Consider the following 56,067-nt stretch of genomic DNA (forward strand, 5'->3'; position numbering starts at 1 on the left):
GTTCGCACAATGGTGCCGCGACGCGGGGCTGACGGTGAGCGTTGATGCCGTCGGCAACCTGTTCGCGCGGCGCGACGGCGCCGATGCGCACGCCGCGCCGGTGCTGATCGGCAGCCATCTCGACACGCAGCCCGAAGGCGGTCGCTTCGACGGCGTGTACGGCGTGCTCGCCGCGCTCGAACTCGTGCGCACGCTGAACGACGCGGGCATCGCGACCGACAAGCCGCTCGAGATCGTGTCCTGGACCAACGAGGAAGGCGCGCGCTTCGCGCCGGCGATGCTCGGCTCGGCCGTGTTCACGGGCGCGTTGCCGCTCGACGATGCGCTCGCGAAGCAGGACGCCGACGGCGTCACGCTCGGCGCGGCGCTCGACGCGTGCGGCTACCGCGGCACGCGCGCCACGGGCGGGGCGGTCGATGCATATTTCGAGGCGCACATCGAACAGGGCCCCGTGCTCGAAGCGAACGGCACGACGATCGGCATCGTCACGGGCGGGCAGGCGATCCGCTGGCTCGACGTGACGGTGACGGGCGTGGCCGCGCACGCGGGCACGACGCCGATGCCGTATCGCAAGGATGCGTATTTCGCGAGCGCGCAAATCGCGCTCGAACTCGAGCGGATCGTCGCCGGTTACGCGCCGCGCGGGCTCGCGACGATCGGGCAGGTCGGCATCCGCCACGCGTCGCGCAACACGATTGCCGGCGACCTGACGTTCACGGTCGACCTGCGTCATCACGACGATGCGGAAGTCGATGCGATGGAGCGCGACCTGGGCGACGCCTGCGCTCGCGTGGCCGCCGCGCGTGGCGTGCAGGTGTCGGTCGAGACCTGCTGGCGCAGCCCGGCGACGCCGTTCGACCGCGAGTGTGTCGGGCTGGTCGCGCAGGCTGCTGCCGCGTTCGGCTACACGCACGAGCGGATCGTGAGCGGCGCCGGCCATGACGCAATCCTGCTCGCGCGCCGCTTCCCGACCGCGATGGTGTTCATCCCGTGCGTCGACGGGCTGTCGCACAACGAAGCCGAGGATGCATTGCCCGACGACGTGACGCGCGGCACGAACGTGCTGCTCCATGCGGTGCTGGCGCGCGCGGGAATCGCGGCGCGCGTCGACGCGGCGGCGGCCACGCACGATGCCTGAAACGGCAAATCGATGAGGATCCCGATGAAAACCTATTTCCATCCCGAACAATTGCTGCACCACCCGCGCAGCTACCTGTCGCGCGGCCGGATGCGCGAGCCGCAGGAAGTGCCCGAACGCGCGGCGCGGCTCGTCGCGGCCGTCCGGTCGCTCGACTTCGACGTGCGCGAGCCGGCCGACCGCGGCACCGCACCGATCGCGGCCGTGCACGACATGAACTACCTGCGCTTTCTCGAGGACGCGCACCGCGACTGGAAGCAGATGCCCGACGACTGGGGCGACGAAGTGATGTCGAACGTGTTCGTGCGCGATCCGAATCCATTGCGCGGCGTGCTCGCGAAAGCCGCGCGCTATCTGGCCGACGGTAGTTGCCCGGTGGGCGCGAACACATGGCGCGCGGCGTACTGGTCCGCGCAGGGCGCACTGGCGGCCGCGGCCGACGTCAACGACGGCGCGCGCGAAGCGTACGCGCTGTGCCGGCCGCCCGGCCATCATGCGCGCCGCGACGCGGCCGGCGGCTTCTGCTACCTGAACAATGCGGCGATCGCCGCGCAGGCGCTGCTGGGCCGCCATCGGCGCGTCGCGATCCTCGATACCGACATGCATCACGGGCAGGGCGTGCAGGAGATCTTCTACGGCCGCGACGATGTGCTGTACGTGTCGATCCACGGCGACCCGACCAACTTCTACCCGGTCGTCGCCGGTTACGAGGACGAGACGGGAACGGGGGCCGGCGACGGCTTCAACCTCAACCTGCCGATGCCGCACGGCGCGCCGGAGTCGGCGTTCTTCGAGCGGCTCGACGACGCGCTGCGCGCGCTCGCGCGGTTCCAGCCCGATGCGCTCGTGCTCGCGCTCGGCTTCGACATCTACAAGGACGATCCGCAATCGCAGGTCGCGGTCACGACCGACGGGTTCGGGCGGCTCGGCGGCGCGATCGGCGCGCTCGGGTTGCCGACGGTGATCGTGCAGGAGGGCGGCTATCACGTCGAGAGTCTCGACGCGAACGCACGCGCGTTTTTCGGCGGGTTTGGCGCTCGGCGCTGACCGGGCCGTCGAACCGAGCGCACGCCGAAAATGAAAACGGCCGCATGGCGCGGCCGTGAGCATGCATGCGGAAGATTCCAGATGGCCCGGGCGTGCCCGCGCTTACGAATTCGCGGCGGCCGACGAGCGGCGGCGCTGCGTGATCTGCAGCATGACGAGCACGAGGCCAGCGGCCGCGATCAGCGCGCCGACGAGCGGCACCGCCGCGTAGCCGAATCCGGCCGAGATCGCCGCGCCGCCCGCGGCGGCGCCCAGCGCATTGCCGAGATTGAACGCGCCGATGTTCACCGCCGATGCGAGGCCCGGCGCTTCATGGGCCGCGCGCATCACGCGCATCTGCAGCGGCGGCACGACCGCGAACGTCGCGATCCCCCAGACCAGCAGCGTGACGGCGGCGCCCGCATGCGTGGCCGCAAGCAGCGGGAACGCGGCCATCGTCGCGATCAGCAGGAACAGGAAGCCGATCAGCGTGCCGTCGAGCGAGCGGTCGGCGAGGCGTCCGCCCGCGATGTTGCCGATCGAGAAACCGACGCCGATCAGCACGAGCATCGCGGTCACGAAGCCGGGCGTCGCGCCCGTCAGGTGTTCGAGTGTCGGCGCGACGTACGTATAGAGCGTGAACATCGCGCCGGCGCCGAGCACGGTCGTCCCGAGCGCGCCGAGCACGACCGGGCGCGTGAGCACGGAGAGTTCGGCACGCAGGTCGGGCATCTTGCCGGCTTCACCTTTCGGCAGCGCGGCGAACAGGCCGGCGATCGCGATCAGGCCGAGGCCCGCGGTCGCGGCGAACGACATGCGCCAGCCGATGATCTGGCCGAGCCAGGTCGCGGCCGGCACGCCGCCGACGTTCGCGATCGTCAGGCCCATGAACATTGTCGCGACCGCGCTGGCCTGCTTTTCGCGCGGCACGAGGCTTGCCGCGACCACCGAGCCGAGCCCGAAGAACGCACCGTGGTTGAGGCTCGTCACGAGACGTGCGAGCAGCAGCGTCGTGTAGTCCGGCGCGACGGCCGACAGCAGGTTGCCGATCGTGAAGATCGACATCAGCGCGATCAGTGCGGAACGGCGCGACCAGCGCGCGAGCAGCAGCGTCATCAGCGGCGCGCCGACCATCACGCCGATCGCATACGCGCTGATCAGCATGCCGGCTTGCGGAATCGACACGTGCACGCCTTCGGCGATCACGGGCAGCAGGCCCATCGGCGAGAATTCGGTCGTGCCGATGCCGAACGCGCCGGCGGCAAGCGCCAGCAGCGGCAGCGCGGCGCCGCCGCCGGCGCGGGAAGGAGAGGAAGTCGTGGGGTTCACGCGGTGGGCTCCTGTGATCGTGGGACAACGGCACGAAGCCATTGAGGACAGCCGAAGTGTGCCTGTATTACTTTTGCGGAAAAAGCCGCATTCGGACGAAATTATCTTGATTTGATGTCAACAATGCAGGGCGCGGGGAGGTGTGCGCGCCGTGGCCCTCGGATGGTGCTTCGACGGGACCGGCATCGCACAAGGGGCTGGAAAGCGTCGAACTGCCAGCGTCGGCAGCAAAAAAGCCCCGACCACAGGGGGTCCATGGCCGGGGCGGAAACGCATCCTCTCTTTGGCACGAGGGTTGGATGCGCGCGCAGTATATTTCGGGCCATGACGATTCGAATCGGCGTTAAACGACCGTTTTTGGTGTCAATTTGAGAATTGCGGTGTCGTCGCGTCGTCCGTCGGCGTTCTGAAAGATTTTTCGATGATGCGGCTGTGTCGTTCGCCGTGCTACAGCATCAAAAACGACGCGATGACGGAAGTCGGATTCCGTCCGTCGGCCCGTCGGCCGGCGCCGCAAGTCGTGTCGCCCGAGCGCGCGCCGATGCATCCGGCATGCGCTCAGCCCGATTCGCCGGCCGCGTCGCGGACCGCCGCGAGAAACCGCGCGACGACGGGCGACGGGGCCGCCGCCGCGCCGTCGAACACGAACTCGATGTCGAAGCGGCTCGCGAGTTCGTCGAGCGCGACGAGCCGGACCGTGCGCGGGCAGGTCGGCGACGCGCTTTCCGGCACGAACGCGCAGCCCATGCCGGCCGCGACGAGGCCGATCAGCGTCGGGATGTCGCTGCCGACCTGCGCGATGCGCGGCGTGAAGCCGGCCTGCTGGCACTGCGTCATCAGGAACCGGTGGTGCGCGGCGGAACGCTGCGCATCGAACCAGACGAACGGTTCGTTCGCGACGTCGGCCAGCGCGCGCGGTGCGACGAAGCGGCCGCCCGGCGGCGCGGGCATCGCGAGCACGAAGCGGTCGCTCAGTAGCCGCACGCCCGTCAGGTGAGGCGCTTCCTCGCGGCGCCACGCCATGATCCCCGCGTCGAGCTGGCCGCGCGTCAGCGCGCTCGCCTGTTCGGCCGACAGCATCGGCGCGATCGACAGTTTCACATCCGGGCACGCATCGCGAAACGCCTTGAGGACGTTCGCGACGATCGGCAGCGGCAGGCAGTTCGGCAGCGCGCCGAGCCGCAGTTCGCCGAGCTGGCCGGCCGCGCTGCGCAACGCGCGCTCGCGGCTGTCCTGCAGCATCGCGAGCAGGCCGGTCGCATCGTGCAGGAAGCTCGTGCCGGCCGCCGTGAGCGTGACGCCGGTCGCGCGACGGACCAGCAGCGGCGTGCCGATCGCATCTTCGAGCTCGCGGATCTGCCGTGACAGCGCGGGCTGCACGATGCCCACCGCGCGGGCGCCGGCCATCACGCTGCCGGCCTGGGCGACGGCGACGAAGTAGCGCAGGTGACGCAGTTCGATCTGGCGCATGCGGTGTCCGGTCGGGTTCGTTGATATGTCTGGTAAGCATAGCAAATGCCATTCGATGGTATTGGAAAGCATGGCGCGCCTGCCGTACGATGACCGTCATTGCCGCATCCGCTTCCTGGCTCGCGAGTCGTGCGAGTTTCCTCCGTTTCTCCTTGCGTTCCGTCCCATGCCGCTTCATATCCCGACGCCTTACATCCGCTCGCAAATCGCGTCCCGCCGGCTCGGCAGGACCATCCGGCTGAAGCTCGACGCGTTGCAGCCGTCGGGCTCGTTCAAGCTGCGCGGCATCGGCGCCGTGTGCGAGGCGCGCCATGTGGCCGGGGCGCGGCGGTTCGTGTCGTCGTCGGGCGGCAACGCGGGCATCGCTGTCGCGTATTGCGGCCGCGAACTCGGCGTGCCGGTGCGCGTCGTCGTGCCGGAAAGCGCATCGGCCCGGGCGCGCGAACTGATCCGCGTCGAAGGCGCGGAACTCGTCGTGCACGGCGCGAGCTGGGCCGAGGCGAACGCGTTCGCGCAGTCGACGCTCGACACGCACGATGCATTCGTGCATCCGTTCGACGACCCCGTGCTGTGGCAGGGCCACGCGACGATGATCGACGAGATGGCGGCGGTCGGCCCGAAGCCCGACGCGGTCGTGCTCGCGGTCGGCGGCGGCGGCCTGCTGTGCGGCGTGCTCGAAGGGCTGGCGCGCAACGGCTGGCACGACGTGCCGGTCGTCGCGGCCGAAACGGCAGGCGCCGACTGCTATGCACGCTCGGTCGCGCACGGGCGCCCGGTCGAATTGCCGGCGATCGCGAGCATCGCGACGACGCTCGGCGCGAAGCGGCCGTGCGACGCGGCGGTCGAATGGGCGACGCGTCACGCGATCCATCCGGTCGTCGTGTCCGATGCCGACGCGGTGGCCGCGTCGCTGCGGTTTCTCGATGAGCACAGGATCGTCGTCGAGCCGGCGTGCGGCGCTGCACTGGCCGTGCTCGAGCAGCCGGTGCCGGTGCTCGCGTCGGCGTCCGACATCGCGGTGATCGTCTGCGGCGGCGTGACCGCAACCGTCCAGGATCTGCAGACGCTGCGCGCGACGTTGCGGTAGGTGGGGCGCCGGCGAGCCGCGCAGTCGCGGGACGGCGGATCGGTTTGCGATTTTCGCGGGGTGACTGCGAGCCTGGGGCATACGTGGCTCGCCGTGACGCGTCGACGTTGCCTTTCCGTCAACCCCGCACGGCCAAGTGCGGCCGGCGTACGGCCGGATAGGCAGAAACGACTTCCGGAACGGTGCGGAAGGCGGGCGTGCCGTCGCGCTGCGCCGCATGCGGCCGGGCGCGACGATACGGGAGTGCGATCAGTTCGCGGTGGGGGCGCTCGCGCCGGACGGCGCGGACGATGCGACGGGGTTGTCGGTCGCCGGCGCAGGCGATGCGCTCGACGGCGCCGATGCCGATGCGGGCGCGGATGCTGCCGATGAAGACGCGGGCGCGGCCGATGACGGCGTCGCGGTGGCCGGCGCTGCCACCGGAGCCGAGGCAGATGCGGGCGCGGAGACCGGCGCGGCCGTCGAACCGGAGGTCGGCGAAGGTGCCGGCGCGGTTGCCGGGCCGGAACCCGGCTTCGGCGCCGAAGCTGGCGCGGCAGCCGAAGCGGGAGCGGGCGCCGATGCAGGCGCCGGGCCGGCAGCCGAAGCCGGCACCGGCCCGGACGCCGCCGCCGGCACGGCAGCGCGCGTCGCGGCGGGCGCCGCGACGGCCGAAGCCGCGGCCGGCACGGCATTCGCGCCCGACCCCGGCGCGACACCCGGCACCGAAAGCGGCACGGGCGCGGCGGGCGGCGTCGGCACGACCGGCGTCGTCATCTTCATCGGTTCACCCTGCGGAGTCGGCGCGGGCTCGGGCAGCGGCGCGACGGGCTCCTTCTCGGCGGCCTTCACGGTCGCGCGGTCGCGGCGCGCCGGGTCGATCTTCAGGAAATGGTCGACGAGCGTGAAGAAGCGCTCATAGAACACGCCGGCGGGAATCGTCTCGCTCGCGGTCTTCACGAGCGCATCGTCGCTCGACCCGATCGGCAGCGACAGCGAGCCGAACACGCTCAAGCCGACGCTGGCCGACGTATTCGACTTCTTCAGCGTATAGCGGTCCTGCACCGCGTTCACGTATGCGATGCTCGACGAGCCGTCCGCGGTCGCGTCCGCGCACACGACGTGAAACTCGATCACGACGTGCATGTCGTTGCTCGGCTGGAAATTCTTGCTGCCGTCGACCGCGTCGTTGCGCGACGACGACACCACGTAGCCCTGACTCAGCAGCGCGCGCCGCGCGGCCTCGCAGGCCGCGTCGGATTTCGAGTGGAACGTATGCGCATACGGGCTGGTGGTCGCGTCGAACTGTTCCTGCTGGTAGATCGGCTTGGGCGGCGACGAGCATGCCGCCAGCACGGTCGCGGCCGCGAGCGCGCACGAAACGGAAAACAGGCGAAATCGGTTGTGCATGGCGTCTTTCAGAAGGCTCGGCGAGAGGTGGCGCAAGGGCGGTGCCCGGATGGGCGCACGCGCACATCTCGTATGGCCGGGGCGACATTATAGTTTCGTTTGATGTCGCGGCTCGCTTCAGTCGGCCGGCGCGCCGCGCGCCGCGGCCAGCAATCGCGACGTCAGCGGATGATGTTCGCCGCGCCGCGAGCGGATCGCGTGGATCTCCTCGGTCACGTCGCCCGCGCGCCCGAGCCGCCTGAGCCCGCGCAGCAGCGACGCATCGTTCGCGCCGAGTTCGCTCAGCGGGAACACGCCGAGGCCGCGCGCCGCGAACACGGCCATCAGCGCGCTGTCCTCGAACTCCCCGGCCACGCGCGGCACGATCCGTTCGCTTTCCAGCCACTGGTCGAGGCGGGCGCGCAATGCCGAATGCGCGGTCGGCAGCAGCACGGGCAGCTCGGTCAGGCACTGCGGAAAGCGCTGACGGGCGGCCGGCGTGACGAGCGCCGCGGGCCCGTACCAGTCGACCGGCGAGGCCACGAGCGGCTCGCTCGTCACGCGCAGGTTCGACCCCGACGGCGCGCCCTGGCCCGCCAGCACGAGATCCAGATGATGCAGCGCGAGTTCCGCGAGCAGCGCGTCGTGCTCGCCTTCGTGGCACAGCAGCCGCAGCGTGGGCGTGTCGAGCACCGGGGCCAGGATCGCGTGCGCGGCGAGCTTGGAGATGCCGTCCGCGAGGCCGACCGCGAGCCGCACGGTCGGCCGGCTGGCCGCCGCGCGCACGTCGTCGGGAATCAGCCGGCCCATCTCGAAGATGACTTCCGCGCGCGCGAAGGCGGCCTGCCCGGCGTCGGTCATCGCGACGCCGCGCCCGGCAGGGCGCAGCAACTGGTGCCCGAGCGATTTCTCCAGCTCGCGCACCTGCGCGCTGATCGTCTGCACGGCCATGTCCAGCCGGCCGGCCGCACGCGCGAAACCGCCTTCCTTCACGACGACCCAGAAATAGTACAGATGGCGAAAATTCAGCATCGGAGCGCGATATATCGAAAAAAACGAACCTGAAGTCAGATTCTCTCTGATTTTTCCGAAGTACGGAGCCGCATATCATCGGGTTTTCCACTTTCGTATCCGCCCACCCCATGGACTACCTGCTGACGCTTGCCACCGACCCCGCCGTCTGGGCCGCGCTCCTGACGCTCGTCGTGATGGAAGTCGTGCTCGGCATCGACAACCTGATCTTCATCTCGATCCTCAGCAACAAGCTGCCCGAAGCGCAGCGCGCACGCACGCAGCGCCTCGGCATCGCGCTCGCGCTGGTGATGCGCCTCGCGCTGCTCGGCAGCGTCGCGTGGATCGCGAGCCTGACCGAACCCGTGTTCACGCTGTTCGACCATGCGTTCTCGTGGCGCGACATGATCCTGCTGTCGGGCGGCCTGTTCCTCGTGTGGAAGGCGACCACCGAGATCCATCACCACGTGTCGCACGATGGCGACGGCGCGGGCGGGGCCGCCGGCGCGGCCGGCCTGACGATGTGGGCCGCGATCGGCCAGATCGTGATGCTCGACATCGTGTTCTCGATCGACAGCATCGTGACCGCGATCGGCATGACCGAGCACGTCCCGATCATGTTCGTCGCCGTGATCGTCGCGGTGACCGTGATGCTGTTCGCCGCGCAGCCGCTCGCACGCTTCATCGACCGCAACCCGACGATCGTGATGCTCGCGCTGTCGTTCCTGGTCGTGATCGGCATGACGCTGATCGCCGAAGGGTTCGGTTCGCACGTGCCGAAGGGTTACATCTATGCGGCGATGGCCTTCTCGGCGTTCGTCGAGGGCATGAACATGCTCGCGCGGCGCGCGAAGGCGAAGCGGGCCGCGCACGCGGCGCGCGACTGACGCGGCACGCGGGATGCCGGCCGCCGCGGCGGCCGGCTCGCGCGCCTCATACGGAATCCGGATGAAATTCGCACGGAAAGGAGAAACGCGATGAAATGTCCTGTCTGCAAGACGCCCGACCTGCTGATGGCCGAGCGCCAGTCGATCGAGATCGACTACTGTCCGACCTGCCGCGGCGTGTGGCTCGATCGCGGCGAACTCGACAAGCTGATCGCCCGTGAAACCGGTGACGCGCCGGTTCGCCGCGACGCCGTGCCGGCGCAACACGATGCGCACGCGCCGCGCGGTCGCGACGACGGCTGGGGGCGCGACGGCCGCTCGCACGACGAGCGTGATCGGCACGACGGCCGGCGTCGCAAGAAGTCGGTGTTCGACCTGTTCGATTTCGATTGAAGCGGCCGTTCGCGTGCCCGAACGCGCGCGGCCCGATGTAAAAAATCCCCGCCCGGCATCGCGCCGGGGCGGGGATTTTTCATGCGCGTCGCGTCAGCACACGCGCCGATGCTTACGCATGGCCGGCCGTCACGTCGATGCGACGCGGACGCGTTTCCTCGCGGCGCGGAATCGTCAGCGTCAGCACGCCGTCGCGCAGGTTCGCGTCGATTCGCGACGTGTCGAGGTCGGCGCTCAGCACGAACGACCGTGCATAGCGCGTCGCGCGTACTTCCGCGTGCCGCATGCGCAGGTCGGCCGGCGCGTCGAATTGCGTCGCGGCTTCGATCGTCAGCGTATTGTCGTGCACCTTCACGTCGAGGTTGTCGCGCGGCACGCCGGGCAGGTCGGCCCGCAGCGTGACGCCGCGCGCGTCCTCGACGATGTCGACGGACGGCGTGATCGCGGGCCGGCGCGCGGCTTCGGCGGCGGCAGCGTGAACGGTGCTCGGGTGGCGTTCGGCCAGGGTCGGGTTCGTGTTCATGTCGGTATCCTGAAGATTACTGAATCGTGATCGCACGCGGCTTCGATGCTTCGCGCCGGCCGACGCGAATCAGCAGGCAGCCGTTTTCGTAGCGGGCGCTGACCTGGTCGGGGTCCGCGTCGCGCGGCAATTCGACCACGCGGCGGAACGCGCCGTGAAAGCGCTCCTGCGCATACGTGCGCACGTCGTCGCCTTCGCGCGGCGCCGGCTTGCGCTCTCCGCTGATCGTCAGCAGATCCTTGTCGATCGACACGTCGAAGTCGCTCGCGGCCATGCCGGGTGCGAACGCGACGATCTCGATCGCATCGTCGGTGGCGCCGACGTTGAGTGCGGGAAACGCGCCGGCGCGCCCCGCACGGATGCCGGACGGGCGCTCGCCGAGCAGGCTCGCCATCTGCCGCTGCACGCGGGCGAATTCGTCGAACAGATCGTAGCCGTGATGGATACCGCTCATGTTGGTCCTCCTGAACAGGGAACGCGGGAGACGTGACCGCGCGACGCCTGCGGCGGGCGCGACGGGGGCTCCACGGGGTCGATAACGGGGGCGGTGCGTTGGATGCGGCACTGCCCGACGACGCTTAATTAGTGGCCGCCGCCGCGCATTTCAAGAGGGCGTGGGCAATCCCCGCGTCGACGCATGCGCACGGGATTCGATGCGACAATCGCCGCGGCATATCCGCACACCAACCACACGGGACAACCATGGACATTCGACGTATCGCGATCGTCGGCGCCGGCGTGATCGGCGCGAGCTGGGCCGCCTTCTACCTGACGCAGGGCTTCGACGTCGTCGCGACCGACCCGGCGCCGCAGGCCGACGCGCGGCTGCGCGACGCGCTCGCCGCCTTCCTCGGCGAGCGGGCCGTCGAACTTGCCGCGCGGCTGTCGTTCGACACCGATCTCGTGCGTGCGCTCGACGGCGTCGACTTCGTGCAGGAGAACGGCCCCGAGCGACTCGACCTGAAGCGCGCGCTCTATCGCCAGATGGACGACGTGCTGCCCGCGCACGTGCCGATCGCGTCGAGTTCGTCGGGCCTGAAGATGTCCGAGATCCAGACCGCGTGCGCGAAGCATCCGGAGCGCTGCCTGATCGCGCATCCGTTCAATCCGCCGCACCTGATCCCGCTCGTCGAGCTGGTCGGCGGCGATGCGACGGACCCCGACGTGATCGCGCGCGTGAAGCAGTTCTACGATGCGCTCGGCAAGCAGACGATCGTGCTGAACAAGGAGATGACCGGCCACGTCGCGAACCGGCTCGCGGCCGCGCTGTTCCGCGAGGTGTATCACCTCGTCGGCGAAGGCGTCGTGAGCGTCGCCGACGCGGACAAGGCCGTCGCGTGGGGCCCCGGCCTGCGCTGGGGGCTGATGGGGCAGTGCCTGACCTATCACCTCGGCGGCGGCGCGGGCGGGATCGCACACTTCCTCGAACACCTGTCGGGGCCGATCGCGAGCTGGTGGGACGACCTCGGCACGCCGTCGTTCGATCCGGAGGTCGATCGCAAGCTGACCGACGAACTGCGCGCGATCCAGGGCGAGCGCTCGATGCAGGCGCTGGCGGCGGAGCGCGACCGGCTGCTCGTCGAGCTGATCGACGCGCGGCGCCGCAGCTTCCTGCCTTGATCCTGGTCCGGTCGTGCAGGCGCGGCGGCGTCGGTTATTGCTGCGACATCGTCTGGCTGGCCGGCGGCACGTGGGCCAGCCACGCGGGGCTCACGGCCTGCACGAGTTCGCGGTTGCGTGCGCGCGTCGCGGCGTTCGGCGGATAGTTGCCGTCGTTGGTCGGCAGTTCGCCGTCGAGATAGGCCTGCTTGAGCTGCTCGATGACTTCCGCGCGCGTCAGGCCCTGTTGCGCGGGGGGCGACGCGTCGGTCTGGGCAAAGGCGGGGGACAGCAAGGCGGCTGCGGCGGTCGCGACGGCGAATCGCAGGGCGTTGTTCATGGCGGGCTCCGATCAAGGGGACGGGGTAGCGGATGCGCGCGGCGATGTGCGGTGCATTCCGTTGGGTCCCATTGTCGCGAGCGCGTGCTGCGCGGACGATGACGCGTTCCGGGCAACGCCGTCAGGTGCGGGCGCGACCGCGCCCGTGCGGTGCCGTTACAACTCGGCCGCCGCCGCGATCAGCGTGGCTTCCAGCGCGAGCGTCGAGCGCGACGCGGCCGCCGGGCGGTCGATCACGTATTCGAGTTCGCCGAGCTCCGGCAGCCCCGCGTCGAGCCGCGCGAGCCCGGCCGGGATCACGTAGCCGGCAAACGCGCTGACGCCGAGCCCCGCGCTCGCGGCCGCCCGCAACACCGCGATGCTGCTGCTCACGACGGCGATCCGGTACGGCCGCCCGACGGCTTCGAGCGATTCGAGCACGCGGCGGCGCGACACGCTCGGCTCCGGATGCATCGCGAGCGGCAGCACGGCCTCGTGGCCGGTGATCCGCGAATCGGGGCCGGTGCACCAGTACAGCGGTTCGCTGCGGATCACGCGGCCGCGCCGGCTGCCGGCGATGCGCTTCGCGAACACGAGATCGTGCCGGCCTTCGTCGAGCGCGTCGAACAGGTCGCCCGACAGCCCGGTCGAGATCGCGAGCTCGACGTCCGGGTTGCGCTGCACGAAGCTCGCGAGCGCGGCCGTCAGGTGCGCCGACGCGAAATCCTCCGACATCGCGAGCCGCACCTTGCCCGACAGCGGCGGCCCGCATACCGACGTGACGGCCTCGTCCATCAGTTCGAGAATCCGCACCGCGTAGCGGAACAGCGCGTCGCCGTGCTGCGACAGGTGCACGTTGCGCGTGTCGCGCTCGAACAGCGGCCGGTCGAGCAGCTCCTCGAGGCGGCGGATATGCTGGCTGACGGTCGATTGCGACAGGTTCACGCGCTCGGACGCGGCGGTGAAGCTGCCGGACTGGGCGACGGCGACGAAGCTGCGCAGCAATTCGGGCGGTAACGGACGCATTGCTAAATCCACTGAATCGGTTTCGACAACTTCATAAATGGCCGGATTTTGCGGCGCTAGTATCGGATCACGCGCCCGTGCGGCCTCCGCGAAACGGGGGACACCGGACGCGTAGCCCGTGTCGCGCCGCCGGCTGCATCGATCAGTCTAAGCCATCCGGCGTCCGGCCCGAAACCGCATCATCCCATCGACCCCGAGAACGCGCTCGCACGACGAGCCGCCGGGCCGCGGCGCCCCGCCGCAGGAGACACACAGTCCGCCCGGGATCGGCGTGCGGGCCTGGCTCCCGCACGCGTCAGGCGCCCGTCACGAAGAGACTGGAGACGACTCATGATCATCTATGGAACCGCGCTGCTGGCGTTCTGTCACCTGGCCGGACTGTTCCTCGGCGACCTGCTCGGCAGCGCGATCGGCGTGAAGACCAACGTCGGCGGCGTCGGTATCGCGATGCTGCTGCTGATCTGCCTGCGCCTGTGGCTCCACCGGCGCGGCTGGCTGCCGAAGGAGACCGAGGCGGGCGTCGGCTTCTGGGGCGCGATGTACATCCCGGTCGTCGTCGCGATGGCCGCGAACCAGAACGTCGTCGCCGCGCTCAAGGGCGGGCCGGTCGCGCTGCTGGCGGCCGTCGGCGCGGTCGCGATCTGCGCATGCTGCATCGCGGTGCTCGCGCGCACGGGCCGCGACGACACGGCCTTCGCGGGCGTGCCGCAATTCGAAGAACGGTAACGGAGGCCGCCATGCTGCAGATGCTCGAAAAAACCGTCGCCCACAACGGGCTCGTCGCGTCGTTCGCGCTGGTCGGCCTGATCATGTGGCTGTCGTCGATCGCGTCGCGCAAGCTCACGTTCGGCCGCGTGCACGGCTCGGCGATCGCGATCGTCATCGGTCTCGTGCTCGCCTACGTCGGCGGCGCATTCACCGGAGGCGAGAAGGGGCTGGCCGACGTCAAGCTGTTCGCCGGCATCGGCCTGATGGGCGGCGCGATGCTGCGCGATTTCGCGATCGTCGCGACCGCGTTCGAAGTGCAGCCGACCGAGGCGCGCAAGGCCGGGCTCGTCGGCGTCGTGTCGCTGCTGCTCGGCACCGTGCTGCCGTTCATCGTCGGCGCATGCGTCGCGCGTGCGTTCGGCTATACCGATGCGGTCAGCATGACGACGATCGGCGCGGGCGCCGTCACCTATATCGTCGGGCCCGTCACGGGCGCGGCGATCGGCGCGAGCTCCGACGTGATCGCGCTCAGCATCGCGACGGGGCTCGTGAAGGCGATCATCGTGATGGTCGGCACGCCGGTCGCGGCCAATTTCATGGGGCTGAAGACGCCGCGCTCCGCGATGATCTTCGGCGGGCTGGCCGGCACCGTCAGCGGCGTGAGCGCCGGCCTTGCCGCGACCGATCGCCGGCTCGTGCCGTACGGTGCGCTGGTCGCGACCTTCCATACCGGCGTCGGCTGCCTGCTCGGGCCGTCGGTGCTGTTCTTCACGACGCGCGCGCTGGTCGGCGCGTGAGGCCATGCGAGGGGCCATGCGAGTGGCCCGTGCGCGCGCCGCATCCATCGCGGCGTCCTCTGAGTCGCATTCGGCAACATCATCAATCGACAGCGGCGCCAGGCTTAGAATGCCGCTGAACCCTCGAAGCGGAGAACTGTTCATGACCGGATGGAATCACGCGCGGCAAGCGCGCGATGCCCGGCTCGCGGCCGGCGCGGCTTACGCGCGGGGCAAGCGGGTCGATGCGCGCGACACCGTCGCGTTGCTCGAAGCGGTGCTGCGGCCCGGCGATCGCGTGTGCCTCGAAGGCGACAACCAGAAGCAGGCCGACTTGCTCGCCGTCGCGCTCGCCGACGTCGACAGCGCGAAGATCCACGACCTGCACATGGTGCAGTCGGGCGTCGTGCTGCCCGAGCATCTCGACGTGTTCGAGCGCGGCATCGCGAAGCGGCTCGACTTCGCGTATTCGGGCCCGCAATCGCAGCGCATCGCGAAGCTGCTGTTCGGCGGCAAGATCGCGCTCGGCGCGGTGCATACCTATCTCGAACTGTTCGCCCGCTACTTCATCGATCTCACGCCGCAGGTCGCGCTGATCGCGGCCGTGAGCGCCGACGCCGACGGCAACCTGTACACGGGCCCGAACACCGAGGACACGCCGACCGTCGTCGAGGCGACCGCGTTCAAGGACGGCATCGTGATCGCCCAGGTCGACCGCATCGTCGACAAGGTGCCGCGCGTCGACATCCCGGGCGACCGCGTGCATTTCGTCGTCGAGGCCGGCCGGCCGTTCTACGTCGAGCCGCTGTTCACGCGCGATCCGGCCGCGATCACCGAGACGCAGATCCTGACCGCGATGCTCGCGATCAAGGGCCTCTACGAGCCGTACGGGATCAAGCGCCTGAACCACGGGATCGGCTTCAACACGGCCGCGATCGAGCTGCTGCTGCCCACCTACGGCGCGAAGCTCGGGCTGAAGGGCAAGGTCTGCACGCACTGGGCGCTCAATCCGCATCCGACGCTGATCCCCGCGATCGAATCGGGCTGGGTCGAGCAGATCCACTGCTTCGGCTCGGAAGTCGGGATGGACGACTACATCCGTGCGCGCTCCGACGTGTGGTTCACGGGGCCCGACGGGTCGCTGCGCTCGAACCGCGCGTTCTGCCAGACGGCCGGCCTCTATGCGTGCGACATGTTCATCGGCTCGACGCTGCAGATCGACCTGTCCGGCCATTCGTCGACGGTCACGGCCGAGCGGATCGCCGGCTTCGGCGGCGCGCCGAACATGGGCAGCGACGCGCGCGGCCGGCGCCATCCGAGCGAGCCGTGGCTGAAGGCCGGCGCGGAAGCCGACCCGGACACGCCGGCGGCGCTGCGGCGCGGCCGCAAGCTGGTCGTGCAGATCGGCGAGACGTTCGGCGACAAGAACGTGCCGATGTTCGTCGAGAAGCTCGACGCGCTGAAGCTCGCCGACAAGCTGCAGCTCGACCTCGCGCCGATCATGGTCTACGGCGACGACGTCACGCACATCGTCACCGAGGAAGGGATCGCGAACCTGCTGATGTGCCGCGACAAGGACGAACGCGAGCATGCGATTCGCGGCGTGGCCGGCTACACGGACGTCGGCCGTGGCCGCGACAAGAGGATGGTCGAGCGGCTGCGTGAACGCGGTGTGATCCGCCGCCCGGAGGATCTCGGCATCGATCCGCTCGACGCCGACCGTCGCTGGCTCGCCGCGCGTTCGATCAAGGATCTCGTGCACTGGTCGGGCGGGCTCTATGCGCCGCCGGCCCGGTTCCGCAACTGGTGAGGAAGAGGGCATGGAACAGTTGAACTATCGCTTCACCGCGCGCGAACGCGCGAAGGGCGAGCAGGCCGCGGCGCTCGTCGGCGTGGTCGCGTCCGGCAATCTCGAGGTGCTCGTCGAGCGCGTGCTGCCGGGCAACGAATGCGAGATCGACATCCGCACCGCGGCCGTCGGCTTCGGCGCGGTGTGGCAGGCGGTCGTGTCGGATTTCGTCGAACGGCGCACGCCGGGCGGCCTGAAGCTGTCGATCAACGACGGCGGCGCGCGGCCCGACATGGTGTCGCTGCGGCTCGCGCAGGCCGTGCGCGCGATCGAGGGGGACGCATGATGAGCGACGCGATCCACGACGCGCCGGCGTTCGTCCCGAACGCGGCGAGCTGGTACGAAGCATCGGCGCGACAGCGCATCGACGGGCTGCTCGACGCGGGCAGTTTCAGCGAATTCCTCGGGCCGGCCGAGCGCGTGACGAGCCCGCACCTGCCGCTGTTCGACCTGCCGCGGCAGTTCGACGACGGGATGGTGGTCGGCCATGGCCGGCTCGACGGCCGGCCGGTGTTCGTCGCCGCGCAGGAAGGCCGCTTCATGGGCGGCGCTTTCGGCGAAGTGCACGGCGCGAAGCTCACCGGGCTGCTGCGCGCCGCACGCGACGTCGGCAAGCCGGTGCTGATCCTGTTCGATACGGGCGGCGTGCGGCTGCAGGAAGCGAACGCGGGCGAGCTCGCGATCGCCGAGATCATGCGCGCGCTCGTCGACGCGCGTGCGGCCGGCGTGCCGGTGATCGGGCTGATCGGCGGGCGCGCGGGCTGCTACGGCGGCGGCGGGCTGCTCGCCGCGTGCTGTTCGGCGCTCGCGGTGTCGGAACAGGGGCGCATCAGCGTGTCGGGCCCCGAAGTGATCGAGACCAACCGCGGCGTCGAGGAATTCGACTCGAAGGATCGCGCGCTGATCTGGCGCACGATGGGCGGCAAGCACCGGCGGTTGATCGGCGGCGCCGATCGCTACGTGGCCGATACGCCGGACGCGTTCCGCGCGGCCGCGCTCGATCTGATCGGCCGCGCGCCGGCGTTCGATGCGGCGATGCTGCGCGCGGAACAGGCGCGTCTCGAAGCGCGGATCGAACGGTTCGGCGGCTGCGAGGATGCGCTCGAAGTGTGGCGTGCGCTCGGCGCCGACAAGCCGGAAGCGATCTCCGGCATGCCCGACGATGAATTCGCGAAGCTCGCCGACCAGTTACAGGAGGCCCGGCATGACGCTCGATGAAGTACTGAACGCGCTGTTTCCCGCCGGCCATTCGATTGCGCGTCATGGCGGCCTGCTGACGGGCCACGCGGAACTGGCCGGTACGCGCGTCGACGTGATCGGTGTGGCCGATCGCTTGCCGTTCGGCATCGACGAGGCGCTGACGCTGGCGTCGCGTGTGCTCGACACGGTCGCGCGCGGCGGCGACACGCCGATCCTCGTGCTGGTCGACAGCGACAGCCAGCGGATGAGCAAGCGCGACGAACTGCTCGGCCTGAACGAAGGGCTGTCGCATCTCGCGAAGTGCCTGATGCACGCGGATCTCGCCGGACACCGGACGGTCGGCGTGCTGTACGGCCACACGGCGGCTGGCGCATTCATCGCGACCGCGCTCGCGACGCGCACGCTGCTCGCGGTGCCGGGCGCCGAGCCGGAGGTGATGGACCTGCCGTCGATGTCGCGCGTGACCAAGCTGCCGATCGACGTGCTGAAGGAGATGGCGCGTTCGACGCCGGTGTTCGCGCCGGGGCTCGACAACCTCGTGAAGATGGGCGCCGTCGACGCCGTGCTCGATCCGACCCGCGCGCTCGACGCGCAGGTCGGCGAATGGCTCGGCAAGCCGGCCGAGCGCGTCGATCGGCGCGCGGCGCGCGGCCGGCCGGTCGCGACCGACGTCGCCGCCCGCGTCGAGGCACTCGCGCGTGCCGCACGCTGAGCTGCCGCTGCGCCGCCACACGCTCGTCACGCTGACGGCGGCCGGGTGGCGCGCGGCCTTTGCCCGCGACCCCGCGCTCGCGGGCGATCCGCTCGTGCGCGCCTGGGCCGAACACGGCCGACCGCTGATCGTGCGTCGCGCGTCGCCGGATGAAGCCGACGCCGGCCGCGTGCCGCTCGGCCTGCCGCTGCCGCCGTCAGCGGGCAAGCGGCGCATCGCGCTGAACGTGACCGCCGACGCGCTCGCGACGGTCGGCCCGCTTCCCACATTGACCGACGTGCTCGCCGCCGCGCCCGCGGCCTGGCATGCGCCGCTGCGCGAGCTCGATGCGCTCGGCGCGCGCTGCGGCGTGCAGGGCCGCGTGTTCGGCAGCCTTGCATGGCAGGCGCTGACGGGTGACTCTTACCTGAGCGCATCGTCCGATCTCGACATCGTGTTTCCGCTGCCGGACGCCGCGTCGCTCGCGCCGCTGCTCGACGGTCTCGCGGCGATCGACGCGCGCGCGCCGATGCGCATCGACGGCGAACTGCTGCGCGCCGACGGCGCAGGCGTCAATTGGCGCGAACTGCACGCGCGGATGCCCGACGTCGCGGTGAAGACGGCGATCGCCGTCGAACTGATGCGCGCCGACGCCTTCACCGGAGGCACGCGGTGAACGCACGAGCCGCCTGCCGCGTCGCCGCGCCGTCCGATGCCGAGCGCATCGCCGCGCTGGCCGAGCGCAGCCTCGTGCTCGAGATCGATACCTATCCGAAGCCGGGCCTCGTCAGTCACGTCGACACCGGCAGTCATACGGACATGGATGCCGCAATGTTCGCGCGCAGCGCCGCCGTGCTGCGGCCGTACTTCGCGGAACTCGTCGACGCCGGCGCACGCGACGCCGACATGGCCGTGCTGCGCAAGATCGGCCTGCGCGCCGAGCACGCGATGCTCGCCGCGACCGGCGGCGTCAATACGCATCGCGGCGCGATCTTCGGGCTCGGGCTGCTGTGCGCGGCCGCCGGCCGGCGCACGATACCGGGCGCGGCGCCGGACGGGACGACGCTCGGCGCGTTCGTGTCCCGCCGCTGGGGCGCCGAGATCCTTGGCGGCCCGCGTCTGCCGGACAGCCACGGCGAGCGCGCGAGCCGCCGCTACGGTGTCGGCGGTGCGCGTCGCGAGGCGGCCGACGGCTTCCCGACCGTGTACGCGGTCGGCTTGCCCGCGCTGCGCCGCGCCCGGCGCGACCTGCCGGACGATCCGGAAGCCGCGCGGGTCGCCGCATGCTTCGCGCTGATCGCCGCGCTCGACGACACGAATCTGCTGCACCGGGGCGGGCAGGACGGCCTCGATTTCGCCCGCGCGACCGCCCGTGCGTTCGTCGCGCGTGGCGGCGTGCGGGCGCGCGACTGGCGGCTGCGCGCGGCGGCCGCGCATCGGGCGTTCGTCGCGCGCCGGCTGAGCCCCGGCGGGGCAGCCGACCTGCTCGCGATGAGCGTGTTCGTCGATGTGCTCGAAGCCGAAGGGCACGTGCGATGACGCTGGCGATCCTGTGTTCGGGGCAAGGCGCACAGCGCGCCGACATGTTCGACCTGACCGGGGCGGCGCCGCAGGCCGACGCTTTGTTCGCGCATGCGGGCCGGCTGCTCGGCGACGATCCGCGCACGTGGGTCCGGCAGGCCGGGCCCGACGCGCTGACGGAAAACCGCGCCGCGCAGATTCTCTGCACGCTCCACGCGCTCGCGGCGGCTTCACTGCTCGATGCGGTGTGGCCGCGCCGGCGCTGTGTCGCCGGCTACAGCGTCGGCGAGGTCGGCTCGTGGAGTGTCGCGGGGATGATCGACCCGCACGACGCGCTCGATCTGGCCGATGCGCGTGCACGCGCGATGGATGCCGCGAGCGGCGGCGACGAGCGAATGGTGTTCGTGCGCGGCCTGACGCGCACACAGCTGGCGCGGCTGTGCGAGGGCCGCGACGCGGCCATCGCGATCGCGAACCCCGGCGATGCGTTCGTGGTCGCGGGGCGGCACGCCGATGTCGATGCGGTGGCCGACGCCGCGCTGCGAGCCGGTGCGCTGCGCGTCGCACCCGTCTGCGTGCGGATCGCGTCGCACACGCGCCGGCTCGCGGCGGCCGTGCCGGCATTCCGCGCGACGCTGGCCGCGACGCGCGTGCGCCGGCCGCTGCCCGGCACGCGGCTGTTCTCGGGGATCGACGGCGCGTCGGTGCTCGACGTCGACACGGGCCTCGACAAGCTCGCGCGGCAGATCGCGGAGCCGGTCGAGTGGGCGGCCTGTCTGGCGGCGTGCGTCGAGGCCGGCGCAACCGCGTTTCTCGAACTCGGCCCGGGGCGCGCGCTGGCCGAGATGGCCGGCGGCGCATATCCCGCGCTGCCGGCGCGCAGCCTCGCGGATTTCCGTTCCGTCGACGGCGTGACGAGCTGGCTCGCGCGCGTCGCGGGCGGCTGACCGACGGGTCGAAACCCGGTCGAAACCCGGCTTGAAATCCAGCCGTCGGGCACCGCTTTCGCACGGTGTGTTGCGCCGGCGCAGCAGCGTCGCGGCCGCCTCTTGCCACGCGAATTGGCGTCGCTACAATGGCGCCCGCCATGAGACCAGCCGCCATCCTGCTCGCCGCGTTCTGCTGCGCGACGAGTGTCCACGCCAGCCAGATTCCGTCCGACGCCGCATCGGTCGGCACGTACTTTTCGTATGACAACGCGGCGGTCGACGCGACCGTCGATCTGATCGAACAGGCGCAGCGCCGCGTGCTGCTGGCCGGCTACACGCAGGTGTCGCCGGCGGTCGCGAGCGCGCTGCGCGCGGCCCGCGCGCGCGGGATCGAGGTACGCGTCGTGCTGGTGCGCCCGCCGCGCGCGGGCAAGACCAGCGGCGCCGGCTATCTGAAATCCGCTGGCATCGACGTCGCGATCGATTCGCGGCACGGCGGCCCCGCGTCGCGCTTCGTGATCGTCGACGACAGCGTCGCGCTGACGACGCTGTCCGACGGCGCGGCCGAGCGGGCCGACACGGTGAACGTGTTCCGACGCGCGCCCGAACTGGCGCAGTCCTACGCGCAGTCGTTCTGGCGGCTGTACCGGCAGGCCGCCGGCCTCTGACCTTCCTCCGGCGCGTCGCGCGCCGGTTTGACCCGGCTTGCGTCGGTGCGCCCGATGAACCATGCTCGTTGACAGGCGCCGGCGCGGGTTGCGCGCATCCGGCGCAACGGCAGGGAGGCGATCGTGACCGAACCCAGTTTTGCCGATCGCGCCGAGGCCGGCCGCCAGTTGGCCGACGCGTTGCGCGAATACGCGGGGCGCGGCGATGTCGTCGTGCTCGCGCTGCCGCGCGGCGGCGTGCCCGTCGCGTATCCGGTCGCGTGCGCGCTGCGCGCGCCGCTCGACGTGCTGGTCGTGCGCAAGCTCGGCGTGCCGTTCGACCCCGAGCTCGCGATGGGCGCGATCGCGACGGGCGGCGCGACACATCTGCAACGCTCGACGATCCGCGCGATGGACGTATCGGACGCGCAACTCGCCGACGTGATCGCGCGCGAGACGGCCGAATTGCATCGCCGCGAAGCGCTGTATCGTGGCGCCGCGCCGCCGCTGGCGGTGGAAGGGCGCCTCGCGATCGTCGTCGACGATGGTGTCGCGACCGGCGCATCGATGCGTGTCGCGCTGCAGGCGCTGCGCGAGCGCCACCCGGCGCGCATCGTCGCGGCGGTGCCGGTGGCGCCGGCGGGGGCCGCGCATGCGTTCGACGGTCTGGCCGACGCGTTCGTCGCGGTGTCGCAGCCGCTACGGTTCTTCGGGATCAGCCAGTTCTACGCGCGCTTCGATCAGACGAGCGACGACGAGGTGCGCGCGCTGCTCGACCTGACGCGCCCCTGACACGGGGTCATGTCCGACGGCTTCGGCGCGGGCGCTGGCGCGGTCGGCGGGCTTCCGCCAGCGCGAACACGCGCTGCAGCGCCGGATGGACGTTGCCGTGCCAGCGAGGCCCCGTAAACAGCCCGTAGTGATCGCAATCGTCGATGTCGACGCGATGGCGCTCGTCGGCGCGGAGGCCGCTGCACAGGTCGAGCGCCGCATGCGTCTGGCCGGCGCCCGTGACCGCGTCGCAGGCGCCTTCGACGGTCAGCAGCGCGGCGTCGCGCAGCGCGGCCGGTTCGACGCGCCGGCCGCGCACGCGCCACGCGCCGGTCGCGAGCAGCATGCGCTGGAACACGACGTCGACCGTGTCGAGGAAATAGTCGGCCGGCATGTCGAGCAGCGCGGTGTATTCGCGCAGCGCCCGCCGTGCGTCGGCGAGTCCGGTCATGTCGAAGCGGGAAGCGGCGAGCGCGTAGGTCTCGATCAGTGTCAGGAAGCGTTGCGGATACAGCAGCGCGATCTCGCCCTGTTGCAGATAGGTCGGAAACACGTGGCGACCGTGCCCGGCGAAGCCGGGCGGCACGACGTCGATCAGGTGGCGCCGGCACCAGTCGAGCGAATGGGCGGCGGCCGCGGCGCCGAGCGCGCTCGGGTTCCGGCGCGCATCGATCGGGCCGCCGATCAGCGTGACGCTCGCGGGCGGCGCGAGCCCGCGCGCGGCACGCAGCGCGAGGGCGCCGAGCGCCGGCACGGTCGCCTGGCACACGGCGACGACGTGCAGCGGCCGGGCGTCGCGCTGGAGCATGCCGACGAAATCGTCGAGCATCGCGACGTACTCGTCGAGCCCGAAACGGCCCGCCGCGAGCGGCACGTCGCGCGCATTGCGCCAGTCGGTCACGCAGACGTCGCCGTCCGCGAGCAGCGTTTCCGCGGTTTCCCGCATCATCACGGCCGCGTGCCCGACGAGCGGCGCGCACAGCAGCACCGTGCGGCGCGCGTCGTCGTGCGCGAAGCGCCGCAGGTCGCAAAACGGCGTGTGCGCGACGACCTGCTCGCCGACGGCGGGCCACGCGAGGTCGAAGCCCGGTGGCGCGGCCTGCGGGCCGAGCAGCGGCTCGAACAGGTCGTCGTAGCACGACGAAGCGGCATGCGGCAGCGACGCCGCGGGCCATGCGTCGAACGCGTACCGCGTCGCCGCGCGCCATGCGCGCATCCATTCCCGCTGCTGCTCGACGACGGCATACCACATGGCGGACCCTGGGGCGGAAGGAGCGTGAACCTGCATTATGGTCACTGTGGCCGGGCAGCGGGAGCCGGATGTGCGGGCGGCTGATCTGCATCACGCGGACGGGCGCGCTAGGCGCCGCCGCGCGACGCTGCTACAGTCGTCGGTCCCATTCCCTCGAAACGGAGCGTTTGCGATGAAGCTGATCGGCATGCTGGATTCCCCGTTCGTGCGCCGTGTCGCCATTTCGGCGAAGCTGCTCGACCTGCCGTTCGAACACGAGTCGATCTCGGTGTTCCGTCATCTCGAACGGTTCAGGACGCTCAACCCGGCCGTCAAGGCGCCGACGCTCGTGACCGACGGCGGCGCGACGCTGCTCGACTCGTCGCTGATCGTCGACTATCTCGACCACTTGGCCGCGCCGGAGCGGCGCCTGTTGCCCGACGCCGTCGATGCCCGGCTGCGCGCGCTGGTGCCGATCGGGTTCGCGCTCGCCGCGGCCGAGAAAACCGTGCAGCTCGTCTACGAGCAGGCGCTGCGCCCGTCGGACAGGCAGCATGAGCCATGGATCGAACGCGTGCTGAGCCAGCTCGAAGGCGCGTACGGCGCGCTGGAGCCGCTGGCCGCCGCCACGGACGGCTGGTTCGGCGGCGCACGACCGTTGCAGTCGGACGTGACGGTCGCGGTGGCGTGGCGCTTCACGCAGTTCATGGCGGCCGACTACCCGGTGCTCGCGCGGATCGATCCGGCCCGTTATCCGGCGCTCGCCGCGCATTCCGCGCGCGCCGAAGCGCTGCCGGCTTTCGTCGAAACGCCGCTCGCGTAGGGCCGGCGCAAGCCCGTTATTGGCGTGAACGGGCCCTCGGCTTGAAGCGGCCCGCCGGGCGCTCGCAGACCGCTGTCGGCCGCCGCGCGGCCTTGTCCGGCAAGCCGCTGCCGATTGTTCTCGACGGCTGACAAGTGACTTCGCATTCGCGCTGTTTATCCAGCGTCGACCGATCCCTAGAATCCACTCCATCAAATCACGCATTGCCAGATGGAGCCGATGATGAAAGCCCTGATCGAATCGAGCCTGTACCACCCGTCCGTCGTGTTGCCGCTTGCCGCGCTGACGCAACTGATGGTCGAGCGCGATTTCAATCTCGGCCAGGTCGGGCTGATCGTCGCGGCGCGCGGTGCGCAGGCGGCCGTGTCGCGGTCGCGCGCGCTGATTTTCTGCCGTGACTGCGAAGCGCGGGCATGAGCGCGTTCGCGTCGATCGAATGAAAAAAAGCCCGGCCGGCGCAAGCCGGTCGGGCGGGATCGGTTTCGATCGGGCCCCGGCTTCGGCCGGGGCTTTTTCATTGAGCGACGCTTACGCGCGGGCCGGCGTCGCGACGCCGTAGACCTCCGATTCGTCGTCCTCCTCGCGCAACTGGCGAGCGAGCTGATGCGCTTCGCGGCGCGTCGCGACGGCCGGCGGCGAGCCCTTCAGCGGCTGGCGCGCGGATTCGGCGAGCGCGACGACCGACACGATGCCGATCAACGCGGCGCCCATCATGTAATACGCCGGCATCATCAGGTTGTGCGTCACGTCGACGAGCCACGCGGTCACCAGCGGCGTCGTGCCGCCGAACAGCGACACCGACACGTTGAAGCCGATCGCGAGCGCGCCGTAGCGGATCTCGGTCGGGAACAGCGCGGGCAGCGCCGACGGCATCACGCCGGTGAAGCACGACAGCAGCACGCCGAGGATCAGCAGGCCGCCGAACACCGACGCGGTGGTGCCCGCATGGATCAGCAGCAGTGACGGGATCGACAGCACCAGCAGGCCGACGCAGCCGGCGAGCATCACCGGCTTGCGGCCGACCTTGTCCGACAGGCGGCCGGCGTACAGCGTCATCGGCATCATCAGCACCATCACGAGCAGCACCAGCACGAGGCTGTGCGATTCGTCGAAGTGCAGCGTCGACGACATGAAGCTCGGCAGGTACGACAGCACCATGTAATCGGTCACGTTGAAGATCAGCACGAGGCCGACGCACAGCAGCAGCGCGCGCCAGTTGGCGAACAGCGTCTCGCGAAAGCGCGCCTTCGGCACGGCCTTGTCCTGCGCTTCGCGCGCTTCGGCCTGGCGCTTGAACGCGGGCGTTTCCTCCAGCTTCATCCGGATGTAGAGACCGATCAGGCCGAGCGGGCCGGCGATCAGGAACGGCACGCGCCAACCCCACGACAGCAGCGCTTCCTGCGACAGCGACGCGGTGAGCAGCGCGACGACGCCCGCGCCCAGCACATAGCCGATCAGCGTGCCGAACTCGAGGAAGCTGCCCATGAAGCCGCGGCGCCTGTCGGTCGAGAACTCGGCGATGAAGGTGGCGGCACCGCCGTATTCGCCGCCGGTCGAGAAGCCCTGCACGAGGCGGGCGACGAGCAGCAGGATCGGGGCCATGATGCCGATCGACGCGTAACTTGGAATCAGGCCGATCGCGAAGGTGCCGACGGCCATCATGATCATCGTGGCGGCGAGCACGCGCTGGCGGCCGATGCGGTCGCCGAGCGGGCCGAACACCATGCCGCCGAGCGGGCGCACGAGGAACGCGGCGGCGAACGTGCCGAAGGTGGCGAGCAACTGCGCGGACGGGCTGCTGGACGGGAAGAACACCTTGCCGAGCGTGACGGCGATATAGCTGTAGACGCCGAAGTCGAACCATTCCATCGCATTGCCGATCGCCATCGCGCTGACGGCGCGCTTGAGCAGGCTCTGGTCGACGACGGTGATGTCGTCCGCGGTGAGCGGGGCGTCGCCGGACGGCGAAGCGGGAGAAGAGACAGCGGTCGGGCTGACGTGTGTTGCGGTCAAGGTCATGCACTCCTTTGACAGCGCCGGAACGGGCGGGCCGTCCGACACGGTTTGCCGGCGAGCGCGGTGTCGCATGCTGCGCGTCGGGGCAGACCATCAAGCAGTTGCTGCGCGGCGGGCAGCAAAGGGCCAAGGGGCTGCTTCGACGCGGGCCCGATGGGCCGTCGCGACAGTGCGCTCATGAAGAATGGGCCGCGTGATGCAAGCGGCGGATGCCGGTGCGGACGAGGAGTCCGGCTTCCGGCAACGCCCCGGAGGGGCAGCGAAACGAGAAAAGCGGGCCTGTCGGGCGGGCTTTCCTGTGGATGCAATTTCGATCGAGGCACCGGCCCGCGTCGTGCGGACGGACTTCTCTCAAAATCGAAAAGACAGAGATTGAATGTTGAAACGGGAGACATGATAGCACGATGACGGATGATCGTGCAAATTGCCGTGGGTCGCCCGCCTGGCGGGGCATCCGGCGCGGCCCGCTCGGGTATGATCGGCGGCGCGCGGCGCGGCCGTGCCGCCCGTCGCGACGGGGCTGATTCGCGAGGAACCGGATGACCGAACTGATGAGGATCGCGGCGCTGTTCGCCGCTACCGCGCTGGCCGAAATCGTCGGCTGCTACCTGCCGTGGCTCGTGCTGAAGGCCGGCCGCCCGGCCTGGCTGCTGGTGCCGGCCGCGCTGTCGCTCGCGCTGTTCGCGTGGCTGCTGACGCTGCACCCGAGCGCGGCGGGGCGCACCTATGCCGCGTACGGCGGCGTGTACATCGCGGTGGCGCTGATCTGGCTGCGGGTGGTCGACGGCGTCGCGCTGACCCGCTGGGACGTGGCCGGCGCGGTGCTCGCGCTCGGCGGGATGGCCGTCATCGCGCTGCAGCCGCGCGCGTGAGCGCGGCCGCGGCGCGGGCCGCGTGCGTCAGGCCGCTTCGGCGGTATCCGCGGCGGCGGACTGGCGCCACACGCAGGTGCCCTTGACCGACTTGTCGAGCTCGTCGAGCTGAGCCTGGTGCGCGGCAAGCTCGTCGTCGCTCGCGGCCACCACGGCCAGGTCGAGCGCGGCGAGCGAGACGCGCTGGCCGTTCGCGGCGCCGCCGTCGGCGCCCGCGTCGTCGAGCATGTCGATCACGAGGCTGTCCTGGCCGCGCGTCATCGCGAGATATACCTCGGCGAGCAGCTCCGAGTCGAGCAATGCGCCGTGCAGCGTGCGGTGCGCGTTGCTGATGCCGAAGCGGTCGCACAGCGCGTCGAGCGAGTTGCGCTTGCCGGGGAACATCTGCTTGGCCTGCACCAGCGTGTCGATCACGCCGCCGCAATGCTCGGTGAACGGCGGCAGGCCGAGCCGCGCGAATTCGGCATCGAGAAAGCCGAGGTCGAACGGCGCGTTGTGGATGATCAGCTCGGCGTCCTTCACGAAGTCGAGGATCTGGTGGGCGACTTCCGCGAATTTCGGCTTGTCGCTCAGGAATTCGGTCGTGAGGCCGTGCACCGCCAGTGCGCCCGGATCGCTGTCGCGCTCGGGATTCACGTAGAAGTGCAGGTTGTTGCCGGTGAGCCGCCGGTTCAGCAGCTCGACGCAGCCGATTTCGATGAGGCGGTCGCCCGTGCGGGCGTTCAGGCCGGTGGTTTCGGTATCGAGAATGATCTGGCGCATGTCGGGAAAAGCAACAAAAACAGGAGAAGGCGGCCGGCCGTCAGGCGGCCAGCGATTCGACGCCGCGGTTCGCGAGCGCGTCCGCACGCTCGTTTTCGGGATGGCCGGCGTGGCCCTTGACCCAGCGCCACTCGATTTCGTGCTGCGCGACGAGCGCGTCGAGCCGCTTCCACAGGTCGGCATTCTTCACGGGCGTCTTCGCCGCGGTGACCCAGCCTTTTTTCTTCCACCCGTGAATCCACTCGCTGATGCCTTTCTGCACGTACTGCGAGTCGGTATGGACGATCACGTGGCAGGGCCGCTTCAGCGCTTCGAGCGCGGCGATCACGCCCATCAGCTCCATGCGGTTGTTGGTCGTGTTCGGCTCGCCGCCGTACAGTTCCTTTTCCTTGTCGCCGTAGCGCAGCAGCGCGCCCCAGCCGCCGGGGCCGGGGTTGCCCTTGCAGGCGCCGTCGGTATAGATGTCGATGGTGTCGGTTGTCATGAACGTTCTTGATGAGTGGTCGGGGAGGCCGCCGGCGTCAGGCCCGGTGCGAGAACGGGCTTCTTCATCTTGATCGGGCCGACGAGGCGCATGCCGCGCACGCGCTTGACGGCCGTCACCATGTAGACGGCGCCGAAGATCGGCCACCAGCGGTCGCCGGCGGCCTCCATGAAGCCGTAGCGGGCCAGCCACTGGTCGGTGGCGAGCGGCGGCCGGTAGCAGCCGAAGCGGCCGCGTTCGAGGTCGAAACCGAGCAGCTTGATCCAGTCCTTCAGCCGGATGAATGCGATCTGGTCGCGCGTGGCCGGCACGAACGGGCGGTTCGCCATGCGCCCGAACGTCTGCCGCATGCCCCACAGGCTGAGCGAATTGAAGCCGGTGATCACGAGCTGGCCTTCCGGCATCAGCACGCGCTCGGCCTCGCGCAGCAGGCGGTGCGGGTCGGACGTGAATTCGAGCGTGTGCGGCATCACGATCAGGTCGACGCTTTGCGATTCGAACGGCAGGTCGAGCAGATCGCACCACGTCGTGCTGCGATCGGCGGGCGCATGGCCTGCCGTGTGCGCTTCGCCCGCCCACGGATACTGGTACGGCGCGCTTGCGCCGCTCGCCGGGTCGAGCACCAGGCCGCGATACGGCATGCGGTTCTCGCGCAGTGCGTCGAGCTGCGGCAGGCCGAGCTGCAGCGCGTGGAATCCGAATACGTCGGACACGATCCGGTCGAGCTGCGCCTGTTCCCAGCCCAGCACGTAGCGGCCGGGCGGCGAGTCGGTCCAGGCCGGCCAGTCTATAATTTGACGGTCAGACATAACGATGATTGCGCGCCCATGAACGAGCTGGAATACGTGCCGGTTCCGGCATTCGAAGACAACTATATCTGGCTCGTCTCGGACGGCCGCGATGCGATCGCCGTCGACCCGGGTGAAGCCGCCCCCGTACGCCGGGTTCTTGCCGAACGAGGCTGGCGGTTGACCGCTATTTTACTCACGCACCACCATGCCGACCACGTCGGCGGTGTCGAGGCGCTGCGCAATAGCCAACCGGACGATGCGCCGCTGCCCGTTTACGGCCCCGCGGCCGAAGCGATCGGCGTGGTCACGCGGCCCCTTGCAGGCGGCGATCGCGTGACGCTCGACGCGCCGGCCATCGCGTTCGACGTGCTCGACGTGCCGGGCCATACGCGCGGTCACATCGCGTATTTTCAAGCGGCCGGCGAAGGCGCGGCAAGTCGACGCGCGGCCGGGCAGGGCAACGCGGTGCCGCACGTATTCTGCGGCGACACGCTGTTCTCGTGCGGCTGCGGCCGCCTGTTCGAAGGCACGCCCGCGCAGATGCTCGCGTCGCTCGACGCGCTCGCGGCGCTGCCCGGCGACACCCGCGTGCATTGCGCACACGAATACACGCTGTCGAACATCCGCTTCGCGCTCGCGTGCGAGCCCGGCAATGCGGCACTGGCCGCGTGGCGCGACGACGCGCAGGCGCTGCGTGCGCGCGGCGTGCCGACGCTGCCGACCACGATCGCGCACGAGCGTGCCGTCAACCCGTTCATGCGGGCCGACAGCGCGGCGATCCACGCGACGCTCGAGGCCGAGCTGCACGAAACGGTGACGGATCGTCTGACGGCATTCACGCTGATGCGCGAATGGAAAAACCGGTTCCGATGACGTTTTCCGGAGGACTCCAAAGCTCAAGCGGTATCTGTAAAAATTGCTCCAAATGTAGGATTTCGCTGAGTTTTCGGTGTTTTTATTGACGTGAAGCACGCACTTCCGTAGTATCGCCTGCAATTTCCAGCCGTCGGAAGCCGAGATTTTCATGCGACTTATATTGAGTGCGATGGTGGTACTGCTACTCGCCGCGTGTGCGAGCCAGCCCCCTGTCGCCAACAACGCCGCCGATTCGCAGGCGACGTCCAACTACCTCCGTAAATCAGCCACCGCCAAAGAAACTGTCGACGTCGACAAGCAATCCGTCGGCGACCTGACCACTGCAGACTCCGATCTCTGGGCGCGCATCCGCCGCGGCTTCCAGATGCCCGACCTGCAGAGCGATCTCGTCGACATGCAGACGACCTGGTATACGCAGCGTCCCGATTACGTGCAGCGCATGACCGAGCGCTCGCAGAAGTACCTGTATCACATCGTCGAGGAGCTCGAGGCGCGTCACATGCCGACCGAGCTCGCGCTGCTGCCGTTCATCGAGTCCGCGTACAACCCGCAGGCGCTGTCGGTCGCGAAGGCGGCCGGCATGTGGCAGTTCATGCCCGGCACCGGCCGCACGTACAACCTGAAGCGCAACATGTGGCAGGACGAGCGCCGCGACGTGCTCGCGTCGACGAGCGCCGCGCTCGACTACCTGTCCCGCCTGCACGACATGTTCGGCGACTGGTATCTGGCGCTGGCCGCATACAACTGGGGCGAAGGCAACGTGCAGCGCGCGATCGCGCGCAACCAGGCGGCCGGCCTGCCGACCGACTACCAGAACCTGCGGATGCCCAACGAGACGCGCAACTACGTGCCGAAGCTGCAGGCGGTGAAGAACATCATCGCGAGCCCGCAGCAGTACGGCCTCGCGCTGCCGGATATTCCGAACCACCCGTATTTCGTGACGGTCACGACGTCGCGCGACATCGACGTGGCGGTGGCCGCGAAGCTCGCGAACCTGCCGCTCGACGAGTTCCGCTCGCTGAACCCGTCGTTCTCGAAGCCGGTGATCCTCGGCGCGACCGAGCCGCAGATCCTGCTGCCGTTCGACAACGCGTCCGCGTTCGAGAAGAACCTGAAAGCCTACAGCGGCCAGTTGTCGTCGTGGACCACCTACACGGTCAGCGAACGCGCGCGCCCGGCCGCGATCGCCGAGAAGATCGGCGTCGACGCCGATACGCTGATGTCGGTCAACAAGATTCCGGCCGGCATGCGCCTGAAGCCGGGTTCGACCATCGTCGTGCCGCGCGGCGATGACGATGACGAGGACATCAGCGCCGACGTCGCCGAAAACGGCGCGCTCGCGATGGAGCCGGACGTCCCCGACACGCGCAAGATGCTGATCCGCGTGCGCCGCAAGCAGTCGATGGCGGCGATCGCCGGCCGCTACGGCGTGTCGGTCGGCCAGTTGAAGGCGTGGAACCGTACGCACCGCGATCTCGCGATGCCGGGCCAGGCGCTCGTGCTGCACGTGCCGGTCGGCCGCGCGGTGCCGGCGGAACCCGGTCCGGAGCGGATCGCGACGTCGACGGGCGGTGCGCGCATCGAGCGCGCGAGCCTGGCGGTGGGCGGCAAGTCGCACGGCGGCAAGCGCGGCGGCGCCGCCAAGTCGTCGGCGAAGCCGGCGAAGGCCGCGCCCGCGAAAGCCGCGCCGGCCAAGGCCGCCGCGCACAAGGGCAAGAAGAAGTAAGCGAAGTGAGCGCGGCTGCCGCGCGACGTAACGGCCGGTGAGGCCCGCACGATTGCGCTATCATCCGACGAATTCGACGAAACGCCGTCACCGAGGTGACGGCGTTTTCGTTTGTGCGCGGCGCGGCGGCGCTGCGTCGCGCGTCTTCATATGACAAGGGGAAGCGATGTCGTCGGTGCAGGTGAGGGTGCTCGCGCTGTTCTCGGTCGGGTATTTCATGTCGTATGTGTTTCGCGGCGTCAATCTGGGCTTCGCGCCGTTCGTCACGCACGAGCTCGGCCTGTCGGCCGCCGATCTCGGCCTGCTCACCAGTCTCTATTTCCTCGGCTTCGCGGGCGCGCAGATCCCGGCCGGCGTGATGCTCGACCACTACGGCCCGCGTCGCGTCACGGCCGGCATGCTGCTGTTCGCGGCCGCCGGCGCGGCCGTGTTCGGCACGGCGCACGGCATCGGCGCGATGATGGTCGGCCGCCTGCTGATCGGCGTCGGCGTATCGGTGTGTCTCGGCGCGGCGTTCAAGGCGCTCGCGCAGCATTTCCCGGTCGGCCGGCTGCCGCTCGTCAACGGCCTCGTGATGGCCGTGGGCGGCCTCGGCGGCGTGATGGTCGGCTCGCCGCTGACCTGGCTGCTCGGCTGGGCGAGCTGGCGTGCGATCTGTTTCGGCCTCGCGGTGCTGACGGTGGCCGTCGCGGCGTCGATCGGCATCGGCGCGCCCGACGCGCAGCAGGCGCGCCATCAGCGCGGGCTCGTCGGCCAGTTCAAGGGCACGTGGCATATCCTGGGCAGCGGCGCGTTCTGGAAGATTGCGTCGTTCTCCGTCGTCACGCAGGGCGTGTTCTACGCGATGCAGTCGCTGTGGGTCGGGCCGTATCTGCGCGACGTCGGCGGATTCGACGCGCCGCATGCCGCGCGCCTCGTGTCGGTGCTCGGCTTCGCGATGATGGCCGGCTGCGTCGGCTTCGGTGCGGCGGCGCGCGTGCTCGAGCGGCGCGGCGTGTCGGTCTACGCCACCTGCGGCATCGGCATGGCGCTGTTCGTCGCGACGCAGCTCGCGATCGTCGCGCGCGTGCCGTTGCCGCCGGCCGTGCTGTGGGCCGCCTACGGGATGTTCGGCGGCGTGGGCATCCTGACCTACGCGGTGATGGCCGGCCACTTTCCCGCTCACCTGATCGGCCGCGCGAACACGACGCTCACGCTCGTGATCTTCCTGCTGATCTTTGCGTTCCAGATCGGCGTCGGCGCCGTGCTGTCGCACTGGCCGGCGGTCGACGGCCGTTATCCGGCCGCCGCGCACTTCACCGCGTGGGGCGTGCTGCTCGCGCTGCAGCTCGCGAGCGCGGTCTGGTACGTGTGGCCCGCGCGCGGCGCTGGCCAAGCGCACTGATCCGGCGGTACGCTCACGGGTGGGGCGGCCGCGGAAACGGGGCCGCAGCACGTCGCGCCGCGCCGCCGAGCGCGGCGCGCCCATGATCGGACGGCCATATCAATTGAAGATAGGCCCATTTTCAGGCTATAATTTGAAAGTTTGTGCTGATCAACCTCGCACCCTAGCGCCTACCTCATTCATCCCGTTCATCCGCCGCACGCCGCCAGCCGGGCGATGCCGCGAAGCCTCGTGCGCCATGCGCCGGGTTCGCGTCTCGACAACGCAGGCCGCGTCCAGCAAGCGACCGCGCGCGCCCACGCAGCGCGGCGCTCGCGCGGCAGGGTAAACAGGTCGGCAGCAGGGTGTTCCCCAAGGAGCCTCCCGTGTTGCCGTCTTTTTCTCCCGCCTTGCTTGCACTCGCCGACGGCACGGTCTTTCGTGGTTATTCGATCGGGGCCGAAGGCCATACGATCGGCGAAGTCGTGTTCAATACCGCGATCACCGGCTATCAGGAAATCCTGACTGATCCGAGCTACTCGCGCCAGATCGTCACGCTCACGTATCCGCATATCGGCAACGTCGGCGTCAACGCCGAAGACGTCGAAGCCACGAAAGTCCATGCCGCCGGCCTGATCATCCGCGATCTGCCGACGCTCGCATCGAACTTCCGCATGGACCGCACGCTCGGCGACTACCTGCGCGACGAAGGCGTCGTCGCGATCGCCGGCATCGACACCCGCAAGCTGACCCGCATCCTGCGCGACAAGGGCGCGCAGAACGGCTGCATCCTGACGGGTTCCGACGACGAAGCGAAGGCGATCGAGCTGGCGCGCTCGTTCCCGGGCCTCGCCGGCATGGATCTCGCGAAGGTCGTGTCGACCACCAAGCCGTTCGAGTGGAAGCAGACGGAATGGCGCCTCGAAGGCGGCTACGGCATGCAGGAAGCGCCGAAGTACCGCGTCGTCGCGTACGACTTCGGCGTCAAGTACAACATCCTGCGCATGCTCGCCGAGCGCGGCTGCCACGTGACGGTGCTGCCGGCCCAGGCCAGTGCGGAAGACGCGCTCGCGCTCAATCCGGACGGCATCTTCCTGTCGAACGGCCCCGGCGATCCGGAGCCGTGCGATTACGCGATCGCGGCCACGAAGGCCTTCATCGAGCGCGGCGTGCCGACCTTCGGCATCTGCCTCGGCCACCAGATCATGGGCCTCGCGGTCGGCGCGAAGACGCTCAAGATGAAGACGGGCCACCACGGCGCGAACCATCCGGTGAAGGATCTCGGCGACGGCCGCGTCGTGATCACGTCGCAGAACCACGGTTTCGCGGTCGACGCCGATTCGCTGCCGGCCAACGCGCGCGTGACGCACGTGTCGCTGTTCGACGGCACGCTGCAGGGCTTCGAGCTGACCGACAAGCCGGCATTCTGCTTCCAGGGTCACCCGGAAGCGTCGCCCGGCCCGCACGACATCGGCTACCTGTTCGACCGTTTCACCGCGCTGATGGACGCGGCGAAGCAGCGCACCGCTTAACGTCATCGACGCAACCGAAGGACGGGAGATTCACATCATGTTCGGCCACGCACTCGGCATCACGGATATCTGGACCTACGTGTTCGGCGTGATCTTCATCATCCTGCTGCCGGGGCCGAACTCGATGTACGTGCTGTCGCTCGCCGCGCAGCGCGGCGTGAAGGCCGGCTATCGCGCGGCCTGCGGCGTGTTCGTCGGCGATACCGTGCTGATGGTGTTGTCGGCCGCGGGCGTCGCGTCGCTGCTGAAGGCGAACCCGCTGCTGTTCTCCGTCGTCAAGTACGGCGGCGCCGCGTACCTGCTGTACATCGGCGCCGGGATGCTGCGCAGCGCGTGGAGCAAGCTGCGCGCGCGCGGCGATGCGCCGGTCGAGGCCCGGCAGGCCGTCGACGGCGAGCGGTCTTTCGACAAACCGTTCCGGAAAGCGCTGATCGTGAGCCTGCTGAATCCGAAGGCGATCCTGTTCTTCATCTCGTTCTTCATCCAGTTCGTCGACCCGGCATTCCCGCATCCCGCGCTGTCGTTCGTCGTGCTCGGGGCGATCGCGCAATGCGCGAGCTTCCTGTACCTGAGCACGCTGATCTTCGCGGGCGCGCGGCTCGCCGAGCACTTCCGCCGCCGCCGCAAGCTCGCGGCAGGCGCGGCGAGCAGCGTGGGCGGCCTGTTCATCGGTTTCTCGGTGAAGCTGGCGCTCGCGACCATGAGCTGAGCGCCGCCGGCCGACCCACGACAACGATTACTTATTGAATTCACAAGCCATGCCAAAACGCACAGACATCAAGAGCATCCTCATCATCGGCGCCGGCCCGATCATCATCGGCCAGGCGTGCGAGTTCGACTATTCGGGCGCGCAGGCTTGCAAGGCGTTGCGTGAGGAGGGCTACAAGGTCGTTCTCGTCAACAGCAACCCGGCGACGATCATGACCGACCCGAACACGGCCGACGTGACCTACATCGAGCCGATCACGTGGGAAGTCGTCGCGCGCATCATCGAGAAGGAGCGCCCGGACGCGATCCTGCCGACGATGGGCGGCCAGACCGCGCTGAACTGCGCGCTCGACCTGCACCACCACGGCGTGCTCGAGAAGTTCGGCGTCGAGCTGATCGGCGCGTCGCCGGAAGCGATCGACAAGGCGGAGGACCGCCAGAAGTTCAAGGAGGCGATGACCAAGATCGGTCTCGGCTCCGCGAAGTCGGGCATCGCGCATTCGATGGAAGAAGCGATCCAGGTGCACGCGCAGATCATGGCGGAGACGGGCGGCAGCGGCTACCCGGTCGTGATCCGCCCGTCGTTCACGCTCGGCGGCTCGGGCGGCGGCATCGCATACAACCGCGAAGAGTTCGAGGAGATCTGCAAGCGCGGTCTCGACCTGTCGCCCACGCGCGAACTGCTGATCGAAGAATCGCTGCTCGGCTGGAAGGAATACGAGATGGAAGTCGTGCGCGACCGCGCCGACAACTGCATCATCGTCTGCTCGATCGAGAACCTCGACCCGATGGGCGTGCACACCGGCGACTCGATCACGGTGGCTCCCGCGCAAACGCTCACCGACAAGGAATACCAGATCCTGCGTAACGCATCGCTCGCGGTGCTGCGCGAGATCGGCGTCGATACGGGCGGCTCGAACGTGCAGTTCTCGATCAACCCGAAGGACGGCCGCATGGTCGTCATCGAAATGAACCCGCGCGTGTCGCGTTCGTCGGCGCTCGCGTCGAAGGCCACCGGCTTCCCGATCGCGAAGGTCGCCGCGAAGCTGGCGGTCGGCTACACGCTCGACGAGCTGAAGAACGAAATCACCGGCGGCCAGACGCCGGCGTCGTTCGAGCCGACGATCGACTACGTCGTCACGAAGATCCCGCGTTTCGCGTTCGAGAAGTTCCGCGAAGCCGATTCGCGCCTGACCACGCAGATGAAGTCGGTCGGCGAGGTGATGGCGATCGGCCGCACGTTCCAGGAATCGTTCCAGAAGGCGCTGCGCGGCCTCGAGGTCGGCGTCGACGGTCTCGACGAGAAGTCGACCAACCGCGACGAGATCGCGATCGAGATCCACGAGCCGGGCCCGGACCGCATCTGGTACGTCGGCGATGCGTTCCGCATCGGCATGACGGCCGAGGAAATCTTCGCGGAAACCGCGATCGACCCGTGGTTCCTCGAGCAGATCGAGCAGATCATCCTGAAGGAAAAGGCGCTCGTGGGCCGCACGCTCGCGTCGCTGACGTTCGACGAGCTGCGCTACCTGAAGCAGAGCGGCTTCTCCGACCGCCGCCTCGCGAAGCTGCTCGGCGCGACGCCGGAAGACGTCCGCCGCCGCCGCGTCGAGCTGAACGTGCGCCCGGTCTACAAGCGCGTCGACACGTGCGCGGCCGAGTTCGCGACGAAAACGGCCTACATGTACTCGACCTACGAGGAAGAGTGCGAGGCGCAGCCGACCACCAACAAGAAGATCATGGTGCTGGGCGGCGGCCCGAACCGGATCGGCCAGGGCATCGAGTTCGACTACTGCTGCGTGCACGCGGCGCTCGCGATGCGCGAGGACGGCTATGAAACGATCATGGTCAACTGCAACCCGGAAACGGTGTCGACCGACTACGACACGTCCGACCGCCTGTACTTCGAGCCGCTGACGCTCGAGGACGTGCTCGAGATCGTCGACAAGGAAAAGCCGGTCGGCGTGATCGTCCAGTACGGCGGCCAGACGCCGCTGAAGCTCGCGCTCGACCTCGAGGCGCACGGCGTGCCGATCGTCGGCACGTCGCCGGACATGATCGACGCGGCCGAAGACCGCGAACGCTTCCAGAAGCTGCTGCAGGACCTCGGCCTGCGCCAGCCGCCGAACCGCACCGCGCGCGCCGAGGACGAAGCGCTCGCGCTGGCCGACGAAATCGGCTATCCGCTGGTCGTGCGTCCGTCGTACGTGCTCGGCGGCCGCGCGATGGAAATCGTCCACGAGCCGCGCGACCTCGAGCGCTACATGCGCGAGGCCGTGAAGGTGTCGAACGATTCGCCGGTGCTGCTCGATCGCTTCCTGAACGACGCGATCGAATGCGACGTCGACTGCATCTGCGACGGCGAAGCCGTGTTCATCGGCGGCGTGATGGAGCACATCGAGCAGGCGGGCGTCCACTCGGGCGACTCGGCATGCTCGCTGCCGCCGTACTCGCTGTCGAAGGAAACCGTGGCCGAGCTGAAGCGGCAGACGGGCGCGATGGCGAAGGCGCTGAACGTGGTCGGCCTGATGAACGTGCAGTTCGCGATCCAGCAGGTGCCGCAGGCGGACGGCTCGAAGCAGGACATCATCTACGTGCTGGAAGTGAACCCGCGCGCGTCGCGCACGGTGCCGTACGTGTCGAAGGCGACCAGCCTGCCGCTCGCGAAGATCGCGGCGCGCGCGATGGTCGGCCAGAAGCTCGCGCAGCAGGGCGTGACGAAGGAAGTCGAGCCGCCGTACTTCAGCGTGAAGGAAGCGGTGTTCCCGTTCGTGAAGTTCCCGACCGTCGACCCGGTCCTCGGGCCTGAAATGCGTTCGACCGGCGAAGTGATGGGCGTCGGCCGCACGTTCGGCGAAGCGCTGTTCAAGTCGCAGCTCGCGGCCGGTTCGCGCCTGCCGGAGTCGGGCACGGTGCTGCTGACCGTGATGGACGCGGATAAACCGAAGGCCGTCGAAGTCGCGCGCATGCTGCACGACCTCGGCTACCCGATCGTCGCGACCAAGGGCACGGCTGCCGCGATCGAAGCGGCCGGCGTGCCGGTGAAGGTCGTGAACAAGGTGAAGGACGGGCGTCCGCACATCGTCGACATGATCAAGAACGGCGAGATCGCGCTCGTGTTCACGACGGTCGACGAGACGCGCCAGGCGATCGCCGATTCGCGTTCGATCCGCATGAGCGCGCAGGCGCACAAGGTCACGTACTACACGACGATGTCGGGCGCGCGCGCGGCCGTCGAGGGCTTGCGCTACCTGAAGGATCTGGAAGTCTATGATTTACAAGGTCTTCACGCTCGCCTAAACTAAGCGTTCAGTTACCTGTCGAAGCAACACGTGCCGCGATTAGGCGGTGTTTCCAGTGCATCGGAAGCGCGCTTAATCGCGGTGATTTTTTTTATAGCCGTTTTTAGCGATTGAGCCGTTTATGAGCACCATTCCGTTGACAAAGCGTGGCGCAGAGCAACTGCGCGATGAATTGCAGCGCCTCAAGTCCGTCGAGCGGCCGGCCGTGATCAACGCGATCGCGGAGGCCCGCGCACAGGGCGATCTGTCCGAAAACGCCGAATACGACGCAGCGAAGGAAAAGCAGGGCTTTATCGAGGGCCGCATCGCGGAACTCGAATCCAAGCTGTCCGCCGCGCAAATCATCGATCCGACGGTGCTCGACGCCGATGGCCGCGTGGTGTTCGCCGCGACGGTCGAACTCGAGGATCTCGAGTCGGGCGACACGGTCAAGTACCAGATCGTCGGCGACGACGAAGCCGATATCGATCACGGCCTGATCTCGGTCAGCTCGCCGATCGCGCGCGCGCTGATCGGCAAGTCCGAAGGCGACGTCGCGGCCGTGCAGGCGCCAAGCGGCGTGCGCGAGTACGAAATCATCTCGGTCAGCTACATCTGAAGCGGGGCGACGTGATGCCGCATCGCGTGTTCCGTCTGCTGTCGGCCGTATGGGTCGGCAGCCTGCTGACGATCGGGTATGCGGTCGCGCCCGTCCTGTTCAAGACGCTGGAGCGGATGACGGCCGGTTCGGTCGCCGCCCAGTTGTTCCGCATCGAGGCGATCGTCGGCGTCGTGTGCGGCGTGCTGCTGCTCGCATTGTCGAACCAGCAGGTGCGGCGCGGCAGCAACGAGTATCGCCGCGTGCGCTGGATCGTCGCCGCGATGGTCGTGTGCGTGCTGGTCGGGTATTTTGCGCTGCAGCCGTTCATGAACGCGCTGCGGGTGGCGGCGATGGACGCGGGCACCGATATCGCGAATTCGCCGTATGCGAGCCGCTTCGGGATGCTGCACGGCGTCTCGAGCGTGTTCTATCTCGTCGAGAGCGTGCTGGGGCTGATGCTGGTCTGGCGCCTGCCGGCGCGCGACGCCTGAGCGCTCGTCGTTGCGCGTTGCGCAACGACGGGGCAGGGCGGCACGGGCGTCCGTGCCGCGCAAGCGGTTTACTTGTCCTGGAACGGCCGCTTGGTGCTGGCCTGGCGCTTTTTCGCGCGCTTCACGGTGCCGCCCGCCGTCACGCGCTCGTTGCCGCGCACCGTGACCTTCACCGGCCGCGGGCGGCGCACGGGGCTCGCGTTCGGCGACACCTTGACGACCTTGACGGTGCGCGGCGCGCGGCCTTTCCTGTCGTCGGCGGCTTCCGCCGCGCTCGGCAGCGCGCCGGCACGGCGGCCGCGGGCCGGGGCCGCCGCGGCTTCCGGCCTCCAGATCACCAGCAGCTTGCCGATATGCTGAATCGGGGCCGCGTTCAGACGGTCGCAGATCTCGTCGTAGATCGCGATGCGTTCGTCGCGCTCGTCGCCGAACACGCGGATCTTGATCAACTGGTGCGCGTCGAGGTGCACCTTGATTTCCTTCAGCACGGCGTCGGTCAGCCCTTCGGCGCCGATCAGCACGACGGGCTTGAGCGCATGGGCCTGGGAGCGCAGCGCGGAGCGCTCGGCGGGAGAAAGCGAAAGGGCGGGCATGGAAATGTCGAAATCTAAATAAGGGCGCGCCGACTGAAAAGCGATCGCGGGGCGATACCGCGTCAGCCGTGCGCCGAAACCACGTAAAATCGCGGCTTGGGCCTGAAAAGGGGCCGCAGCCGCGCGAAGAAGACGCGTATTATCCGCTAAAAGCGCGGCTTCACGAAGCAATGGGCAGCAATCTCTCTCTCGAATGGCAAAAAACCGCTTCAACCAGCACTGGCTGCACGACCACATCAACGACCCGTACGTCAAAATGGCGCAGCGGGAGGGCTATCGCGCGCGCGCCGCGTACAAGCTGAAGGAAATCGACGAACAGGACAAGCTGATCCGTCCGGGCCAGGTGATCGTCGACCTCGGCGCGACGCCGGGCAGCTGGAGCCAGTATGCGCGCAACAAGCTCGCGCAGGGCAAGAAGCGCGACGCGGAGCGCGAGGGCGGCATCGACGGCACGATCGTTGCGCTCGACATCCTGCCGATGGAGCCGATCGCCGACGTCCATTTCCTGCAGGGCGACTTCCGCGAGGACGACGTCCTCCACCGGCTCGAGGAGGTGCTCGAAGGCCGCGCGGTGGACCTTGTTATTTCCGACATGGCCCCCAACCTCTCAGGCGTGGCGTCGGCGGACGCGGCGCGTATCGAGCATCTCTGCGATCTGGCGCTCGAATTCGCGCAGAACCATCTGAAGCCGGACGGTGCACTGCTCGTGAAGTGTTTTCACGGCAGCGGCTACAGCCAGATCGTCGAGAAGTTCAAACAGCAGTTTAAGGTTGTCGCGCCGCGCAAGCCCAAGGCATCTCGCGACAAATCGTCCGAAACGTTCATTTTGGGTCGGCAGCTGAAGCATCCGCGCTGACGCGCAGGCGCTGCCGCAAACGGGCTCCGGCCCTTGCCGGACAAGCGAAGCGCTATCGCGCCGGTTGTCAATGCTTATGGCAGGGGTGGTCGGACTGGATTAGAATGACCGAGGGGCGCCGCAAGGAAAATGTAGGCGCTCGTCTACGAGTGAAGGAGTGGTGCTTTGAACAACAATATGTTTTCGAAGGCAGCGGTGTGGCTGGTGATCGCACTGGTGCTGTTTACGGTGTTCAAGCAGTTCGACAAGCCCCGCGTCCAGGAAGGCGTGTCCTATTCGCAGTTCATGGACGACGCCAAGAACGGCAAGGTCAAGAACGTCATCGTTCAGGGGCGCAACCTCACCGTCACTCCGGCTGATGGCCAGAAATACCAGATCGTGTCGCCCGGCGACATCTGGATGGTCGGCGATCTGATGAAGTACGGCGTGCAGGTCAGCGGCAAGGCCGACGACGAGCCGAACGCGCTGATGTCCGCGCTGTACTACCTCGGGCCGACGATCCTGATCATCGTGTTCTGGTTCTACATGATGAGGCAGATGCAGGGAGGCGGCAAAGGCGGCGCGTTCTCGTTCGGGAAATCGCGTGCGCGGCTGATCGACGAGAACAACAACGCGGTGAACTTCTCCGACGTCGCGGGCTGCGACGAAGCGAAGGAAGAAGTGTCCGAGCTCGTCGACTTCCTGCGCGATCCGCAGAAATTCCAGAAACTGGGCGGCCGCATTCCGCGCGGCGTGCTGCTGGTCGGCCCGCCGGGTACCGGCAAGACGCTGCTCGCCCGCGCGATCGCGGGTGAAGCGAAGGTGCCGTTCTTCAGCATCTCGGGTTCGGACTTCGTCGAAATGTTCGTCGGTGTCGGCGCGGCTCGTGTGCGCGACATGTTCGAGCAGGCGAAGAAGCATGCGCCGTGCATCGTGTTCATCGACGAAATCGACGCGGTCGGCCGTCATCGCGGCGCCGGCATGGGCGGCGGCAACGACGAGCGCGAACAGACGCTGAACCAGATGCTCGTCGAGATGGACGGCTTCGAGGCGAACTCGGGCGTGATCGTGATCGCCGCCACCAACCGTTCCGACGTGCTCGACAAGGCGCTGCTGCGTCCGGGCCGTTTCGACCGCCAAGTCTATGTCGGGCTGCCCGACATTCGCGGCCGCGAGCAGATCATGCGCGTGCACCTGCGCAAGGTGCCGATCGCGAACGACGTCGACGCGGCGGTCATCGCGCGCGGCACGCCGGGCTTCTCGGGCGCCGATCTCGCGAACCTCGTGAACGAGGCTGCGCTGTTCGCCGCCCGTCGCGGCAAGCGCATCGTCGAGATGCAGGACTTCGAGGACGCGAAGGACAAGATCTTCATGGGTCCGGAGCGCAAGTCGGCCGTGATCCGCGAGGAAGCGAAGCGCGCCACCGCGTATCACGAGTCGGGCCACGCGGTGATCGCGAAGCTGCTGCCGAAGGCCGACCCGGTGCACAAGGTCACGATCATCCCGCGCGGTCGCGCGCTGGGCGTCACGTGGCAGTTGCCGGAGCATGACAACGAGACGTATTCGAAGGATTACCTGCTCGACCGCCTCGCGATCCTGTTCGGTGGCCGGGTGGCCGAAGAGCTGTTCATGAACCTCGTCAGCACCGGTGCATCGGACGACTTCAACAAGGCCACGCAGACGGCGCGCGCGATGGTCGCCCGATTCGGCATGACCGACGCGCTCGGGCCGATGGTGTACGTCGACGACGAGAACGATGCGTCGCCGTTCGGCCGCGGCTTCACGCGCACGATCTCGGAAGCGACGCAGCAGAAGGTCGATTCCGAAATCCGCCGCGTGCTCGACGAACAGTACAACCTCGCGCGCCGCCTGCTCGAAGAGAACCGCGACAAGGTCGAAGCGATGACGGCCGCACTGATGGAGTGGGAGACGATCGACGCCGATCAGATCAACGACATCATGGAAGGTCGTCCGCCGCGCTCGCCGAAGAGCTCGCCGGCTGTCGGCGGCGATTCGTCGGGCGGCGGCAGCGCCGCCGCCGAGGTCAAGCCGGGCACCGCGCCGGCGCCGGCGTCGCCGGCGGCATAATCTCCGCTTTAGCGCCGTATACGGGCTGGTGTGGCTTCACACCGGCCCGTTTTGCATTCATTCACGTCCGTTGCTCGTGTCCGATTCCGCTGTGTCCCCGTTCATTCCCGCGCCGCTCCGGTGCGGCCGGTTCGAACTGACGTTCGAACGCCCGCTCGTGATGGGCATCCTCAACGCCACGCCCGATTCGTTTTCCGACGGCGGCCGCTTCCTCGCGCGCGACGATGCGCTGCGCCAGGCCGAGCGGATGATTGCCGACGGCGCGGATCTGCTCGATATCGGCGGCGAATCGACGCGCCCCGGCGCGCCACCCGTGCCGCTCGACGAGGAGCTCGCGCGCGTGATTCCGCTCGTCGAGGCGCTGCGGCCGCTGAACGTGCCGCTGTCGATCGATACCTACAAGCCGGCCGTGATGCGTGCGGCGCTGGCCGCCGGCGCGGACCTGATCAACGACATCTGGGGGTTCCGCCAGCCGGGCGCGATCGACGCGGTGCGCGAGGGCAACAGCGGGCTGTGCGCGATGCACATGCTGGGCGAGCCGCAGACGATGCAGGCCGGCGAACCTGACTACGGCGACGTCGTGACCGACGTGCGCGATTTTCTCGCCGCGCGCGCCCAGGCGCTGCGCGACGCGGGGGTGGCGGCGGAGCGCATTTGCGTCGATCCCGGCTTCGGGTTCGGCAAGGCGGTCGTCGACGACAACTATGCGCTGCTGGCCGCGTTGCCGGACACGGCGCCCGCGCGCCCCGACGGGCGCGCCTATCCGATTCTCGCGGGCATGTCGCGCAAGTCGATGCTCGGTGCGGTGATCGGCGGCAAGCCGCCGGTGGAGCGCGTCGCGGCGAGCGTCGCGGCCGCGTTGTGCGCGGTCGAGCGCGGTGCCGCGATCGTGCGCGTGCACGACGTCGCGGCGACGGTCGATGCGCTCAAAGTCTGGAATGCCGTGCGCGTAGCCGCGCGGCAACGATAAGCAAGTCAGAAAAACGAAGGAGGAAGGACCCCATGGGACGTCGATATTTCGGCACGGACGGCATTCGCGGCACGGTGGGCGAAGCGCCCATCACGCCGGATTTCGTATTGCGTCTCGGCTATGCGGCCGGCAAGGTACTGGCCGGCTCGGCCGACGTCGCGGCGGGCTCGCGTCCGACGGTGCTGATCGGCAAGGACACACGCGTGTCGGGCTACATGCTCGAAGCCGCGCTCGAGGCCGGATTCTCGGCGGCCGGCGTTGACGTGATGCTGGCCGGCCCGATGCCGACGCCCGGCGTCGCGTACCTGACACGCGCGCTGCGCCTGTCGGCCGGTGTCGTGATCAGCGCGTCGCACAACCCGTATCACGACAACGGCATCAAGTTTTTCTCGGCGGACGGCAACAAGCTGCCCGACGACACCGAAGCTGCGATCGAAGCGTGGCTCGACAAGCCGCTCGAATGCGCGGCGTCCGACGGTCTCGGCAAGGCGCGCCGCCTCGACGACGCGGCCGGCCGCTACATCGAATTCTGCAAGAGCACGTTCCCGGCCGCGTTCGATCTGCGCGGGCTGAAGCTCGTGATCGATTGCGCGCACGGCGCCGCGTACCAGATCGCGCCGCACGTGTTCCACGAACTCGGCGCGGACGTCATTCCGATCGGCGTGGCGCCGAACGGCTTCAACATCAACGACGGCGTCGGCGCGACCGCGCCGGACGCGCTGGTGCGCGCGGTGCGGGCGAACCACGCCGATCTCGGCATCGCGCTCGACGGCGATGCCGACCGCCTGCAAGTGGTCGACGCGACCGGCCGGCTGTACAACGGCGACGAACTGCTCTACGTGCTCGTGAAGGATCGGATCGCGACCGACGGCAAGGTCGACGGCGCGGTCGGCACGCTGATGACGAATCTCGCCGTCGAAGTCGCGCTGCAGCGCGAGGGCGTGAAGTTCGTCCGCGCGGCGGTCGGCGACCGCTACGTGCTCGAGCAGTTGCGCGAGCACGGCTGGCAGCTCGGCGCGGAAGGGTCGGGCCACATCCTGTCGCTCGACCGGCATTCGACCGGCGACGGCATCGTGTCGGCGCTGCTCGTGCTGGCCGCGCTGAAGCGCAGCGGCCGCACGCTCGCACAGATGCTCGACGGCGTCACGCTGTTCCCGCAGAAGCTGATCAACGTGCGGATGAAGCCGGGCGCCGACTGGAAGGGCAGCGCGTCGATTCGCGCCGCGATCGATGCCGCCGAAGCCGCGCTTGCCGGTAGCGGACGCGTGCTGATCCGCGCATCGGGCACGGAGCCCGTGCTGCGCGTGATGGTCGAAGCGCAGCAGGCGGCCGATGCGGCGCGCCATGCGGAGGCGATTGCCGACGCGGTGCGGGCGGCGACGAGCTGATCCATGTCAGCGGCGCGCGGCGGTTCGACCGCCCGCGCGCCGGCTCCGACGAATTTGCATGCGGCGCCTTCGGGCGCCGTGATTTTGTCGGACGCAAAGGTTTGCCGTACTGATAGAGGTGACCTTCCGCCCACGCAGTCTTCCGCTCAAATCACGCATCCGACCCCGGAAGCCGACCTGCCGCCGCACCCGGCTTCCTGTCCGGCTGACGCTGCGCCACGACGTCCCCCACATCGGTGAAAACAGCGTCCCTCCCGCCCGCCGAGGCAGGCAATTCTTGCCGCCATCACCCCCGCTGCGCCGCCGGCGCGCCACCCCATACTCCCTTTCAACCAGTCATGTTACTGTCACGCCAGTTTCATCGATTGTCACATTACCGTCATGAGCAGCCCCTAACCTTCGCGGTGCCGTAGTCATCCGCTCACACACTGGAGGTCTCATGAAATTGATGCAAACCGCGATTGCCGGCCTGGCTGGCGCGCTTTTCGCCGTCGCCGCCCACGCTGCCGACATCACGGGCGCAGGTAGCACGTTCGCGATGCCGATCTATACGAAATGGGCTGCCGACTACCAGCAGTCCGGCGGTTCGAAGGTCAACTACCAGGGCATCGGTTCGTCGGGCGGCCTGAAGCAGATCGTCGCGAAGACGGTCGATTTTGCCGGTTCGGACGCGCCGCTGAAGGATGAAGAACTCGCGAAGGAAGGCCTGTTCCAGTTCCCGACGGTGGTCGGCGGCGTGGTGCCGGTCGTCAACGTGCCGGGCGTGAAGGCCGGCGAACTGACGCTGTCGGGCCCGGTGCTCGGCGACATCTACCTCGGCAAGATCAAGAAGTGGAACGACCCGGCGATCGCCGCGCTGAACCCGAAGGTCAAGCTGCCGGATACGGACATCGCCGTGGTCCGCCGCGCCGACGGTTCGGGCACGAGCTTCATCTGGACGAACTACCTGTCGAAGGTCAACGACGAGTGGAAGTCGAAGATCGGCGAAGGCACGACGGTCAACTGGCCGACGGGCACGGGCGGCAAGGGCAACGACGGCGTCGCGGCCTTCGTGCAGCGCCTGCCGGGCGCGATCGGCTACGTCGAATGGGCGTACGCGAAGAAGAACAACATGGTCTACACGGCCCTGAAGAATTCGACGGGCACGGTGGTCGAGCCGAAGACGGAAACGTTCAAGGCCGCGGCGGCAGGCGCGAACTGGTCGAAGTCGTTCTACCAGATCCTGACGAACCAGCCGGGCAAGGAAGCCTGGCCGGTCGTCGGCGCGACGTTCGTGCTGCTGCACGCGAAGCAGGACAAGCCGGAGCAGGGCGCGGAAACGCTGAAGTTCTTCAGCTGGGCGTTCAAGAACGGCGAGAAGGCTGCCGACAGCCTCGACTACATCTCGCTGCCGGCGACGGTCGAGACGGAAATCCGCAAGCAATGGAAGACGAAGGTGACGGACGCCTCGGGCAAGCCGGTCGCCGCCGAGTAAGCGATCCAGCGGTTCGCTGCCCGGCTGCGCCGGTCGGGCAGTGTGTGCGGTAAGGCCGGGCGTTACGGCGCCCGGCGATCCAAAGCAGGCACCCATGTCTGATATTTCATACACGTCCTCACGATCGCCCGACACCGCGCAGCAGCGCGCGCCGAGCCGTCTCGGGGATGTCCTGTTCGGCGGCCTTGCGCGGCTCGCCGCGATCGTGACCCTGCTGCTGCTCGGCGGGATCATCGTTTCCCTGATCATTGCGTCGATGCCGACCATCCAGAAGTTCGGTCTCGGCTTCCTGTGGCAATCCGAGTGGGATCCCAACTCGGACATTTACGGCGCACTCGTGCCGATCTACGGCACGCTCGTGACGTCGCTGATCGCACTCGTCATCGCGGTGCCCGTCAGCTTCGGCATCGCGCTGTTCCTCACCGAGCTGGCGCCCGTGTGGCTGCGCCGTCCGCTCGGCATCGCGATCGAGCTGCTCGCCGCGATCCCGTCGATCGTGTACGGCATGTGGGGCCTGCTCGTGTTCGCGCCGATCTTCGCCGAATACTTCCAGAAGCCGATCGGCCGCCTGCTCAAGGACGTGTGGGTGCTCGGCCCGCTGACGTCCGGCGCGCCGATCGGCATCGGCATCCTCGCGGCCGGCGTGATTCTCGCGATCATGATCATCCCGTACATCGCGTCGGTGATGCGCGACGTGTTCGAGGTCACGCCGGTGCTGCTGAAGGAATCGGCATACGGAATCGGCTGCACGACCTGGGAAGTGATGTGGAAGGTCGTGCTGCCCTATACGAAGACCGGCGTGATCGGCGGCGTGATGCTCGGCCTCGGCCGCGCGCTCGGCGAAACGATGGCCGTGACCTTCGTGATCGGCAACACGAACCTGCTCGACAGCGTGTCGCTGTTCGCGCCGGGCAACAGCATCACGTCGGCGCTCGCGAACGAATTCGCGGAAGCGCAGCCGGGCCTGCATACGTCCGCGCTGATGGAACTCGGGCTGATCCTGTTCGTGATCACGTTCATCGTGCTATCCATCTCCAAACTGCTGCTGCTTCGTCTCGAGAAGGGAGAGGGCAAGAAATGAGCGAGCCCATCATGAATTTCCCGGGGCCGGACGGCGCCGTGCTCGACGCGATGCGCAACCGCCTGCAGCGCAAGCGCAAGGCCATCAACGCGATCGCGCTCACCGCATCGCTCGCCGCGATGGCATTCGGCCTGCTGTGGCTCGTGTGGATTCTCTACACCACGGTGCACCTCGGCGTCGGCGGCCTGTCGCTGCAACTGTTCACCGAATCGACGCCGGCGCCGAACACGGAAGGCGGCGGTCTCGCGAACGCGATCGTCGGCAGCCTGCTGCTGTGCGGCTTCGGCACGCTGGTCGGCACGCCGATCGGCATCCTCGCGGGCGTCTATCTCGCCGAATACGGGCAGAAGAACCTGCTGGCGAGCACGATCCGCTTCATCAACGACATCCTGCTGTCGGCGCCGTCGATCGTCATCGGCCTGTTCGTGTACGCGATCGTCGTCGCGAAGTCGGGGCGCTTCTCGGGCTGGGCCGGCGTGATCGCGCTCGCGCTGCTGCAGATTCCGATCGTGATCCGCACGACCGAGAACATGCTGAAGCTGGTGCCGAACGCGCTGCGCGAAGCGGCCGTCGCGCTCGGCACGCCGAAGTGGCGCATGGTGCTGAAGATCACGCTGCGCGCGTCGGTCGGCGGGATCGTGACGGGCGTGCTGCTCGCGGTCGCGCGGATTGCCGGCGAAACGGCGCCGCTGCTGTTCACCGCGCTGTCGAACCAGTTCTTCTCGGTCGACATGAGCCAGCCGATGGCGAACCTGCCCGTCACGATCTACAAGTTCGCGATGAGCCCGTTCGCGGAGTGGCAGTCGCTCGCGTGGGCGGGCGTGTTCTTGATTACGCTCGGGGTGCTCGGACTGAACGTCCTGGCGCGCTCGATCTTCTCGAAAAAGTAACGGCGGAGCAATCCGATGAATATGGCAGAAAGCCACCTGAATCCCGTCGAGCGCACCGCTGCGCCCGCCGGCACGCAAGACGCGGCGCACGGCCGTCCGCTCGCGCCGCTGAACGCGAAGATCGAGGTCAACAACCTCAACTTCTTCTACAGCAAGTTCCACGCGCTGAAGAACATCAACCTGCGCATTCCCGAAGGGAAGGTGACGGCGTTCATCGGCCCGTCGGGCTGCGGCAAGTCGACGCTCCTGCGCACGTTCAACAAGATGTTCGCGCTCTATCCGGAGCAGCGCGCCGAAGGCGAAATCCTGATGGACGGCGAGAACCTGCTGACGACGAAGCGCGACATCTCGCTGCTGCGCGCGCGGATCGGCATGGTGTTCCAGAAGCCGACGCCGTTCCCGATGTCGATCTACGACAACATCGCGTTCGGCGTGAAGATGTTCGAAAAGCTCACGCGTTCGGAAATGGACGACCGCGTCGAGTGGGCGCTCACGAAGGCCGCGCTGTGGAACGAAGTGAAGGACAAGCTCGGCCAGAGCGGCTACGGGCTGTCGGGCGGCCAGCAGCAGCGCTTGTGCATCGCGCGCGGCATCGCGATCCGGCCGGAAGTGCTGCTGCTCGACGAACCGTGCTCGGCGCTCGACCCGATCTCGACGGGCCGCATCGAGGAGCTGATCGCGGAGCTGAAGAGCGACTACACGGTCGTGATCGTCACGCACAACATGCAGCAGGCCGCGCGCTGCTCGGATTTCACGGCCTACATGTACCTGGGCGAGCTGATCGAGTTCGGCGAAACCGAAAAGATCTTCATCAAGCCGGTGCGCAAGGAAACGGAAGACTACATCACCGGCCGCTTCGGCTGATGACGGAGAACAACAGTCATGTCGGATAAACATCTGTCGAGCCAGTTCGACGCGGACCTGAATGCCGTGTCGTCGAAAGTGCTGGAAATGGGCGGACTCGTGGAGTCGCAGATCGTCGGCGCGATGCACGCGCTGAACGAATTCGATCGCGAGCGGGCCGAGAAGGTGATCGCGGCCGAGGAAACGCTGAACGCGATGGAAGTGGAGATCGACCAGGAATGCGGCAACATCATCGCGCGGAGACAGCCTGCCGCGCGTGACCTGCGTCTTTTGATGTCGATTTCGAAAACGATTACGAACCTCGAGCGCGCCGGCGACGAAGCGGAGAAGATCGCGAAACGCGTGCGCCGCCTGATCGACGAGCCGGCCGCGCGCACGGTCAACATCGCCGAGATCAAGGTGTCGGGCGAGATGGCCGTGACGATCCTGCGCCGCGCGCTCGACGCGTTCGCGCGCCTCGATACGGTGGCCGCCGCGCAGATCGTCAAGGACGACAAGGAGATCGATCAGGAATTCCGTGCATTCGTGCGCAAGCTCGTGTCGTACATGCAGGAAGATCCGCGCACGATCTCGGTCGGCCTCGAATACCTGTTCATCGCGAAGGCGATCGAACGGATCGGCGACCACGCGAAGAACATCGCCGAATTCATCATCTACATCGTGAAGGGCACCGACGTGCGGCACCAGCCGCGCGACACGCTCGATCGCGAAGCCAACAGTTAATCGACTCCGTACAGGAAGAACAGAGGTGCCGATGCCCAGCAACATTCTCGTCGTTGAAGATGAGCCCGCGATTTCCGAACTGATCTCGGTGAATCTCCAGCACGCCGGTCACTGCCCGATCCGCGCGTACAACGCCGAACAGGCGCAGAACCTGATCAGCGACGTGCTGCCCGATCTCGTGCTGCTCGACTGGATGCTGCCGGGCAAGTCCGGTATCGCGTTCGCGCGCGACCTGCGCAACAACGAACGGACCAAGCACATCCCGATCATCATGCTCACCGCCCGCGGCGACGAGCAGGACAAGGTGCTCGGCCTCGAAATCGGCGCGGACGACTACGTGACGAAGCCGTTCTCGCCGAAGGAGCTGATGGCGCGCATCAAGGCCGTGCTGCGCCGCCGCGCGCCGCAGCTGACCGAGGACGTCGTGTCGATCAACGGGCTGCGGCTCGATCCGGCCACGCATCGCGTCGCCGCGCACGGGGACGGCAGCGAGATCAAGCTCGATCTCGGCCCGACCGAGTTCCGCCTGCTGCATTTCTTCATGACGCATCCGGAGCGCGTGCACAGCCGCACGCAATTGCTCGATCAGGTGTGGGGCGACCACGTGTTCGTCGAGGAGCGCACCGTCGACGTCCACATCAAGCGATTGCGCGCGGCCTTGAAACCGGCCGGCTGCGATGCGATGATCGAAACCGTGCGCGGCAGCGGCTACCGCCTCGCCAAGCACGCGTAACGTACTCGGGCGTGCCGTGTGCCGCGGCATGCCGTTCATTCTTTCGGACGCTGAATCATGAACATCATCTGGGCGCGCTTTCTGGTGTCGCTCGTGCTGCTCGTGCTGATCGGCGTATTGGTCGGCGTGTTCGCCGGCCCGACCGCGGGCCTCGTGTTCGTGGTCGTGATGCTGGTCGCGCAGGGCTTTTTCAGCACCTTCCATACGCAGCGTCTGTGGCGGCTGCTCGATGCGCCGGTCTACGGCGAAGTGCCGAGCGCGCCGGGCATCTGGGGCGAGATCTACTACCGGCTGCACAAGCTCGCGAAGCAATGGCATGCGCAGGTTCGGCAGGTCGAACAGCAGCACTCGCGCTTCATCCAGGCGATCCAGGCGTCGCCGAACGGCGTCGCGATGCTCGACGACCACGACCAGATCGAGTGGTGCAACGCGATCGCCGAAGTCCATTTCGGCCTCGATGCGAAGCGCGACCTGCGCCAGCACATCACGAACCTCGTGCGTCATCCCGATTTCGTCCGCTACCTGAATGCGCAGCACTACGAGGACACGCTACTGATGCGCGGCATGGGCGACTCGCGGCAGAACGTGCTGGCCGTGCAGGTGTTCCCGTACGGCGAGAACCGCAAGCTGCTGCTCACGCAGGACATCACCGAGCTCGAGCGCACCGACGCGATGCGGCGCGACTTCGTCGCGAACGTGTCGCACGAGCTGAAGACGCCGCTTACCGTGCTGTCGGGCTTTCTGGAGACGATGCGCGAGCTGCCGCTGAACGAGGAGGATCGCGCGCGCTATCTCGACATGATGGAGCAGCAGGCGTCGCGGATGCGGCACATCGTGACCGACCTGCTGGTGCTCGCGAAGCTGGAAGGCGAGAGCAAGCCGCCGGTCGATCGCGCGATCGACATGCGTGCGGTGTTCGACCATCTGAAGGAAGACGCGCGGACGCTGTCGAACGGGCATCACGACATCACGTTCTCGATCGACGAGACGCTCGGGGTCACCGGTGCGCAGACGGAGCTGTTCAGCGCGTTCGCGAATCTCGTCACGAACGCGATCCGCTATACGCCGGACGGCGGCAAGATCGCCGTGTCGTGGCGGCGCGACGGCGCGCAGGGCGTGTTTTCCGTCACGGACAGCGGCTTCGGGATTCCGGCCGCCGATCTGCCGCGGCTCACCGAGCGCTTCTACCGGGTCGATCGCAGCCGTTCGCGCGACACGGGCGGCACGGGCCTCGGGCTCGCGATCGTCAAGCACGTGCTGCAGCGGCACGACGCGCATCTGTACGTGCAGAGCGAGGAAGGGCGCGGCAGTACGTTCACCGCGCGGTTCCCGGGCTCGCGCGTCATCGCGATACGGCCGGCCGCTTACGAAGCATGATCGCGTAGCGGCCCGGCGTTGAAAAAAGCAGCCCGCGGGCTGCTTTTTTCATTCCGACGCGACGCGCGACCCGCATCGCGCCGGCGGCTCACGAACAGAACTTCGCGAGCAATCCGAGCTGCGCGTTGCGGATCGTCTTGCCGGTGCGGCGGCGGCGATAGTGACCGTCGCTGTGCATCTGCCAGGCCGACTGGTTGTCGCCGAGGCATACCGACAGCCCTTCGGCGATCACGCGACGCTTCAGCCTGCGATCACGGATCGGGAACGCGACTTCGACGCGGCGGAACAGGTTGCGGTCCATCCAGTCGGCGCTCGACAGATAGACGTCCTCGGCGCCGCCCGCGTGGAAGTAGTAGATGCGGTGGTGCTCGAGGAAGCGGCCGACGATCGAGCGCACCGTGATGTTTTCCGACAGCCCCGGCACACCGGGCTTCAGCGCGCAGACGCCGCGCACGATCAGGTCGACCTTGACGCCGGCCTGCGACGCTTCGTACAGCGCGGCGATCACCGACGGCTCCAGCAGCGCGTTCATTTTCGCGACGATCCGCGCGCGCTTGCCGGCCTGCGCATTGTCGATCTCCGCGCGGATCGAATCGATGATGCGCGGATGCAGCGTAAACGGCGACTGCCACAGTTCGTGCAGCGTCAGTTCGCCGCCGATCCCGGTCAGTTGCTGGAATACGTGATGAACGTCCTCGCAGATCTTCTGGTCGGCCGTCATCAGCCCGAAGTCGGTGTACACGCGTGCGGTGCGCGGATGGTAGTTGCCGGTGCCGAGGTGCACGTAGCGGCGCAGCGATGCCTTTCCGCCCTCGACGACGCGCCGCACGATCAGCATCATCTTCGCATGGCACTTGTGACCGACCACGCCGTATACGACGTGCGCGCCGACCGCTTCGAGCTGCGATGCCCAGTTGATGTTGGTTTCCTCGTCGAAGCGCGCGAGCAGCTCGACGACGACGGTCACTTCCTTGCCGTTGCGCGCGGCTTCCATCAGCGCGTCCATCAGCGGCGAGTCGGTACCGGTGCGGTAGATCGTCTGCTTGATCGCGACGACGCTCGGGTCTCTCGCGGCCTGCTGCAGCAGTTCGAGCACGGGCTGGAAGCTCTCGTACGGGTGGTGCAGCAGGATGTCGCCGGCGTCGATCGCGTCGAACATCGTCGGCGCGTTCGCGATTGCCGCGGGGGTCGACGCGGTGAACGGCGTGAACTTCAGGTCGGGACGATCGACGAGGTCGGGAATCTGCATCAGGCGCACGAGATTCACGGATCCCGCCACGCGATAGCAGTCCTTGTCGCCGAGCTCGCTTTCGTCGAGCAGGCGCCGCACGATGTGCGCCGGCGTGTCGGCCGACACTTCGAGGCGCACCGCATTGCCGAGGTGGCGTGCGGGCAATTCGCCCTGCAACGCGACACGCAGGTTCGTGATTTCGTCTTCGTCGACGAACAGCTCGCTGTTGCGCGTGATGCGGAACTGATTGCAGCTCTTCACGACGAGTTGCGGGAAGAGTTCGCCGACGAAGCGCTGCATGAACGAGCTCAGCAGCACGAAGCCGTGCTCGAAACCCGACAGCGCATGCGGCATGCGCACGACGCGCGGCAGCGCGCGCGGCGCCTGGACGATGCCCATCACGGCCTGGCGGCCGAACGCGTCGCGGCCTTCGAGCTCGACGACGAAGTTCAGGCTCTTGTTCAGCACGCGCGGGAACGGGTGGGCCGGATCGAGGCCGATCGGCGTCAGCACGGGCAGCAGTTCGTCGAGGAAGTAGCGCCGCGCCCATTCGAGCTGCTCGTCGTTCCACGTGTCGCTCGCGTGGAAGTAGATGCCTTCCTGTTCGAGCGCCGGCAGCACGGTTTCGTGCAGCATCGTGTACTGTCGATGGACGAGCCGCTGGGCGCGCTCGACGACGAGATCGTAAGCGTGCTGCAACGACATGCCGTCGGGCGTCAGCGCGCCGGGGTTGTCGCGAATCTGCTCCTGCAGGCCGGCCATCCGGACTTCGAAGAATTCGTCGAGATTGCTGCTGGTGATGCAGATGAAACGCAGGCGCTCGAGCAACGGGACATGCGGGTCGGCCGCCTGGGCCAGCACGCGCTCGTTGAAACCGAGGATGCCGAGTTCACGATTGAGAAGCGGGTAACGGACGGACATCGGCAGGGTAGAGGGTAATTCAGGCGATGATTCGAACAGACGCTCGGAAACTCTCACGGTACGATGACGTGCTGATGACAATAATGCCTTTATATCCGGAAATTCTACGCCGTAACCCTTTCGTCGCATAAATGTTTCGGCTATATGGAATCGAGCGGCGTGCATGCCCGTCAAGCGTGGCAACGGCAAGCGTTCCACGCTTAAAATGTCGCCTTTGATTGATCGCCCTCGGTTGCCGGAACGGCTGCCGCGGAAGAACGCGCACGGAGCCCCTTCTGATGGTTACAACTCCCCACTTGCTGGCTGCCGTGGATCTCGGCTCGAACAGCTTCCGGCTGATCGTCGGGCGCGTCGAGGAAACGCCGGCCGGCAGCCAGATCTACCCCGTCGATGCGCTGCGCGAGCCGGTTCGGCTGGCCGCGGGGCTGTCGAGCGACAAGATGCTCGACCGCGCGTCGCAGGAGCGGGGCTGGGAGGCGCTCAAGCGGTTCGGCGAGCGCCTGCGCGATTTCCATCCCGACCATGTGCGCGCGGTGGCGACCAACACGCTGCGCGTCGCGAAGAACGCCGCCGAATTTCTCGGCGAGGCCGAGGCGGCGCTCGGTTTCCCGATCGAAGTGATCGCGGGCCGCGAAGAAGCGCGCCTCATCTATGCGGGCGCCGCGCACTCGGTGCCGGCGAGCGCCGGCAAGCGGCTCGTCGTCGATATCGGCGGCGGCTCGACCGAATTCATCATCGGCTCGCACTACACGCCGATCGTGATGGAAAGCCTCTATATCGGCTGCGTGAGCCATAGCCGCACGTTCTTCCCGGCCGGCAACGTCGACGAATACACGATGCGGCAGGCCGAACTCGCGGCCAAGCGCGAGATCCAGATCATTTCGAGCGAGTACAAGAAGGCCGGCTGGGACCAGGCGATCGGCTCGTCCGGCACCGCGCGGGCGCTCGCGGAGCTCGTCGAGGCGAACGGCTTCAACGATCCGGGCATCACGCACGGCATTTCGCGCGGCGGCCTCGAGCGGCTCAAGCGTGCGCTGATCAAGGCGGAGAACGTCAACCGGCTGAAGCTGATCG

55 protein-coding genes (2 of these 55 cut by a window edge) are annotated in these 56,067 nt (G+C 68.3%); 40 read left to right on the top strand and 15 right to left on the bottom strand.

Annotated elements, in window-relative coordinates; translation table 11 throughout:
- Both CFB52_RS06160 and CFB52_RS06165 read left to right on the top strand, forming a co-directional pair.
- On the top strand, positions 1-1,138 hold the 3' portion of the coding sequence (locus CFB52_RS06160; protein WP_099316253.1) for a Zn-dependent hydrolase. Its footprint begins 134 nt before the window's first position; 1,138 of the gene's 1,272 nt are visible here — the last part of the coding sequence; the start codon falls outside the window, past its left edge; the stop codon is at positions 1,136-1,138.
- 24 nt (positions 1,139-1,162) lie between these two features.
- Positions 1,163-2,185 (top strand): histone deacetylase family protein, encoded by a 1,023-nt coding sequence (locus tag CFB52_RS06165; protein WP_099316254.1) that lies wholly within the window; start codon positions 1,163-1,165, stop codon positions 2,183-2,185.
- A gap of 102 nt (positions 2,186-2,287) precedes the next feature.
- Here CFB52_RS06165 and CFB52_RS06170 read toward each other — a convergent pair whose 3' ends face one another.
- Entirely contained in the window at positions 2,288-3,493 is a 1,206-nt protein-coding gene (locus CFB52_RS06170) for an MFS transporter (protein WP_099316255.1), read from the bottom strand.
- A gap of 558 nt (positions 3,494-4,051) precedes the next feature.
- Positions 4,052-4,963, bottom strand: a complete 912-nt coding sequence (locus tag CFB52_RS06175; protein ID WP_089464650.1) for a LysR family transcriptional regulator — start codon at positions 4,961-4,963, stop codon at positions 4,052-4,054.
- A gap of 166 nt (positions 4,964-5,129) precedes the next feature.
- On the opposite strand from CFB52_RS06175, the gene CFB52_RS06180 reads away from it, so the two are divergent.
- Positions 5,130-6,050, top strand: a complete 921-nt coding sequence (locus tag CFB52_RS06180) for a pyridoxal-phosphate dependent enzyme (protein ID WP_099316256.1) — start codon at positions 5,130-5,132, stop codon at positions 6,048-6,050.
- A 249-nt stretch (positions 6,051-6,299) separates the two neighbouring features.
- Here the strand turns inward: CFB52_RS06180 and CFB52_RS06185 are convergent, their stop codons facing one another.
- Both CFB52_RS06185 and CFB52_RS06190 read right to left on the bottom strand, forming a co-directional pair.
- Complete coding sequence (locus CFB52_RS06185) at positions 6,300-7,439, bottom strand: DUF2242 domain-containing protein (protein WP_099316257.1); 1,140 nt, start codon at positions 7,437-7,439, stop codon at positions 6,300-6,302.
- A gap of 117 nt (positions 7,440-7,556) precedes the next feature.
- A complete protein-coding gene (locus CFB52_RS06190; protein ID WP_099316258.1) occupies positions 7,557-8,450 on the bottom strand; it encodes a LysR family transcriptional regulator in 894 nt (297 codons plus the stop codon).
- A 110-nt stretch (positions 8,451-8,560) separates the two neighbouring features.
- Here CFB52_RS06190 and CFB52_RS06195 point away from each other — a divergent pair, with 110 nt between their 5' ends.
- Together CFB52_RS06195 and CFB52_RS06200 are read left to right on the top strand one after the other, a co-directional pair.
- Positions 8,561-9,316: a TerC family protein gene (locus CFB52_RS06195; protein ID WP_059573900.1), complete on the top strand. Its 756-nt coding sequence runs from the start codon at positions 8,561-8,563 to the stop codon at positions 9,314-9,316.
- Positions 9,317-9,406: 90 nt separating this feature from the next.
- Positions 9,407-9,709 carry a zf-TFIIB domain-containing protein gene (locus CFB52_RS06200; RefSeq protein ID WP_099316259.1) on the top strand — a complete coding sequence of 101 codons (303 nt, stop codon included), beginning with the start codon at positions 9,407-9,409 and terminating at the stop codon, positions 9,707-9,709.
- Between the two features lie 112 nt (positions 9,710-9,821).
- Here the strand turns inward: CFB52_RS06200 and CFB52_RS06205 are convergent, their stop codons facing one another.
- Positions 9,822-10,232: an Hsp20/alpha crystallin family protein gene (locus CFB52_RS06205; RefSeq protein ID WP_059644168.1), complete on the bottom strand. Its 411-nt coding sequence runs from the start codon at positions 10,230-10,232 to the stop codon at positions 9,822-9,824.
- A 16-nt stretch (positions 10,233-10,248) separates the two neighbouring features.
- Positions 10,249-10,686: an Hsp20/alpha crystallin family protein gene (locus CFB52_RS06210; RefSeq protein ID WP_060965820.1), complete on the bottom strand. Its 438-nt coding sequence runs from the start codon at positions 10,684-10,686 to the stop codon at positions 10,249-10,251.
- A 248-nt stretch (positions 10,687-10,934) separates the two neighbouring features.
- Between CFB52_RS06210 and CFB52_RS06215 the strand changes: the two genes are divergently transcribed.
- Positions 10,935-11,852, top strand: coding sequence for a 3-hydroxyacyl-CoA dehydrogenase NAD-binding domain-containing protein (locus CFB52_RS06215; protein WP_099316260.1), 918 nt, complete (start codon positions 10,935-10,937; stop codon positions 11,850-11,852).
- A gap of 34 nt (positions 11,853-11,886) precedes the next feature.
- Here the strand turns inward: CFB52_RS06215 and CFB52_RS06220 are convergent, their stop codons facing one another.
- A complete protein-coding gene (locus CFB52_RS06220; RefSeq protein WP_099316261.1) occupies positions 11,887-12,171 on the bottom strand; it encodes a DUF4148 domain-containing protein in 285 nt (94 codons plus the stop codon).
- Positions 12,172-12,327: 156 nt separating this feature from the next.
- Positions 12,328-13,176, bottom strand: coding sequence for a LysR substrate-binding domain-containing protein (locus CFB52_RS06225; RefSeq protein WP_059573894.1), 849 nt, complete (start codon positions 13,174-13,176; stop codon positions 12,328-12,330).
- Positions 13,177-13,506: 330 nt separating this feature from the next.
- On the opposite strand from CFB52_RS06225, the gene madL reads away from it, so the two are divergent.
- From madL to CFB52_RS06280, 11 genes are all read left to right on the top strand, one after another.
- Complete coding sequence (gene madL, locus CFB52_RS06230) at positions 13,507-13,902, top strand: malonate transporter subunit MadL (RefSeq protein ID WP_059573893.1); 396 nt, start codon at positions 13,507-13,509, stop codon at positions 13,900-13,902.
- Between the two features lie 11 nt (positions 13,903-13,913).
- Entirely contained in the window at positions 13,914-14,681 is a 768-nt protein-coding gene (madM, locus tag CFB52_RS06235; protein WP_006476364.1) for a malonate transporter subunit MadM, read from the top strand.
- Positions 14,682-14,823: 142 nt separating this feature from the next.
- Positions 14,824-16,470, top strand: coding sequence for a malonate decarboxylase subunit alpha (gene mdcA, locus CFB52_RS06240; protein WP_060011730.1), 1,647 nt, complete (start codon positions 14,824-14,826; stop codon positions 16,468-16,470).
- Between the two features lie 10 nt (positions 16,471-16,480).
- Complete coding sequence (gene mdcC, locus CFB52_RS06245) at positions 16,481-16,795, top strand: malonate decarboxylase acyl carrier protein (RefSeq protein WP_006485317.1); 315 nt, start codon at positions 16,481-16,483, stop codon at positions 16,793-16,795.
- The gene (locus CFB52_RS06250; RefSeq protein WP_099316262.1) at positions 16,792-17,727 is read left to right on the top strand and encodes a biotin-independent malonate decarboxylase subunit beta; all 936 of its coding nucleotides are present in this window, start codon (positions 16,792-16,794) and stop codon (positions 17,725-17,727) included. Before mdcC ends, CFB52_RS06250 begins: the two co-directional genes overlap by 4 nt.
- On the top strand, positions 17,714-18,421 hold the full coding sequence (gene mdcE / locus CFB52_RS06255; protein WP_099316263.1) for a biotin-independent malonate decarboxylase subunit gamma: 708 nt from the start codon (positions 17,714-17,716) through the stop codon (positions 18,419-18,421). The genes CFB52_RS06250 and mdcE overlap by 14 nt, the downstream gene beginning before the upstream one ends.
- Positions 18,408-19,076, top strand: coding sequence for a malonate decarboxylase holo-[acyl-carrier-protein] synthase (gene mdcG, locus CFB52_RS06260; protein ID WP_099316264.1), 669 nt, complete (start codon positions 18,408-18,410; stop codon positions 19,074-19,076). The genes mdcE and mdcG overlap by 14 nt, the downstream gene beginning before the upstream one ends.
- Positions 19,073-19,939 carry a triphosphoribosyl-dephospho-CoA synthase MdcB gene (gene mdcB / locus CFB52_RS06265; protein ID WP_099316265.1) on the top strand — a complete coding sequence of 289 codons (867 nt, stop codon included), beginning with the start codon at positions 19,073-19,075 and terminating at the stop codon, positions 19,937-19,939. The genes mdcG and mdcB overlap by 4 nt, the downstream gene beginning before the upstream one ends.
- Complete coding sequence (locus tag CFB52_RS06270; RefSeq protein ID WP_060965827.1) at positions 19,936-20,868, top strand: acyltransferase domain-containing protein; 933 nt, start codon at positions 19,936-19,938, stop codon at positions 20,866-20,868. Before mdcB ends, CFB52_RS06270 begins: the two co-directional genes overlap by 4 nt.
- A gap of 128 nt (positions 20,869-20,996) precedes the next feature.
- Positions 20,997-21,518 (top strand): phospholipase D-like domain-containing protein, encoded by a 522-nt coding sequence (locus CFB52_RS06275; RefSeq protein ID WP_059573887.1) that lies wholly within the window; start codon positions 20,997-20,999, stop codon positions 21,516-21,518.
- Between the two features lie 123 nt (positions 21,519-21,641).
- Complete coding sequence (locus CFB52_RS06280) at positions 21,642-22,289, top strand: phosphoribosyltransferase (protein WP_060011499.1); 648 nt, start codon at positions 21,642-21,644, stop codon at positions 22,287-22,289.
- Between the two features lie 7 nt (positions 22,290-22,296).
- Here the strand turns inward: CFB52_RS06280 and CFB52_RS06285 are convergent, their stop codons facing one another.
- The gene (locus tag CFB52_RS06285; RefSeq protein WP_099316266.1) at positions 22,297-23,520 is read right to left on the bottom strand and encodes a polyhydroxyalkanoate depolymerase; all 1,224 of its coding nucleotides are present in this window, start codon (positions 23,518-23,520) and stop codon (positions 22,297-22,299) included.
- Between the two features lie 172 nt (positions 23,521-23,692).
- Between CFB52_RS06285 and CFB52_RS06290 the strand changes: the two genes are divergently transcribed.
- Positions 23,693-24,322 (top strand): glutathione S-transferase family protein, encoded by a 630-nt coding sequence (locus CFB52_RS06290; RefSeq protein WP_099316267.1) that lies wholly within the window; start codon positions 23,693-23,695, stop codon positions 24,320-24,322.
- A gap of 210 nt (positions 24,323-24,532) precedes the next feature.
- Positions 24,533-24,739 (top strand): hypothetical protein, encoded by a 207-nt coding sequence (locus tag CFB52_RS06295; protein ID WP_059573884.1) that lies wholly within the window; start codon positions 24,533-24,535, stop codon positions 24,737-24,739.
- A gap of 111 nt (positions 24,740-24,850) precedes the next feature.
- Here the strand turns inward: CFB52_RS06295 and proP are convergent, their stop codons facing one another.
- Positions 24,851-26,341: a glycine betaine/L-proline transporter ProP gene (gene proP / locus CFB52_RS06300; RefSeq protein WP_089464661.1), complete on the bottom strand. Its 1,491-nt coding sequence runs from the start codon at positions 26,339-26,341 to the stop codon at positions 24,851-24,853.
- A gap of 536 nt (positions 26,342-26,877) precedes the next feature.
- Between proP and CFB52_RS06310 the strand changes: the two genes are divergently transcribed.
- On the top strand, positions 26,878-27,210 hold the full coding sequence (locus CFB52_RS06310; protein ID WP_011545077.1) for a YnfA family protein: 333 nt from the start codon (positions 26,878-26,880) through the stop codon (positions 27,208-27,210).
- A gap of 27 nt (positions 27,211-27,237) precedes the next feature.
- Here the strand turns inward: CFB52_RS06310 and dnaQ are convergent, their stop codons facing one another.
- Genes dnaQ through CFB52_RS06325 form a run of 3 tightly spaced genes read right to left on the bottom strand, consistent with a single transcriptional unit; the run spans position 27,238 to position 29,265 of the window.
- Positions 27,238-27,972, bottom strand: a complete 735-nt coding sequence (dnaQ, locus tag CFB52_RS06315) for a DNA polymerase III subunit epsilon (protein WP_059573882.1) — start codon at positions 27,970-27,972, stop codon at positions 27,238-27,240.
- A gap of 40 nt (positions 27,973-28,012) precedes the next feature.
- Entirely contained in the window at positions 28,013-28,456 is a 444-nt protein-coding gene (gene rnhA, locus CFB52_RS06320) for a ribonuclease HI (protein ID WP_059573881.1), read from the bottom strand.
- Positions 28,453-29,265, bottom strand: coding sequence for a class I SAM-dependent methyltransferase (locus CFB52_RS06325; RefSeq protein WP_059573880.1), 813 nt, complete (start codon positions 29,263-29,265; stop codon positions 28,453-28,455). Before CFB52_RS06325 ends, rnhA begins: the two co-directional genes overlap by 4 nt.
- Positions 29,266-29,283: 18 nt before the next feature.
- Between CFB52_RS06325 and gloB the strand changes: the two genes are divergently transcribed.
- The 8 genes from gloB to CFB52_RS06370 all read left to right on the top strand — a co-directional run bounded on the left by gloB (position 29,284) and on the right by CFB52_RS06370 (position 39,825).
- Complete coding sequence (gene gloB, locus CFB52_RS06330) at positions 29,284-30,120, top strand: hydroxyacylglutathione hydrolase (RefSeq protein ID WP_060011511.1); 837 nt, start codon at positions 29,284-29,286, stop codon at positions 30,118-30,120.
- 151 nt (positions 30,121-30,271) lie between these two features.
- Complete coding sequence (locus CFB52_RS06335) at positions 30,272-31,849, top strand: transglycosylase SLT domain-containing protein (RefSeq protein WP_060011512.1); 1,578 nt, start codon at positions 30,272-30,274, stop codon at positions 31,847-31,849.
- Positions 31,850-32,015: 166 nt separating this feature from the next.
- Positions 32,016-33,233, top strand: a complete 1,218-nt coding sequence (locus CFB52_RS06340; protein ID WP_060011513.1) for a nitrate/nitrite transporter — start codon at positions 32,016-32,018, stop codon at positions 33,231-33,233.
- A gap of 365 nt (positions 33,234-33,598) precedes the next feature.
- Positions 33,599-34,744 (top strand): glutamine-hydrolyzing carbamoyl-phosphate synthase small subunit, encoded by a 1,146-nt coding sequence (gene carA, locus CFB52_RS06350; protein WP_059573876.1) that lies wholly within the window; start codon positions 33,599-33,601, stop codon positions 34,742-34,744.
- 37 nt (positions 34,745-34,781) lie between these two features.
- Complete coding sequence (gene leuE / locus CFB52_RS06355) at positions 34,782-35,453, top strand: leucine efflux protein LeuE (protein ID WP_059573875.1); 672 nt, start codon at positions 34,782-34,784, stop codon at positions 35,451-35,453.
- A 49-nt stretch (positions 35,454-35,502) separates the two neighbouring features.
- A complete protein-coding gene (gene carB / locus CFB52_RS06360) occupies positions 35,503-38,757 on the top strand; it encodes a carbamoyl-phosphate synthase large subunit (protein ID WP_059573874.1) in 3,255 nt (1,084 codons plus the stop codon).
- A 118-nt stretch (positions 38,758-38,875) separates the two neighbouring features.
- Positions 38,876-39,352, top strand: a complete 477-nt coding sequence (gene greA, locus CFB52_RS06365; protein ID WP_006476345.1) for a transcription elongation factor GreA — start codon at positions 38,876-38,878, stop codon at positions 39,350-39,352.
- 14 nt (positions 39,353-39,366) lie between these two features.
- The gene (locus tag CFB52_RS06370; RefSeq protein ID WP_059644220.1) at positions 39,367-39,825 is read left to right on the top strand and encodes a DUF4149 domain-containing protein; all 459 of its coding nucleotides are present in this window, start codon (positions 39,367-39,369) and stop codon (positions 39,823-39,825) included.
- A 68-nt stretch (positions 39,826-39,893) separates the two neighbouring features.
- Here CFB52_RS06370 and CFB52_RS06375 read toward each other — a convergent pair whose 3' ends face one another.
- The gene (locus CFB52_RS06375) at positions 39,894-40,418 is read right to left on the bottom strand and encodes a YhbY family RNA-binding protein (RefSeq protein ID WP_099316268.1); all 525 of its coding nucleotides are present in this window, start codon (positions 40,416-40,418) and stop codon (positions 39,894-39,896) included.
- 193 nt (positions 40,419-40,611) lie between these two features.
- On the opposite strand from CFB52_RS06375, the gene CFB52_RS06380 reads away from it, so the two are divergent.
- From CFB52_RS06380 to phoR, 11 genes are all read left to right on the top strand, one after another.
- Positions 40,612-41,274 (top strand): RlmE family RNA methyltransferase, encoded by a 663-nt coding sequence (locus CFB52_RS06380; protein WP_059573872.1) that lies wholly within the window; start codon positions 40,612-40,614, stop codon positions 41,272-41,274.
- Positions 41,275-41,439: 165 nt separating this feature from the next.
- Positions 41,440-43,341 carry an ATP-dependent zinc metalloprotease FtsH gene (gene ftsH / locus CFB52_RS06385; RefSeq protein ID WP_059573871.1) on the top strand — a complete coding sequence of 634 codons (1,902 nt, stop codon included), beginning with the start codon at positions 41,440-41,442 and terminating at the stop codon, positions 43,339-43,341.
- A 28-nt stretch (positions 43,342-43,369) separates the two neighbouring features.
- Complete coding sequence (folP, locus tag CFB52_RS06390) at positions 43,370-44,311, top strand: dihydropteroate synthase (RefSeq protein WP_099316269.1); 942 nt, start codon at positions 43,370-43,372, stop codon at positions 44,309-44,311.
- Between the two features lie 32 nt (positions 44,312-44,343).
- Positions 44,344-45,699, top strand: a complete 1,356-nt coding sequence (gene glmM / locus CFB52_RS06395) for a phosphoglucosamine mutase (RefSeq protein ID WP_059573869.1) — start codon at positions 44,344-44,346, stop codon at positions 45,697-45,699.
- Positions 45,700-46,138: 439 nt separating this feature from the next.
- Entirely contained in the window at positions 46,139-47,173 is a 1,035-nt protein-coding gene (pstS, locus tag CFB52_RS06405; RefSeq protein ID WP_059644229.1) for a phosphate ABC transporter substrate-binding protein PstS, read from the top strand.
- Positions 47,174-47,267: 94 nt separating this feature from the next.
- Positions 47,268-48,254 carry a phosphate ABC transporter permease PstC gene (gene pstC, locus CFB52_RS06410; protein ID WP_059573867.1) on the top strand — a complete coding sequence of 329 codons (987 nt, stop codon included), beginning with the start codon at positions 47,268-47,270 and terminating at the stop codon, positions 48,252-48,254.
- Positions 48,251-49,144, top strand: a complete 894-nt coding sequence (pstA, locus tag CFB52_RS06415) for a phosphate ABC transporter permease PstA (protein WP_059573866.1) — start codon at positions 48,251-48,253, stop codon at positions 49,142-49,144. Before pstC ends, pstA begins: the two co-directional genes overlap by 4 nt.
- Positions 49,145-49,159: 15 nt before the next feature.
- Positions 49,160-50,008: a phosphate ABC transporter ATP-binding protein PstB gene (pstB, locus tag CFB52_RS06420; RefSeq protein ID WP_059573865.1), complete on the top strand. Its 849-nt coding sequence runs from the start codon at positions 49,160-49,162 to the stop codon at positions 50,006-50,008.
- An 18-nt stretch (positions 50,009-50,026) separates the two neighbouring features.
- Positions 50,027-50,731, top strand: a complete 705-nt coding sequence (gene phoU / locus CFB52_RS06425) for a phosphate signaling complex protein PhoU (RefSeq protein WP_059573864.1) — start codon at positions 50,027-50,029, stop codon at positions 50,729-50,731.
- A 31-nt stretch (positions 50,732-50,762) separates the two neighbouring features.
- Positions 50,763-51,464 carry a phosphate regulon transcriptional regulator PhoB gene (gene phoB / locus CFB52_RS06430; protein WP_006750313.1) on the top strand — a complete coding sequence of 234 codons (702 nt, stop codon included), beginning with the start codon at positions 50,763-50,765 and terminating at the stop codon, positions 51,462-51,464.
- 57 nt (positions 51,465-51,521) lie between these two features.
- Complete coding sequence (phoR, locus tag CFB52_RS06435) at positions 51,522-52,841, top strand: phosphate regulon sensor histidine kinase PhoR (protein WP_059644238.1); 1,320 nt, start codon at positions 51,522-51,524, stop codon at positions 52,839-52,841.
- An 88-nt stretch (positions 52,842-52,929) separates the two neighbouring features.
- On the opposite strand, the gene ppk1 is transcribed toward phoR, so the two are convergent.
- Positions 52,930-54,993 carry a polyphosphate kinase 1 gene (ppk1, locus tag CFB52_RS06440; RefSeq protein ID WP_099316270.1) on the bottom strand — a complete coding sequence of 688 codons (2,064 nt, stop codon included), beginning with the start codon at positions 54,991-54,993 and terminating at the stop codon, positions 52,930-52,932.
- A 278-nt stretch (positions 54,994-55,271) separates the two neighbouring features.
- Between ppk1 and ppx the strand changes: the two genes are divergently transcribed.
- Positions 55,272-56,067: the 5' portion of an exopolyphosphatase gene (ppx, locus tag CFB52_RS06445; protein ID WP_060011517.1), read on the top strand. 719 nt of this gene lie beyond the right edge of the window; 796 of the gene's 1,515 nt are visible here — the first part of the coding sequence; its start codon is at positions 55,272-55,274; the stop codon falls past the right edge of the window.

The sequence above is a fragment of the Burkholderia sp. AU18528 genome (assembly GCF_002223215.2).
Classification (GTDB): Bacteria; Pseudomonadota; Gammaproteobacteria; order Burkholderiales; family Burkholderiaceae; genus Burkholderia; species Burkholderia semiarida.

Coding starts and splice junctions, on each gene's coding strand:
- CFB52_RS06165 (WP_099316254.1), top strand. CDS start 1,163: ATGAAAACCTATTTCCATCCCGAACAATTGCTGCACCACCCGCGCAGC.
- CFB52_RS06175 (WP_089464650.1), bottom strand. CDS start 4,963: ATGCGCCAGATCGAACTGCGTCACCTGCGCTACTTCGTCGCCGTCGCC.
- CFB52_RS06180 (WP_099316256.1), top strand. CDS start 5,130: ATGCCGCTTCATATCCCGACGCCTTACATCCGCTCGCAAATCGCGTCC.
- CFB52_RS06185 (WP_099316257.1), bottom strand. CDS start 7,439: ATGCACAACCGATTTCGCCTGTTTTCCGTTTCGTGCGCGCTCGCGGCC.
- CFB52_RS06190 (WP_099316258.1), bottom strand. CDS start 8,450: ATGCTGAATTTTCGCCATCTGTACTATTTCTGGGTCGTCGTGAAGGAA.
- CFB52_RS06195 (WP_059573900.1), top strand. CDS start 8,561: ATGGACTACCTGCTGACGCTTGCCACCGACCCCGCCGTCTGGGCCGCG.
- CFB52_RS06200 (WP_099316259.1), top strand. CDS start 9,407: ATGAAATGTCCTGTCTGCAAGACGCCCGACCTGCTGATGGCCGAGCGC.
- CFB52_RS06205 (WP_059644168.1), bottom strand. CDS start 10,232: ATGAACACGAACCCGACCCTGGCCGAACGCCACCCGAGCACCGTTCAC.
- CFB52_RS06210 (WP_060965820.1), bottom strand. CDS start 10,686: ATGAGCGGTATCCATCACGGCTACGATCTGTTCGACGAATTCGCCCGC.
- CFB52_RS06215 (WP_099316260.1), top strand. CDS start 10,935: ATGGACATTCGACGTATCGCGATCGTCGGCGCCGGCGTGATCGGCGCG.
- CFB52_RS06220 (WP_099316261.1), bottom strand. CDS start 12,171: ATGAACAACGCCCTGCGATTCGCCGTCGCGACCGCCGCAGCCGCCTTG.
- CFB52_RS06225 (WP_059573894.1), bottom strand. CDS start 13,176: ATGCGTCCGTTACCGCCCGAATTGCTGCGCAGCTTCGTCGCCGTCGCC.
- madL (WP_059573893.1), top strand. CDS start 13,507: ATGATCATCTATGGAACCGCGCTGCTGGCGTTCTGTCACCTGGCCGGA.
- madM (WP_006476364.1), top strand. CDS start 13,914: ATGCTGCAGATGCTCGAAAAAACCGTCGCCCACAACGGGCTCGTCGCG.
- mdcA (WP_060011730.1), top strand. CDS start 14,824: ATGACCGGATGGAATCACGCGCGGCAAGCGCGCGATGCCCGGCTCGCG.
- mdcC (WP_006485317.1), top strand. CDS start 16,481: ATGGAACAGTTGAACTATCGCTTCACCGCGCGCGAACGCGCGAAGGGC.
- CFB52_RS06250 (WP_099316262.1), top strand. CDS start 16,792: ATGATGAGCGACGCGATCCACGACGCGCCGGCGTTCGTCCCGAACGCG.
- mdcE (WP_099316263.1), top strand. CDS start 17,714: ATGACGCTCGATGAAGTACTGAACGCGCTGTTTCCCGCCGGCCATTCG.
- CFB52_RS06270 (WP_060965827.1), top strand. CDS start 19,936: ATGACGCTGGCGATCCTGTGTTCGGGGCAAGGCGCACAGCGCGCCGAC.
- CFB52_RS06275 (WP_059573887.1), top strand. CDS start 20,997: ATGGCGCCCGCCATGAGACCAGCCGCCATCCTGCTCGCCGCGTTCTGC.
- CFB52_RS06285 (WP_099316266.1), bottom strand. CDS start 23,520: ATGTGGTATGCCGTCGTCGAGCAGCAGCGGGAATGGATGCGCGCATGG.
- CFB52_RS06290 (WP_099316267.1), top strand. CDS start 23,693: ATGAAGCTGATCGGCATGCTGGATTCCCCGTTCGTGCGCCGTGTCGCC.
- CFB52_RS06295 (WP_059573884.1), top strand. CDS start 24,533: ATGGAGCCGATGATGAAAGCCCTGATCGAATCGAGCCTGTACCACCCG.
- proP (WP_089464661.1), bottom strand. CDS start 26,341: ATGACCTTGACCGCAACACACGTCAGCCCGACCGCTGTCTCTTCTCCC.
- CFB52_RS06310 (WP_011545077.1), top strand. CDS start 26,878: ATGACCGAACTGATGAGGATCGCGGCGCTGTTCGCCGCTACCGCGCTG.
- dnaQ (WP_059573882.1), bottom strand. CDS start 27,972: ATGCGCCAGATCATTCTCGATACCGAAACCACCGGCCTGAACGCCCGC.
- rnhA (WP_059573881.1), bottom strand. CDS start 28,456: ATGACAACCGACACCATCGACATCTATACCGACGGCGCCTGCAAGGGC.
- CFB52_RS06325 (WP_059573880.1), bottom strand. CDS start 29,265: ATGTCTGACCGTCAAATTATAGACTGGCCGGCCTGGACCGACTCGCCG.
- gloB (WP_060011511.1), top strand. CDS start 29,284: ATGAACGAGCTGGAATACGTGCCGGTTCCGGCATTCGAAGACAACTAT.
- CFB52_RS06335 (WP_060011512.1), top strand. CDS start 30,272: ATGCGACTTATATTGAGTGCGATGGTGGTACTGCTACTCGCCGCGTGT.
- CFB52_RS06340 (WP_060011513.1), top strand. CDS start 32,016: ATGTCGTCGGTGCAGGTGAGGGTGCTCGCGCTGTTCTCGGTCGGGTAT.
- leuE (WP_059573875.1), top strand. CDS start 34,782: ATGTTCGGCCACGCACTCGGCATCACGGATATCTGGACCTACGTGTTC.
- carB (WP_059573874.1), top strand. CDS start 35,503: ATGCCAAAACGCACAGACATCAAGAGCATCCTCATCATCGGCGCCGGC.
- greA (WP_006476345.1), top strand. CDS start 38,876: ATGAGCACCATTCCGTTGACAAAGCGTGGCGCAGAGCAACTGCGCGAT.
- CFB52_RS06370 (WP_059644220.1), top strand. CDS start 39,367: ATGCCGCATCGCGTGTTCCGTCTGCTGTCGGCCGTATGGGTCGGCAGC.
- CFB52_RS06375 (WP_099316268.1), bottom strand. CDS start 40,418: ATGCCCGCCCTTTCGCTTTCTCCCGCCGAGCGCTCCGCGCTGCGCTCC.
- CFB52_RS06380 (WP_059573872.1), top strand. CDS start 40,612: ATGGCAAAAAACCGCTTCAACCAGCACTGGCTGCACGACCACATCAAC.
- glmM (WP_059573869.1), top strand. CDS start 44,344: ATGGGACGTCGATATTTCGGCACGGACGGCATTCGCGGCACGGTGGGC.
- pstS (WP_059644229.1), top strand. CDS start 46,139: ATGAAATTGATGCAAACCGCGATTGCCGGCCTGGCTGGCGCGCTTTTC.
- pstC (WP_059573867.1), top strand. CDS start 47,268: ATGTCTGATATTTCATACACGTCCTCACGATCGCCCGACACCGCGCAG.
- pstA (WP_059573866.1), top strand. CDS start 48,251: ATGAGCGAGCCCATCATGAATTTCCCGGGGCCGGACGGCGCCGTGCTC.
- pstB (WP_059573865.1), top strand. CDS start 49,160: ATGAATATGGCAGAAAGCCACCTGAATCCCGTCGAGCGCACCGCTGCG.
- phoU (WP_059573864.1), top strand. CDS start 50,027: ATGTCGGATAAACATCTGTCGAGCCAGTTCGACGCGGACCTGAATGCC.
- phoB (WP_006750313.1), top strand. CDS start 50,763: ATGCCCAGCAACATTCTCGTCGTTGAAGATGAGCCCGCGATTTCCGAA.
- phoR (WP_059644238.1), top strand. CDS start 51,522: ATGAACATCATCTGGGCGCGCTTTCTGGTGTCGCTCGTGCTGCTCGTG.
- ppk1 (WP_099316270.1), bottom strand. CDS start 54,993: ATGTCCGTCCGTTACCCGCTTCTCAATCGTGAACTCGGCATCCTCGGT.